We start from the raw sequence: 57,198 nt of genomic DNA, 5'->3' as shown, positions 1-57,198 counted from the left end.
GACGATGGCCAGCACGATCAGCGCGCCGACGATGCCCTTCGTCACCAGTGCGATCAGCACCGCGACCGCGCCCGCGATCACGGCGCCGATGATCGGGATGAAGGCGCCGAGGAACACCAGCGTCGCCAGCGGGATCACCAGCGGCACACCGACGATCGCCAGCCCGATGCCGATGCCGACCGCGTCGACCACGGCCACCGCCGCCGTCGCGCGCACGTAGCTGACCAGCGACGCGAAGCCGCGCCGCCCGGCGACGTCGACCCGGTTCCGCACGCGGCCCGGCACCCCGCGGACCAGGAACTTCCAGATCTGGTCGCCACCGGAGAGGAAGAAGATGAGGATGAACAGCGTCAGGATGAAGCCGGTGACGATCTCGCCGACCGTGCCCGCCGTGGTGAGCGCGGTCGTGGTGATCGACGCCTGGTTGTTCTGCAGGAAGCTGATCGCCTGGTTGATGAACTCCTGGATCTGCTCCTGGCGCAGGTGCAGCGGCCCGTCGATGAGCCAGACCTTGATCTGGTTGAGGCTCTCCGTCAGCTGCTTCTGCAGTTCGGGCAGGCCGGAGGAGAACTGCGCGACGACGAACGTCAGCAGCCCGCCGAGCACCGCGAGCCCGGCGATCAGCACTATCCCGGCCGCGAGCCCGCGCGGGAATCTCAGCGCCGTCAGCTTGGAGACGGCCGGCGCGAGCAGCGCGGCGAGCAGCAGCGCGATCGACAACGGGATCACGACCACCGACAGATAGCCGATGAGGAACACGATGACGTAGAGCGCGGCGATCACCACGATGAAGCGCCACGACAGCGCCGCGCCGATCCGCAGGCCGCGGGGCACCAGATTGGTGACGTCTTCGGTCGACTCGGAGAGGAAGGGGTTCGCCGGATCGAATTCCGGCTGTTTGCGCTGGGGCTCGCTCACGCGCTCACCGTATCGGTCCGGGGCGACGTTTCCTGAACATTCCAGGCAACGCGCACGGTCGAATTCGCCCGATGCGACGCTTGACACATCGCCCGCGGGTCGACTCGCGAGTAACCGGGCTCCGCCAGCCTTGATCACCGATGGTGATTTCGGGTTACACCGTGTGTTCTTCACACGATCGTGCCATCAAGGTCATTCAAACTCGCGCAAGCCTTCCGCACTTTGCTTACCTCGGTCCCGCAACGACGAACCGAAGCGACAGGAGACCGAGTGACGAACGCGGCGAAGAACGAGAGGCGTGGCGCTGTGCGCTTCGGCCGTCTCGCTTCGCGTGCGCTGTTCGTGCTCGGTGGCGCCGTCGCCGGTTCCGCCGCGGCGTGGGCCGTTTCCGGCGCTTCCGCCGCCGCGGACATCGCCCCCGTGGTCTCCGCTCCCGAAACGAGCGTCACCCCGGTCACCGACGCCACCGCGGCGGGGCTGGCCGACGTTTCCGGTGGCGCCTCGAAGTTCGCCGGCGACGTCGCCGGAGCGATGTGCGGCGAAGCCCACCAGGACGCCACCACGTGGTCCATGCCGGGCGAGAACGGGTCCGCTTCCGCGAAGCACCACTGCGGCGACCTCCGCGCCGACCGGCACGAGGTCTCCACCCGCGTCAGCGACGCGGTCACCGACTTCGCGGACAACTCGGTGGTCACCCCGGTCAAGCGGACCCTCGGCGCGGTCGAGCACATCGTGCGCAAGCCGCAGGACACCCGCCAGGTGCTGGACGAGACCTTCGCCCCGTCGCCCGACTTCGGCCGCAAGGTCTGGGACCTCCTCGACCCGAACGGACACGGCGACCTCGTCCCGGAGATCCCGGTCGGCGGAAGCCCGGTCGACCCGGAGTCCCCGCTGGACACCATCGGCGCCGGCGAGCAGGTCACCGACTTCGCGCAGCTGGCGACGACCCAGTTCCCCGCTGCCTCCGAGACCCTCCTCCCGATGCCTGCCTTCGTGCAGCAGCACGGTGCGTTCGATCAGGTCGAGGACGCTCCGGCGCGTGACGGTCACCGTGGTGACTTCCCGCGTCCGATCACCCCGGCGCCGCTTCCCGCCGCGCCTTCCTTCCCGACTGTCCCCGGCGGCTCCGCCCCCGGTGGTCACCTCGACGGCATGACCCACGGCGTTCCCGCCTGGGTCGCCGCCGCCGTCGAGCGTTCCCTGACCGGCTACGCGCTGGCAGGCACGCGGTACATGCCGCTCACCCCGGGCTCGCAGCCCGGCGTCACTCCCGACTGAACACCTCCCTCCGCGGGGTAGCCGACGCGCCTCACGCCTCCCGATTCCGGGCTTGGCTTCGCGTCCGCTCCTGATCCCCCGCGAAACGGCGGTGCGCTTTTGTGCGCCCGCATTCGCTCCACCCCCTCTGGTGCCGCTCCAGACGGCACCTCCTCGAACCCGAAAGGGAACCCGAAATGAAGGAGAAAAACCCCATGCAATCCTGGGCAAAGCGCGGACTCCAGACCGCGTTGGTCACGGGTGGGTTGTTGATGCTGGGCACCGGCATCGCCTCGGCTGACGAACAGGTCAACCCCGACACCCCGGCCTCCCCGCTCGACGCGAACGTCACCGTTCCCGTCCAGATCGACAACAACGCCGTTGGCACGCCCCTCGGCCAGGTCGACCTCCCCGGCTACGAGGGTGAGGTCAGCACCAAGGCCGTCACCAAGCCCGTCTCGGAGGCGCTGGACTCGGCTTCGTCGCCCGGCGGCAGCAGCGACGGCATCGGCGGAGGGCTCCCCAGCCTCTCCGGCAAGAACGCCGTCCCGGCCCCGCTGGCGGCCAAGGACTCTTCCCGGCAGATCAGCGGCGGGATGACCGGTGGTGGGTTCACCACCACGGACGACATCCTCAAGGGCAACAAGGTGGTCGGTGACGTCGTCGTCCCGATCCAGATCGTCGACAACGCCATCGGCGTGATCGGCGACGCCGAGGTCGAGGGTGGCACCCACGACCAGACGTGGTCGCACAACCAGGACGTCGAGACCACCGGTGAGGACTCCAGCCTCGCCGGGAACGTCGTGTCCCTCGACTGGGCGCTGCCCGTGCAGATCGCCGGCAACGGCGGCGGGCTCGCCGGCGGCACCGGCCGCGTGGTCGGCGGTTCCGCCAGCCAGAGCACCACCGAGACCGGCAACATCACCACCGACGGCGAGGGCTCCGCCCTGTCCGGCAACGTGCTGGCCGGCCAGTTCGCCACCCCGGTCCAGGTCACCGGCAACGCCGCCTCCTGGATCATCGGCAACGCCAACAGCTCCGGCTACGAGGCCGAGACCGAGGCCACCTCCGGCGGCTGGGTCGCGACCGACGGTGACGAGTCCGCCCTCGGCGGCAACGTCGGCGCGGTGCCGATCGCCCTCCCGGTGAAGGTGAACGACAACGCGGCCGCCGCGTGGGGTTCGCTCGCGAACTCCAACAGCAGCTCGTCGGCGGACGCCACCGCCGGTGACACCACCCCCGGCTGGAGCAACGTCCCCAGCTACGTGCAGACCTCCGGCGAGGACTCGGCCGTCGCGGGTAACGCGATCGTGCCGCAGACCGCGGACGTCGCGAACGTCGGCGGCGTGGCCGCCAGCTGGATCGGCCTCGCGAACACCGGCACCGACGGCGGGACCAGCCAGTCCAGCACCGTCGACGCCGGCGGGTTCATCAGCAGCGAGGGCGAAGGCTCCGCCGGCGGCGGCAACATCGTCGACCCGGCCGTTGCCGCTCCCGTCGAGGTGACCTGCATCGCGGGCACCTACATCGGCAGCGCCAACGTCGCCTCCTGCGAGAACACCGTCGACGCGAACGCCGGGAACGGCACCCACACCACGGGTGACGACTCCACCCTGGCGGGCAACGTCGTCAACACCCAGGCCGCGCTGGCCCCCGAGGTGTTCGGCGTCGCCGGCTCGCACATCGGACAGGCGACCGCCGAGGCGTCCGAGACGAAGACCGTGACCGCGGGTGCGTACGACGGCACCACGGGCAACGACTCGTCCGGCTCGGGCAACATCGTCCAGGTCCCGGCCGCGGTTCCGGCCGAGGTCTTCGGCGTCGGTGGCTCGTTCATCGGTCAGAGCACCGCTTCGGCCGAGGAGACCAAGGTCGTCTCCGGTGGCGGCGGCGGGAACACCGCCGACGACAACGGCTTCCTCAGCTCCAACCTGGGCACCGTGCCGGTTTCGCTGCCGGTGCAGGCGTTCGGGATCGGTGGCGCGTTCATCGGCCAGGGCCACGGCGGCGCCGACGGTGACACCACCTCCAACGCGGGCGGCGACGTCCACGCGACCGGTGACGGTGGCGCGGGCTCGGGCAACCTGGTCTACGGCCCGGTCTCCCTGCCGGTCCAGGCGCACAACTTCGCCGCGGTGCTCGGCGGCATCGCCTCGGGCAAGGGCACGAACCTCACCGACTCCAACGCGGGCGGCGACGCCACCGCGAACGGTGAAGAAGGCGCGCTGGCGGGCAACATCGTCCAGACGCCGATCGGCGGCACGGGCCAGCTGACCGGGCACGGCATCGCCGGTGCGGGTATCGCCGAGGGCGAGAGCGTCAGCGACGTCCTGTCGGAGGCCGGCGGCGACGCCACCACCACCGGTGACGAGGGCGCTGTCTCGGGCAACATCATCGGCGTGCAGGCGCTGCCGATCGTGCCGATCACGCACGACGCGGTCTCGGCCGCCGGTCTGGCCGACGCCGAAGGCGCCAACACCGTCGACGCCCTGTCGGGTGGCGACGTGGAGACCTCGGGCCTCGACGGATCGCTCTCGGGCAACATCCTCGACATCCCGGCCGCGGTCGACCCCGAGGTGTTCGGCAACGCCATCGCGGCTGCGGGCGGCGTGTCCGAGACCGAGGCGACCAGCATGATCACCGGCCAGGCCGGTGGCGACAGCATCACCGACGGCAGCGGATCGGCCCTCTCGGGCTTCAACTTCCACCACCCGCTGGTGTTCGTGATCCCGCTGAACGAGTTCGAGATCCCGATCCTGGCGATCGCGGAGGAGAACTCGGAGGACTTCACCGAGATCAACGGTGAGGAGTTCACCCGCGCCTTCACCGACACGGTCGGTTCGGAGATGCCGATCGACGCGCTGCCCGCGCTGCCGTTCGGTGCCCCCGCGCTCGACGGTGCCGGCGCCCTGCCGTCCACCCCGGCGATCGGTGGCGCCCGCGCCGACGGTCCCCAGGTGGCGACCCTCCCGGTGCAGGTGGCCGGCCTGACCGCGCTGAAGCAGCTGCAGACCATCCCGGCGCAGCTGCCGAAGTCGGACCTGCCCGAGCTGCCCGGCACCCCGGCCCTGCCCGGTGTCCCGGCCCTGCCGAAGACCCCGGGTCTGCCCGGTGACGCCGCTCGCGCGGACGCCCCCAAGCTCGCGCAGCTGCCGGCCCTCCCGGCGCTGACCAAGGGCCTGCCCGCCACGGGCAAGCTGCCGGTGCAGCTGCCGACCACGGGCAACCTGCCCACCGCCGGTAACCTGCCGGCCGCTGGCGAGCTGCCGGTGCAGCTGCCCACCACGGGCACCCTGCCCGGCGTGAACAGCACCCCGGCGATGCCGACCGCGCAGGTCCCGGCTCTGGCGGGCGTCGACTCGTCGCCGCTGAGCATGTTCCAGCGCTTCATCGGCACCCTGACCGGCAAGAAGTTCCACACCATGTGAACCTGCCAGTCGGCTAGCGCCACTGAATGAACCGAAGCGGGCCCGGGAGACACTCCCGGGCCCGCTTTGTGTGCTGTTCAGGGAGGGGCTGAAGGGCGCTTTCAGCCCCGCGGGGTGAAGAGTGCGTCCTGCGCGGCGCCCATCGCGGTCAGCACCGCGCCTTCCAGCACCGCGCCCCCGCCGACGGTCCCCGCCCGCACCTCGGTCCGCAGCGGCGAGATCTCCGAGAGCCGGCGGCTCACCCTGGACGCCAGCGCGTCGCCACCGGCGCGGCCGATCTCCCCGCCGAGGACGAGACAGCCGGGGTCCAGCACCGCGGTGACCGCGGCGGCGCCGATCGCGATCCGCTCCGCGACGATCTCCAGGAAATCCTCGGCATTCGCGTCGATCGCGTACCCGACAGCCGCTTCGGCCGCCGCGGCGTCGTCGGCCCGCGAAGCCGGGATGCCGTGTTCGCGCGCCAGTTCGCAGAGCGCGGCGCTGCCCGCCAGCGTGTGGAAGCCGCCGTCGCAGTCGGTCGCGGTCGGGAGCCGTCCCGGCCCCAGCATCGGCAGGAACCCGATCTCCCCCGCGCCGCCCGACGCGCCCCGCCGCAGCACACCGTCGAGGACGACGGCCGCGCCGACCCCGAACCCGAGCCACAGCAGGACGAACGTGTCCCGGTCGCGGGCGGCGCCCAGCCGCTGTTCGGCGGCGGCCGCGAGGTTGACCTCGTTCTCCAGCAGCACCGGGACACCCAGCCGCCGGAGTTCGTCGACGAGTTTCCCGTGCCACGCGGGCAGTCCCCCGGCGTGCCGCAACCCGCCGGTCGCCGGGTCGACCAGACCGGGGGCGCCGACGGCGATCGTGTGCAGCGCGGTCGCGCCCGCTTCGGCGGTGGTGGTCTTCAGCAGGGCGATCGCTCGCTCGACGGCCTCGTCGGTGTCGACGTCCAGGTCGAACGGCAGCGACGCCTCCGCTCTGGTCCGGCCCAGCAGGTCCGCGACCGAAACGGCCATGCCGTGGGTGCGGACGTCGAGCCCGGCGAGGTACGCGCGTTCGGCGACGATGCCGTACAGCTTCGCGTTCGGGCCGCGGCGGTCCGCGCCCGCTTCGCCGACGATTTCGATCAATCCCGCGTCCTGCAGGCGTTCGACGAGATCCGCGACCGTCGGCCGGGACAGCCCGGTCAACGTCTTGAGCTGGGCGGCCGTCAGCGAACCCTCGCGGTGGAGCAGGTCGAGGGCGAGGCGGTCGTTGATGGCGCGCGCCGTGCTCGGGGAGGCGGACGGCGTCCGGATCACACTCACCGGCAGATCCTCCCAGAATTAATTATCAGGTTCCCTTCCTGATAGTTTACGCTGACGCCGTCGAGTCGTCTCATGGACCTTGGGGGCCCAGTGACCAACACAGTGGAAACCGTCGGCGGGCCGACGCGGCGGGTGCGGCAGGCGCGGGTCGCCATCGCCGCCGTCTTCGCCGTGCACGGCGCGGTGACCGGCAGTTTCGCCACGCGGATCCCGTGGATCCAGGAACACGCGGGGATCAGCGCGGGCCAGCTCGGCCTCGCGCTCGCCTTCCCCGCGATCGGTGCCTCGCTCACCATGCCGCTCGCCGCGCGGATCGGGCACCGGCTCGGCGGCAGGCTGGGGCTCCGGCTGCTGCTCGCGTACTGGACGCTGGCGCTGATCCTTCCGTCCCTGGCGGGAAACCTCTTCACCCTGTGTCTCGCGCTGTTCGTCATGGGCACCGCGGCGGGCACCTCGGACGTGCTGATGAACGCCCTCGGCGTCGACGTCGAGGAGAAGATGGGCAAATCGGTCATGTCGGGGTTGCACGGCATGTGGACCACGGGCGCGCTCGTCGGCTCCGCCGCGGGCACGCTCGCCGCGCACGCCGGATTGGACGCCCGGATCCACTTCGTGATCGCGTCGGCCGTGCTCACCATCGCCGGCGCGATCATCTGTCAGGGGGTTTTCGACGTCCGGAGCGCGCCCGACGAGCACCCGCCGCCGAGGTTCGCGCTGCCGCCGAAGTCGGCCGTGATCATCGGTGCCGTCGCGTTCTGCGCCGTCTTCGCCGAGGGGGCGAGCCTCGACTGGTCCGCCGTCTACCTGCGTGACGTCCTCGGTACGTCGCCGGGGATCGCGGCCGCGTCGACCACCGCGTTCACCTGCACGATGGCGGTCGCGCGGCTCTCGGGCGACGCGCTGGTGCGGCGATTCGGCTCGGTCAAGACCGTCCGCGCGGGCGGGGTGTTCGCGACCGCCGGCGGTCTGCTGGTCGTCTTCGCCGTCCATCCGGTGATGGCGATGGCCGGTTTCGCCTTGATCGGGCTCGGCGTCTCCGTCGTCGTGCCGCTCGCCTTCGCGGCGGCCGGACGCAGCGGGCCGACGCCGAGCCAGTCGATCGCGGGCGTCGCGACCATCACCTATTCGTCGGGACTCGTCGCGCCGTCGCTCATCGGCGGGATCGCCGACCTGACGTCGCTGACGGTGTCCTTCGCGGTGGTCACGCTGCTCGCGCTCGGCCTGGTCGCGGGCGCCGGTGTTCTGCGATCCCGCTAGTCGAACTGGAGTGAACGCTTGGCGAGGCCGTGCCAGTAGCCGTCGATGACGGTCTCGCCTTTGCCCTCCGAAGAACTCGCGCCCAGCGAAACGAACAGCGGCGCGAAGTGCTCGATCCTGGGGTGCGCGATGGCCGCGGCGGGGGCCTTGCGCTGGAAGTCGAGCAACGCGTCGAGGTCGCCTTCGCGCAGGGTTTCCGCACCCCAGTGGTCGAATTCGCTCGACCACGACGGCGGCGTCCCGTCGGTGCCGTCGGTCTCGCGCATCGCGCTCAGGTTGTGGGTGAAGAAGCCGCTGCCGATGATCAGTACGCCTTCGTCGCGCAGGGGCGCGAGCTTGCGCCCGAGGTCGAACAGTTCCCGCGGGTCGAGCGAGGGCATCGACACCTGCAGCACCGGGATGTCGGCGTCCGGGTACATCTCCACGAGCGGGACGTACGCGCCGTGATCGAGGCCGCGGTCGGGTGCGTCGTGGACCGGCGTCTGGGCCGAGCGCAGGAGTTTGCGCACCTTGTCCGCCAGCTCGGGAGCGCCGGGCGCGGCGTATTTCACCTGGTAGTAGCGATCCGGGAAGCCCCAGAAGTCGTAGACCAGCGGCACCGTGGTGGTGGCGCCGAGGGTCAGCGGCGCCTCTTCCCAGTGCGCCGAGACGACGAGGATCGCCTTCGGCTTCTCGAGGTCCGCCGACCAGCCGGCGAGCTGGCTGGTCCAGGTGGCGTCGTCGGCGAGCGGCGGCGCGCCGTGGCTGAGGTAGAGCACCGGCGTCATGTCAGCTCCAGGTGTTTGAACTTTCAACTACCAGGATAGACGACGCCGGCCGTCTCCGCCTTATTCCCGGGCGAGGTTCGCCGCCATGCGTTCCAGTACGCCGACCGTCGTCCGGTACTCGTCTTCGCTGATGCCTTCGGTCACGCGAGATCGGAACTCGCCGATCTTGGTCTTCAGCCGGAGGTGTGCCGCCCGGCCGGTTTCGGTCAGGCCGTCCTCGTCGATCCAGTCACGAAGGCGCAGGTCGGCGAGGGTTTCCCGGAGATCTCCGAAGGGCTTCAATGCCTCGTCGGGTGACGCTCCCGTGTTCAGGACCTGCCAGTGGCGGCGGGTCAGTGATTCGGCGGCGAGGAGGTGGTCCAGCGAAGATTCGAGAGCCTGGTGAAGGTGGGCGAACCAGAATCCGATGGGCTTCATGGATACTCCTCATGGAGACGACAACTACATGTAAAAGTACATGCACTTGGTGAGGACGGGCAATGACGGACGCCGTGGCCGACGTGGAACGCGCGATGATCGCCATCCGGCGAAGCCAGGCGAGGCGATCGTTGTCGAAACTCGCCCGCGACCGCGCCGAAACGATGCCGGACCAGGCGATCCAGGGGCTACTCGACGCCGTCGAAGCGGCCGAGGAGAGCGGCGAACCGGGCACCGTCACCAGCCTCGCGGCGGCGTTGACCATCGACCAGCCGCGGGCGAGCCGCCTGGTCGCCCGCGCGGTCGAGAGTGGTTTCCTCCGGCGCGAAGCCGATCAGCGCGACGGCCGCCGCGCCGTCCTCGTGCTTACCGAGACCGGGCGCGCCGAAGTGACGCGGATGCACGAATTCCGCCGTTCGGTATTCGCCGAGGCGATGGCGGACTGGCCGGACGGCGACCGTCGCGAATTCGCACGGCTGCTGACGGCGTTCGTCCGGAACTACGGGGCGCTCGGCGTGAAGTAGTTGACCAGGTTGCCGTCGGGGTCGCGGAACAGCAGCGACCGGTTCCCCCACGGCATCGTGGTCGGTTCCTGCACGATCTCGGCCAGGTCCGCGAGGCGCTCGTACTCGCGGTCGACGTCCTCGACCCGGAATTCGAGGATCGCTGTGCGGTTCGACTCGGGCACGGAGGCACCCGCTCCGAACAGCTTCATCGTCTCGGCGCTGCCGATCGCCAAGGTGCACGACGGGCCGACGAGTTCGGCGAACTGCTCGGAACGCCACCGCGCACCGAGGCCGGTCGCCTTCTCGTAGAACCCGGCGAGACGAGCGACGTCATGGGTGATCACACGGACGGAAACGAACTGCACGGCTGATCCTTTCGAGTGCCGGAAAGCGGGACACCGGCCACGCTAGGAGCAATACCGGGCAGAATCCGCCCGGTATTCTTCGGCTTGTGACCAGGCCCATCGCCCGTGTACTCGCGCTGCTGGAGATCCTCCAGAGCGGCGGGACGCGCACCGTCGCGGAGCTCGCCGGGCGGCTCGACGTCGACGAGCGCACCGTCCGCCGCTATGCCGAACACCTCGTCGACCTGGACATCCCGGTGCGCTCGGTACGCGGCCGGTACGGCGGCTACCGGCTGGCCCCCGGCTATCGGATGCCGCCGCTGATGCTCACCGACGAGGAGGCCTTGGCCGTTCTGCTCGGCCTGGTCGCGGGACGGCGCGCGGGGCTGATCACCACGTCGGTCGCGGCCGTCGAGAGCGCGGTCGCGAAGGTCCGGCGGGTGCTTCCCGAAGCGCTGGGCCGCCGGTTGGACGCGCTGCTGGAGACCGCCGACTTCACCGCTCCCGCCCGGAAAGCCCTGTCGGCCGAGGCCGAAGTGCTGCTCACCGTCGCAGAAGCGGCGCGTGACCGGCGTCCGGTCGGGCTCGCGTATCTCGCCGGTCACGGTGGTGCGAGCGAACGCGTCGTCCATCCGTACGGCGTGGTGGCGCACTCCGGAAGGTGGTATTTGACCGGCTTCGACTCGGCCAGTGGTGAGGTGCGCACCTTCCGCGTCGACCGGATCAAGTCGGCCGAGGCGAGAGCCGAGACCTTCGAGGCTCCGGACGGCTTCGATCCGGCCGAGCGAGTGCTGACCGCGCTGGCCGAGACGCCGTACCGGCACGATGTCTCCGTGCGGATCGAGGCGACCCCCGAGGAGATCCGCGCCGTCTTCCCGCCGTCCGTGGCCACTCTCGAAGCCGACGGCGACCGGGTGCGTGCCCGTATCCGGGCACAGCGGCTGGACTGGATCCCGCCGCTGCTCGCCGCGCTCGACCGGCCGTTCGTCATCGAACGGCCGGCCGAACTTCGAGATCTGGTCGCCGCGCTGGCGGCAAGGCTGGCCGAGCGGGCGCGCTGACCGGCTCACTCACTTACCGCAGAACACCGTCCGGACGAGCTTGGTCAGCATCGCCGGGTACGCCGGCAGCGGGTCCTTCGCGGAATCGCCCGCGGTGATCGACGCGGTCAGTGTCTTGCTGCCGTCGGGCGAGCTGTACATCAGTGCCGCGTAACCGTTGTTGCTGCCGTTGTGGTTGACGACGATGCCGCAGCCCGGGCCCAGGTCCTGCGAAAACTGCCCGAGACCGTAGAAGCCGTAAAGGCTTTCGCTACCGGGATGTGTCACGCGCATCTCGGCCATCAGCCAGGCCGGGAGAAGCTTTCCGCTCTGCAGCGCGGAAAAGTAGGTCTGGAGATCCTTGGTCGTCGAGATCATATCACCGGCGCTGGAGATCCAGGACGGGTTCTGGTGGGTGACGTCGATCGTCTTCCACTGGCCGGCGTCTTCGTAGCGGTAGTAGGCGTGTGCGTACGGCTTGGGCATCCCGGCCCACGCCCCCGGCGACAAGGTGTCACGCAGCTTGAGCGGCCGCAGGATCCGCCGGTCCAGCTCGTCGGCGAAGGGACGCCCGGTGAGCTTCTCGACCAGCAGCCTGGCCACCACGTAGTTGGTGTTGGAGTAGCTCCAGCCCGCCCCCGGCTCGAAAACCGCGGGCTTGGACACGGCCAGCCGCACCAGCTCCTCCGGCTGGTAGGTGTGGAACCGCAGGTCCACCCATTCCTTGCCCGCCCACGGGATCCCCGGCGTGACCGTGCCGTCCGGGTGGTACTGGCCGGTGTGATTGAACAGGCCGCTGGTGTGCTGCAGCAGCATCCGCACGGTGATCCGCGGGTCCAGCCCGAACTGGGGAAGGACACCGGCGACCGGGGTGTCGAGCCCGATCCGGCCCTCGGCCACCAGCTGCAGCACCAGGGTCGCGGTGAAGTTCTTCGACGTGCTGCCGACGCGGAAGTGACCGTTGGTCGGCGGTTTCGCGGTCCCGCCCAGCTCACGCACCCCGGCGCTGCCGGTCCATTCGCCCCGCTCGTCACGGACACGCAGCTGCATCCCGGCGAAGCCCGCGTCGACGAACTCCTGGGCCGCCTGCCGCAGCTCCGGGCGATCCTGGCCGGCGGAGGCGACGGGAGCGGTCGCGCCCGCCAGCAGTGCGGCGGCCAGCACGGTGAGACCGACGCGGCGGAAGGTCTTCGATGTCTTGGTCATGGCGACCACGTTCGCGGACCGCGCTGACACGGGACGGTCACGGCGCTGACACGCGGGCCCCGATGCCGTCGAGGAGGAAGTCGAGGCCCATCCGGAAGGTCTCGTCGGCGTCCAGGTGGACGGCGTCGCGGACGACCGTGGCCAGCGCGGGGAGCTTGCCGGAGGCGAACGACCGCGTCAGATAGGGCCCGAGCGTGGCCTGCCACCGCTGCTCGTCCATCCCGGTGGCCCGTTCCGCGCGCCGCTCCGCGATCTCCCGGCGTACCGCGCCGATCGTGTACGCGTTGACCGCCGAGACCACCGGCATCGCGGAGTCCACCCCGACGTCGCCCAGTGCCGCCATCACGGCCTCGGAGGTCGCCAGCGCGTGCGGCCCGAGCTGAGGCCTGCCGCCCAGGAGGTCGGCGAGCCACTCGTGCCGGTGAACGGCGCGCCGCATGGCGTCGGCGAGCGACCGCAGCACCTCCCGCCAGCCGTCTCCCGACGGCCGGATCTCGGCGTGGGCGGCGTCGACCATCAGGTCGAGCAGCTCCTCTTTGCTCTCGATGTAGCCGTACAGCCGCATCGGGCCGACGTCGAGCGCGGTGGCGATCTTGCGCAGGGACACCGCGTCCAGGCCGTCCGCGTCGGCGAGCCTGATCGCCGCGCGCACGATCAGCTCCCGGCTCAGCGGGGCCAGCGCGGGCCGATCCGGCGGCTCCGGCCGCTCCCACACCACCATGGCGGTGACAATACACCGCATCGCTCGATACAGTGTATTGACCAATACAGTGTATCGAGAGGTGTGGATCATGACCATCGCCATCGTCGGCGCGGGCCTCGGCGGCCTGGCTCTGGCCCGTGTCCTGCACGTCCACGGCATCGAGTCCGTCGTGTACGAACGGGAATCGTCACGCGACGCCCGCGGGCAGGGCGGCATGCTCGACATCCACGCCGGAACCGGGCAACGGGCGCTGCGCGAAGCCGGCCTGATCGACCGGTTCGCCGAGATCGCCCGCGGCGAGGGCCAGGACATGCGGCTTCTGGAACCGGACGGCACTCTGCTGCTGCAGGAGGACACGCCGGACGACGCGCCGTTCGAGCGGCCCGAGGTCGACCGGGCCGACCTGCGCGACCTGCTGCTGGATTCGCTCCCCGAGCACACGGTGCGCTGGGGGCACGCGTTCGAGTCCGCCGGAGACGGCATCGTGCGTTTCGCGGATGGGCGCGGCGCGCCGTACGACCTGCTGGTCGGCGCCGACGGTGCCAACTCCCGCGTCCGCGCCCTGCTCACCGACGCCCGACCGGCGCATCTCGGCCACAACCTGGTCGAGCTCCGCATCCCCGACATCGATCGCACCCATCCCGATCTCGCGGCGATGGTCGGACGCGGCACCTACTGGGTGCTCGGCGACGGGAAATCCCTCGCGGCGCAGCGCAACGGCGACGGGACCGTTCGCGTCGGCCTCAGCTTCTACAACACGGCCGAGGACTGGTTCGCCACCAGCGGGATGCCGCTCGACGACCCGGCCGCGACCCGGACCTGGCTGATCGGGCGGCTCGACGGCTGGGACGCGCGGTTCACCGCGCTGATCGCGGCCTGCGACGACGTGATCGTGCCGCGGGCGGTCACCGCCCTCCCGGTCGGCCTGACCTGGCCGTCGGCACCGGACGTCACCCTGCTCGGCGATGCCGCGCACCTGATGCCGGCGGTTGGCGAAGGCGCCAACATGGCCCTGCTCGACGGCGCACTGCTCGGTCTCGCGCTGGCCGCGCGGCCGGACGATTTCCCCGCCGCCGTCAAGGAGTACGAACACGAGATGTTCGAACGCGCCGGCGCCGCCGCCCGGATGTCCGAGCAGGTACATGAGCTCCTGACCGCCCCGGACGCCTCCCGGAAGATGCTCGCGTTCTTCCAGCCCGGCTGAGGCTAAGCTGGCTATGAACGAAAATCCATTTCGTTCATAGCCTCACGGGAGCCGAGATGCCGAGCGCGTTCAGCGCCGAGGACCGCGCCAGGATCACCGAGCGGCTCCTGGACGCCGGACGTGCCCTGTTCGCCACACAGGGCCTGCGCAAGACCTCGTTGGACGACCTCGTGGCCCCCGCCGGGATCGCCAAAAGCAGCTTCTACGCCTTCTTCGAATCCAAGGAGGCGCTGTACCTGGAACTCATGCTGCGTCAGGCCCCTGAGCTGCACGAGCAGCTGGCCGCGGTGGTGAACGAGACCGAAAACGCACGCGCCGCCCTAGCCGGTTTCCTGCGCGCCACGGTGCGGATCTTGACGGAGAACCCGCTCTACCACCGGCTGATCACCCATCCCGAGGAAATGCGGGCCGTGGCAAGGCGGATGGGCCCCGACGAGATGGCCAGGGCCGATCAGGTGCTGCCGCTGTCCGGATTCCTTGCGGCGGCCAGAGAGAAGGGTCAGCTCGTCGACGCCGCCGACGACGAGCTGACCGGGGTGCTCCAGGCCGTGTTGCTGCTGCCGATGCACCGGCGGGACATCGGCGAGCAGCGCTACCCCGCCGTACTCGACCGGCTCATCGACATCGTGGCGGCGGGACTGAGCAAGGAGTGACCATGCGCGAAGGTGTACTGGCAGGTGGTGCCCCGTACTTCGAATTCGGGACGGGAGGCCCGCTCGTGGTCTTCCGGACGGTGCTGCCCGACTCGGCCAACCCCACCGGCGTCGCCAGATGGGCGGAAATGCGCTCCCTCAAACCGCTGGCCGCGCGGTTCACCGTGCTGACGGTCGGCCGTCGGCCTGGGCTCGAACCCGGCGTCACCATGGCGGACCTCGCCACCCACCACGCCGAAGAGCTACAGGAGCGCTTCGACCGGCCGGTGGACGTGCTCGGCGTGTCCACGGCCGGTTGCCTGGCGCTGCAGTTCGCCGCCGACCACCCAGGCCTGGTGCGGCGGCTCGTGGTCGGAGCCGCCGGCGTCCGCCTCGGCACGCTCGGCCGCCTTGTCCAGCGCGAGTACGCGGATCGGCTGGCCGCCGGGCGGCATCGGGCCGCGGCCATGGCGCTGGCGCCCACGGTCGCGGAATCCCGGCCCGGGCGGGCTCTGCTGGCCGGTCTGCTGGCGCTGACCTCCGGCCGCCCGGCGGACCCGAGCGGCATGGTGGCCATGTTGCGAGCCGAGGACGGCTTCGACATCGAGGACCGGCTCGGCGAGATCACCGCGCCCACCTTGGTGATCGCCGGTTCGCACGACGCGCTCTACCCGCTCGAACTCGCCGAGCGGGTGGCCGACAAGACGCGCCGCGGCGACCTCAAGGTCTATCCCGGCCGTCGGCACCACACCGTGATGAGCGATCGCCGCTTCACCAAGGACGTCTTCGAATTCCTGCTCTAGTCGTGTGACAGGTCGACGAAGCGGCTGTAGTGCAGCTGGTGCGCCACGGTGATCGTCGCCGTCGGCCCGGCACGGTGCTTCGCGATGATCAGGTCCGCCTCGCCGGCCCGCGGGTCGTCCCGCTCCCAGGCGTCGGGCCGGTTGACCAGGATGACGAGGTCGGCGTCCTGCTCCAGCGAGCCGGACTCACGCAGGTCGGACAGCATCGGGCGTTTGTCGGTCCGCTGCTCGGGACCACGGTTCAGCTGGCTGATCGCGATCACCGGGACCTCGATCTCCTTCGCCAGCAGCTTCATCTGCCGCGAGAACTCCGAGACCTCCTGCTGCCGCGACTCGACGCGCTTGCCCGAGGTCATCAGCTGGAGATAGTCGAGGACGACGAGTTTGAGGTCGTTGCGCTGTTTGAGCCGCCGGGCCTTCGCGCGGATCTCCATCATCGTCATGTTCGGCGAGTCGTCGACGAACAGCGGCGCCTCGGAGACCTCGCTCATCCGGCGCGCGAGCCGCGTCCAGTCGTCGTCGGACATCTTGCCACCGCGCATATCCGCCAGGCGGATCCGAGCTTCGGCCGAGAGCATGCGCATGACGATCTCGGTCCTGCTCATTTCCAGCGAGAAGATGACGCTGGTCAGACCATGTTTGATGGACGCCGAACGCGCGAAATCCAGTCCCAAAGTCGATTTCCCGACACCCGGCCGTGCCGCGACGATGATCATCTGGCCGGGGTGCAGGCCGTTGGTCAGATCGTCGAAGTCGGCGAACCCGGTCGGGATGCCCTGCGACTGCCCACCGCGCGACGCGATCGCGTCGATCTCGTCCATGGTCGGCTGGAGCAGCTCTTCCAGCGCGACGTAGTCCTCGCTGGTGCGCCGCTCGGTGACGTCGTAGATCGCGGCCTGCGCGCGGTCGACGACCTCGTCGATGTTCGCGCCGTCGGCCGCGGCCGCGCCGTAGCCGTACTGCACGATCCGGGTGCCCGCCTCGACCAGGCGCCGCAGCACCGCCTTCTCGGAGACGATCTCGGCGTAGTACCCGGCGTTCGCCGCCGTCGGCACCGTCGCGATCAGGGTGTGCAGATACGGGGCGCCGCCGACGCGGCCCAGCTCGCCGCGGCGTTCCAGCTCGGCGGAGACGGTGATCGGGTCGGCGGGTTCGCCGCGGCCGTAGAGGTCGAGGATGACGTCGTAGATCGCTTGGTGCGCGGGACGGTAGAAGTCGTCGGGGCCGAGGGCTTCGATGACGTCGGCGACGGCGTCCTTCGACAGCAGCATTCCGCCGAGCACGGATTGCTCGGCCGCGATGTCCTGCGGAGGCTGGCGGTCGTATTCGCCGCCACGCGGACCGGGGTCGCCGGGACCCGGGTCGGACTCCGCGTACATCGGATTGCGGTCGTCGGTCAGCGCCACCGCTGCTGCCACCTCCTCAAGACATCGAACACACGTTCGATTATGCCAGAATTTCCCCGGTCGGTCCGCCCGTGCCCGTCCGCCCCTCCCGCGGCTCCGGGCTCTCCCCTGTCATCCCCTCTTCGGCCGGACGACCACCACGGTGTGTACCGGCCCGGCGGGCACGCTAGGCCCCCCGAAAGGACGAGCGCAATTTCGCCTGGGGACCGCCCTGTGGACAACCTGGGGATGACTGCGGGCATCCCTTCACAGGTGGCCGAAACCCTGTGTACAACTTGTGGGCAACGCTGGGATGGTCTGACAAAAGCGCTGGTCAGCCCCTGTGGAGAGACTGTGGAGAACTTTATTCACCTCGCCACGGCGTGTCGGGCAAAACTCGTCGTTCGGCGTGTCGCACGTGGGCGCACAGGGGTGCCCTGTGGATGAATGCTACGGAGGGTAGAGGGGTGACCCGCCGGGCTGAACGGGCCGGATTTCAGGACGCGAACAACCTGCCCTGTGCGCTCCGTAGTCGTTCTCCGAGAACCTGCTGGTCGGCGGGTGTGAAGGCGATCCTCGGCTCGCCACTCCCCGGTACCTCTTCGGTCAGCCACCGGCCCTCGGTCGTATCGATGTAGTTCACCGGGCGTTCGATCCGCTGCCGCGCGCCGCTCCGGCCGCGGGCCGCGACGTAGAGGCTTCCGCTCCCCAAACGGCGTAACGCGAGGATGCGGCGAAGCTCGTCGGCCTCCTGGCTTCCGGTGCTCTGCCGTCCGCTGCGAAGTACCTCGAAGCCCTCGTCCTGCGCCGTCGACGACGAGCTCGGAGCTTCGACCTGACTCTTGGGGACTGCGATCGGCCGTCCGCGTCCCGGCGCGAGCTTCGGGATCTGGTCGAGGAATTCGGTGAGCAGCTCTTCGGGCCGCGCGGAAGCCAGCGCGACGCCGTCGTGCTCACTGTGCCGGGCGAGTACGAAACCCTCGCCGCCGGCGCTCCCCGCGAGCAGGCTGAAGCTCAGCGCCTTGCCCTCGAAGCCGCCGTCGATCCAGCCGTAGTACTCAAGCGACGGCCTGGCGATCGCTTCGAGCGTCGCCTTGAATCCGGGGTGCAGGCCTCGCGCGCCGAAGAGGCCCTGGCTCGCCAGTTCCTCGTTGGTCCGCTCGTCCTCGGCCCGCTGCGCGTCCTCGTCGTACCAAGTCGGGGTTTCCGACAGGATCGTGTGCGGTTCGCCGCCTCGGCGGCGGATCAGCGTGATGAGGGTGCCGGTCGTGATCGTGACCTGTTTGTCCAGCACCGGAACTGCCCCCTAGTCGTTCTGTTCGTCCAGCCCGGAACAAGACAAGCCGGGCGCGGCCCCAATCTTGGCACGCGCCCGGCCCGCTCGTGACTACTAGTCCTTCATCGGTGAACCCGCGACCGCGACCGACGCCGGCAGGGCGCGCGTTGGTCGCCTTTCACGGTGCAGGCGCCCTGCCACCGCGACAGCGGGGCCTGTGGCGGAGGCGGGTTCACGCCTGTGGCCGCATCCCGCCACAGCCCAGCTCCGCCCCCGGTTCACTCACCGATCACCGGCGGTGCGGTGAGTTCGTCGGTTCCGAAGATCTCGTTGGGGTCGTCGCCGACGAGGAACTTGGAGCTGCGCTCCTCGTCTTCGCCGCCCTTCCCCCTGGCGCCACCGGCTCCCATACCGCCCATGCCGCCCATCATCCCGCCCGCGCCGCGGCCCGCTCCGGAACCGGCGCCACCGGCGCCGCCACCCGTACCGGCGCCGCCCATCGCACCCGCGTTGCCGGGCAGGGCAGCGCCACTTCCGCCGCCGGGACCGAAGCCGCCACCAGGACCGAAACCGCCGTCCGGGCCGAAGCCGCCCGCACCGGGGATGTCGGTGCCGCCGAAGCCGCCGCCGGCACCTCCGCCGCCGCCACCCGGGCCGAAGCCACCGGCGCCGGGGATCTTCGGCGGGGTGTAGCCGGACGCGTTCGTCCCGTCGTCCCAGGAAGGCGGCTTGTAGTTGCTGCCGGGGATGTTCGGGTTGTACTGCCCGCCGGGAAGGTTCGACCCCGGCAGATTCGAGCCGGGCAGGTTCGACCCGGGCAGATTGCTGCCCGGCAGGTTCGAGCCCGGCGGGTTGACGCCGGGGATGTTCGGAGCGGGGACGTTCGGCATCCCGCCGGGCGGCATCGAACCGGGCGGCGTCGAGATGCCCGGCATGCCGTTGTTCCCGTTCCGGTCGCCCTGACCGCCGCCGTCCTTGTCCTTGCCGTCTTTGTCCTTGCCGCCGCCGTTGACGTCGACGTTGGTGTTCTGCCCCTCCATCTTGTTGTAGGTGGGCAGCTTCTTGCCGTTCTCGGAACTGGCCTTGAAGTACTCGTTGAACGCGTCGACGTTCGCTTGACCCTTTTGGTTGTAGTCCCGGATCGCGCGGTCGGTGTCGGTGGTCCACGGGGTGATGGAGTTGAGCAGGTTGTTCTTCGGCGGATCCTTCGGGACCTGCTGCACCTTCGCCTTCACCGTGGTGAAGGCGGTGTTCTGCTCACCGAGGTACTTGTCGGAGTCCACCAGCTTCTTGCCGGAGTCCTCCATCCACGTCCGCAGCGGATGCGCGCCCGACTGCTGCGCGGCTTCGGCGCTCTTACCGGTCCAGGCGGCGTCCATCTCCTTCGACAGGTTGTCGATGGTGGTCAGCCTGTCCTGGTAGCCGGCCTTGAGCCGGGTCGCCGCGGCCTGGCCCTCCTGGATCGACCCGGTACCCGGACCGGTGACGATCTTCTCCCAGATGTGGTAGCAGTCGATCTTGCGATCGCCGCCCGAGGCTTCGAAGTCGCCGGATTTCGTGGTCGCCAGGTTGTAGGCCGAATACCCGGCGATGATCGGCAGCAGGAACACGCGTCAGCCCTCCTTCAACGTCTCGATCATCGCTTCCCCCACTTTGAGCGCGACCGGGCACGGATCGCTCGCGCCGGGTCCGTTGTCGTACTGCACCAGGATGTTCACCGACAGCTGGTCGGTCACGCCGACGAAAAGGCCGCATTTGCCGTTCTTGCGGTGGTCGAGCGACGCGGCGTACACCGCCGGGTAGCCGGCGACCTCGGTCGGCTCGAAGTACTCGTTGTTGGCCTTCGTGTCGTAGACGTCGCTCAGGCCGTTCTTGTTCGCGAGCACCGGGCTGATCTCGATCTGGTTCAGCTTGTCGTCGGCGGCGAAGATCGAGCAGCCGGGCCCGGCGCTCGTGGTCCGACGCTCGCCTTCGCCGAGGCCGAGCTCGGTCCGCTTCGCAGCGGAAAGCGCCGCGCAGGCGTCGCTCTCGATCGACGAGGTCTTCAACGGGTTCGACACCTTGGGCGCGGAGCCGGACGAGCCGCTCGACGCGCTCGGGGCACCGGCCCCGGTCGTGTAGGACGGCTCCGAAGAGGCGGTGCCGTTCTTGGTGCCGGAACAGCCCGCGACCAGCGCGCCCGCGGCCAGGAGGAGAACGAGGGAACGACGCATCACACGGCCTTGTGCTTGTTCAGCGAAGCCTGCGTTTCGGCCTCGTTCGTGGCGATCTTCTGCTTGGCGGCGGTCAGCTGGTCGATGTAGTTCTTGACGTATTCCTGCATCTTCTGGTTCTGCTCCAGGAACGCCTTGCCCGACGGGTTGGCCAGCTTCTCCCAGTCGCCGCTCGCGAACTCCTTGCCGGGCGCCTTGACGTTCGCCATCAGGTTCGCGTCGGCATAGTCCTTCTTGAGCTCGGCCTGCAGGTCCGTCCACTTCTTGATTATGCCGTCGATCTTGTCCTTGTCGAAGGTGAACCCGCCGCCACCCCCGCCCGACGCCGGCTTGTCCGGGTTGGCGGGTGCGGACACCGAGACCTTCTCCTGCCGGTTCTGCTCGGCGTTGCTGTCGTAAGCCATGCGTCCAGATCTCCCCGTGCCTCGACGTCGAGTCTCGATAATGCCTTGATCCCCAGTCAAGCTTAAGACGTGGCCCGGCGGGGTGGGGTTCCCCGTAAAACAAAGGGCGGGACACCTCCGAATCGGAGACGTCCCGCCCTTTGCCGAAGCGGTGTTACTTGGCCTTGACCTCGAGCCGCACGTCGACGCGGACGTCGGGGTGCAGGCGGGCGCCGACCGAGTGCTTGCCCACGGTCTTGATGTGGTCCTTCAGCTCGATGACGCGCTTGTCGAGCAGCGGGCCACCCGCGGCCTTGATCGCGTCCACGATCTCGGCGGTGGTGATCGAACCGAAGAGCTTCTTCGAGCCCTCGGCCGCCTTGCCGCTCAGCTGGATGGCGCCGAGGCCCTCCAGGGTCGCCTTGATCTCCTTGGCGTGGTCGAGGTCGCGGATGCGACGGCTCTCCTGCGCCCGCTTGATCGTGCGCACGTTCTTCTCCGCGCCCTTGGTGGCCACGATGGCGTAGCCGCGGGGGAGCAGGTAGTTGCGTGCGTAGCCGTCCTTGACCTCGACGATGTCGCCGGGCCCACCGAGGTTGGCGACGTCGGTGGTGAGAATGATCTTCGCCATTGACGTGCCTCCTTAGCGCGCGGTCGAGGTGTAGGGCAGCAGCGCCATTTCGCGGGAGTTCTTGACCGCGATGGCGATGTCACGCTGGTGCTGGCTGCAGTTGCCGGTCACCCGACGGGCACGGATCTTCCCGCGGTCGGAGATGTACTTCCGAAGCAGGTTGGTGTCCTTGTAGTCGATGTTCTCCGGGCGGCCCTTCTTCTCGGCCTTGCAGAACACGCAGACCTTCTTCTTGGGCTTGCGGATGGGTGGCTTGGCCACGGTATTTCTCCTGGATTTCTACGTAGTGGTTGTCTCGCGGCGTCTCGCGGAGCTTTCGCCCGCGGTGGATCGCCTGATCAGAAGGGCGGCTCGTCGGAGAAACCGCCGCCACCGCCACCGGCGGGCGGGGCGGAACCCCACGGGTCGTCGGCGGGCGGGGCGCTCTGGCCACCGCCGCCACCACCGAAGCCGCCGCCACCGCCACCGGTGCCACGGCTGACCTTGTTCACCTTGGCGGTGGCGTAGCGCAGCGACGGGCCGATCTCATCGACCTCGAGCTCGACGACGGTGCGCTTCTCGCCTTCCTTGGTCTCGAAAGACCGCTGCTTGAGGCGCCCCTGCACGACGACCCGCGCGCCACGCGTCAGCGACTCGGCGACGTTCTCGGCCGCCTGACGCCAGATGTTGCAGCGCAGGAACAGGGCCTCGCCGTCCTTCCACTCACCGGACTGACGGTCCAGCGTGCGCGGGGTGGACGCGACGGTGAAGTTCGCGACCGCCGCACCGGAAGGGGTGAAGCGAAGCTCCGGGTCGGACGTGAGGTTGCCGATCACCGTGATGACGGTGTCTCCAGCCATCGGGAAAGTCCTTCGGCTCAGGCCTTGGCGGCGGCGGTCGCGGCGCGCTTGATCTCGCGGCGCATGACCTTGGTGCGGAGCACGGTCTCCTGCAGCGAGAGCTGACGGTCCAGCTCCTTGACCGCTTCCGAAGTCGAGTTCAGGTCGAGGAGCGCGTAGATGCCCTCGGCGTGCTTCTTGATCTCGTAGGACAGCCGGCGACGGCCCCAGACGTCGACCTTCTCGACGCTTCCGCCCGAAGTGCGGATCACGTTGAGGAAGTTGTCCAGGGTCGGGGCCACCGTACGCTCGTCGAGCGTGGGGTCCAGGATGACCATTACCTCGTAATGGCGTGACACAACCACTCACCTCCTATGGGCTCGCGGCCACGGACTGTCCGTGGCAGGAGGGTTTGTCCAGGTAAGCGTACCTGGCGGTCAGGAGACGCGGCGCAGGACCCAGGTGCGGACCAGCGCGGCGGTCACCCCGGCGAGCACGAGCACCGCGAGCAGCATCGGCAGTTGCACGTCGCCGCCGGGCATGCCGTCGGTCGCGAGCGCTTCGGCGTTGCCCGCGTTGCGGACGTCGGGGCCCTGCCCGGCCTGGCCGTCGGTGCCGTACTGCGGGGCACCCTCGCCGGGGAGCGGGCTGTTGGCCGGGTAGCGCACGCCCGGCGCCACCGCGACACCCGGCTGAGCGACCGGCAGGTTGCCGTAGTCGCGCGGCGGGGCGTAGCCGGTGCCGTTGCTGCCGCCGGGCAGCAGGCTCGGCGAGGACGGGAGGCCGTTGGTGCCGCCGCCGTTGCCGCCCTGCTGCGGGGCGGTGGTGCCCGGGGACGGCAGGGTGGGCGCGACGTAGTTCGTGGCGACCGTGGTCAGGCCGCAGCTGCCGGCGACCTTGTGCTCGATGGAGTTCAGCGTCTTTTCGGGGTTGAGCCCGAGGCCCCACGACTTGGTGTCCTTGACCGCCTGGCGCACGGCCGCGCCGATCGCCTTGCCGTCGACCGAACCGCCCGCGGCGTTCGGGACCGCGCCGACGTTGATGGTGTTGACCTTCGCGATGTCGTTCGCGGCGACGTCGTACAGGGCCAGCGTGCCCGCTTCCCGCGCGCCCGCCCGCACCAGTTCCTTGACCGAGGTGCCGGTGATCGCGACGGTGTCGCCCATCCCGCCGTTCACGGTGCCGCTGCACGCGTTCGCCAGGGTGGTGGCCGCCGAGGCCGTCCCCGCCGACAGGAGCGCGCCACCGGTGACCATGGTCGCGAGTGCGGTGACGGTGAGCGCCTTGCGGGTGGTCTGCCAGATGGTGGTCTTCCGCACGGGCGCGATCCTCCGGGTCGGTGGGGGCGTGAAGCAGTGCATGAGGAATCACTGCAACGGGGATAACGAGGGAGTGACCAGAAAGATACTAGGCGGTAGGACTAACTTGTAGCGGCCATTCGGCGGAGGACCCAGGTGCGGACGAGCCCCGCGCTGACTCCGGAGAGTGCCAAAACGGCGATCAGCAGCGGCAATTTCCCGTCCTGAGTGAAGCCGTCGCTCGCACTCGGTAGCGCTTCGGCCTGTCCCGCATTCTGGACGTCCGGGTTACCGCCCTGGTTTTCGGTCGCGATGCCGAACTGCGGCGCGTAACCCGGGATCTGGCCGCCGTACCGGAGGCCGGGCGACGGGCTGAAGAGACCGGCCGTCGCCATCGGGATGGAGCTGTAGTCGCGCATCGGCGCGTAGCCCGTGCTGATGCCCCACGGCAGGCCGCCGAAGTCCGGAGTGAAGGTGCCGGGCAGGAGCGGGCTGTTCGCCGCGGGGATGCCGCCTGCCGGAGCGCCGCCCTGTGCGGGAGCGCCCGGCCCACCGGTCTGCGGTCCGCCGCTGCCGGGTGTCCCGGGGGCGGGTTTGCCAGGCTGGGGCTGGGTTCCGGGGGCGGGTTTCCCGCCACCGGTCAGTGCTTCGTGGGTACCGGTGACCGCGCCGTTCAGCGCTTCCGCGGCGGGCGCGCCGACGACCGGGACCGGCGCGACGACGGTGTTCACCACGGTCACCGTCACCTTGCAGAGCGTGCCGAGCAGTGCGTCGATCGTGCCCGTGAGCACGCCGGACACCGGTCCGGCTTGGCCGAGGTTGAGCGGAATGCCGAGCAACGGGGTCTTGCCGAGGATCGTGTCGCCGGTCTTCGCGGTCACCGAGCCGCCACAGGTGGCGGTCTTGGTCTCCGCGGCGGCGGCCGTGCCGGGCATGGCGAGGGCGGCCGAACCCGCGAGAATGAAGGCCGACGCACCCAGGGCGGTCGCCCTCCGTGTCCGTTCGCGCATGCCTTCGACTCCTCCGTCGTCGGGGTCACCTACCCGGATAACGACGCTAATGGAGACAAGTAACGCCCGCTCACTCGAAGAGGTCAGGCATTCGAGTGGAAGCGGGCGTCACTGACGGTGAAGATCAGGCGGGCTTACCCCGCAGCCAAGCGCGGACCAGAGCCGCGGCGACGACGGCCAGCGCCAGTACCGCGAGCAGCAGCGGCAGCTTGGCCGGGGCGACCGGCGCCTCGACGGCCTGCGCGTTGCCGGTGTCCTTCTCGTCGACGGTGGGCGGCGGCACCTCGCCGGGGACGATCTCGGTGATCACCGGCGCCTGGACGAAGCTGCCGGGAAGCAGTGCCGCGTTGCTGATCAGGCCGGCGATCGAGTCACCGCCGATACCGGTGGAGGAACCCGGGGCGGTTTCGACCGGGAGCTCGCTGCCCGGGCCGCCGGGCTGGCCAGGACCCGGCTTCGGAGGCTCGGGCTTGGGCGGTTCGGGCTTCGGCGGTTTGGGGATCTCCGGGACTCCCGGAACCTCCTCGACGACGCCCTGGGTCAGGTTCCCGACCGCGTTCACCGCGCCCTGCGCGGGCTCGCAGACGCCCTGCGCGACGAGGTCGCCTGCCGCGTTGTCGGTGAGACCGGTCGTCTTGACGAGATCGCCGACCGGCAAGGAAAGGAGGGGCTTCCGGCCCTCGGCGGTCTTGGCCTGTGAATCGAGACCGACCGTCAGCACCTCGTTCGAACCGACCGGCGCACCCAAGTCGGCGGTGAGGCCGTTGCCGGACTTCCCGTTCTGCAGTGTCGATCCGCATTCGCCGGAAAGGGTCGGGCTCGGTTCCTCGGCGGCTGTCGCGGTCATCGGGAACGCTAGTCCGGCCGTGACCGAAAGCGCGAATCCCCAAGCCGTGATCCGCCCGGCAGTCTTCCCCATCGAGTTCGTCCTCCGCCCCTCAAAGACCCAACGCGGTTTAACGGAACGCGCTCACGCTACCCCACGAGCGTGACCATCCGGTCCGCGACGGCGAAAAACCCGCGAGGGTAAGTTCCGCCGTCCTCCCCACCACCGCCCTCAACGGAGGAGCTTCGCTCCCGTAGATTCCTCCGATATGAAAATCGGTGCCCATGTCCGCGACGACGATCCCCTCTCCGCGGTCGCCGAACGCGAGGCCGAGGTCCTCCAGTTCTTCCTTTCCGACCCGCAGGGCTGGAAGGCTCCCAAACCGCACCCGCACGGCGAAGCGATCAAGGAATCGCCGGTCGAGGTGTTCATCCACTCGCCGTATCTGATCAATGTGGCGTCGATGAACAACCGCATCCGCATCCCGTCGCGGAAGAACGTCACCCAGCACGCGAACGGCGCCGCCGAAATCGGGGCGAAAGGGCTCGTCGTGCACGGCGGCCACGTCGGTTCCGGGGAAGACGTCGAAGAGGGCCTCGTCAACTGGCGCAAGCTTTTCGAGCGGGAACAGGAAAAGGGCGGCTTCGCCGTGCCGATCCTGATCGAGAACACCGCCGGCGGCGACAACGCGATGACCCGTGACCTCGACACGATCGCCCGGCTCTGGGACAAGGTCGGCGAATTCGGCGCGGGTTTCTGTTTCGACACCTGCCACGCGTACGCGGCGGGCTGGGACCTGACCGAGGCGGTCAAGAAGGTCAAGGCCATCACCGGCCGGATCGACCTGGTGCACCTCAACAACTCGCGTGACGAGTTCGGTTCCACCCGCGACCGGCACGCCAACGTCGTCGGCGGCGACGGCACGATCGACCCCGAGGTGCTGGCCGCGGTCGCGGCCGAAGCGGGCGCGCCCGTGGTCGTCGAGACCCCGGCCGAAGGGCAGGCCGCGGACATCGCCTACGTCCGGGAGCGCGTCGCGTCCGCCTGAGGTCGCGTTGGTCGTGAGTGGTGAGTGTCGTTAGAACGACGGGGGGGGCGCGCGGCGCCGCCCGCGGGGGTGTTTTGGTGGTTGTTGTTTTCTCTCTCAAAAAACCACCCCCCCCCCCCCCCACCACCCGGACCGAGGGGCTACCCGCGCGGGAGATCATTCCCTCTCCAGCGGGAGGGCCGGGCACGCCGATCGAGGAAGGCTCGATTCCAGCCGGGAAACACCCGGTGCTGGAGGGAAAGCCATGAAGATCAAGGCCAAGATCGCCGCCGTCGCGGTGCTCGCCGTCGCCGCGGGAGCGCTGGGGGCGACACAGGCGACGGCGGCGCAGGCCCCGCCGTCCGGCTCGGTCGTCCTCGGGTCGGCGGGCGGTCCGCTGACGTTTCCGGGCTACGAAGGCGATCCGGTCCGGTTCGACTTCGCCGCCTTCGGCGATCCCGGGAATTCGTCCGGCCGGTTCCACGTGAATCATCTGACCAAGGACGGAAAGCCCTTCGCCGATTTCGAGGGCAAGGTCGACTGCGTCTCGCGTGACGGCGACCTCGCGATCCTGACCGGCGTGATCGAACGCGCCGACATTCCCGGGCTCCCGGTGAACCTGGTCGGACGCCGGGTCGGTTTCTCGGTGCGGGACGTGCCGGGCGGGCACGACCGGATCGGCTGGAGCTGGGCCGTCGGGGGCTTCGATCAGGACACGCTGCGCTGCACGGCCCCGATCCCGTTCTTCGAAACGAGCACCGGCGGCTACCTCGTGCGCTGAATCGGCTTGACCCTCTCGCCACGGGAGGGTCGAGTCTTGGCCGCATGAAGAATCGGACCGTGTACCGGGCGGAGGACGGCGAGCACGTCGGCTACGTCGTCCCCGCGCCGGAAACCCGTTGGCAGGCACTGACCGTTTTCGGCTACCCGCTCGGCGGACCCGCCGCCTTCGACGACTCCGTCGCGTTGCTGGAGGCCGAGGGGCTGGCCATCCTCGCCGAGCGCTGGTCGGTCAGGCACGGCGAGGACTGGTTCACCTGCAGGCTGGTCGAAACCTCGCCGGAAGCCGTCGTCGTGCGGATCGAGGACTTCGGGGCCGAGGACTTCGGCAAGCACATCAGGCTCGAGCGTCCTGGACCTGAGGTGCTGAAGCGTGCTTGACCGCGCGTAGGTCGGGGGCGCCGTCGAGGAATCCGCCGATCGGGTCGTCGTCCCCGGCGAGGCGGACCGGGTCTTTGCGCGGCTGGAAGATGTCGCGGATCACCAGCGCGCAAAGGCCCAGCACCGCCAGGTCGCGGACCACGACGGCGCCGAGGAACCAGTCCTGGGGCAGGCCTTTGTTGTCGACGCCGAGGTAGTACATCATCCGCGGCGCCCAGACCAGCGCGTCGAGGATCATCCAGCCGAGCAGCAGCCGCCAGCGCGGGATCGCGAGCACCGCCAGCGGAACCAGCCACAGCGAGTACTGCGGGCTCCACACCTTGTTGGTCAGCAGGAAGGCGGCGACCACGAGGAAGGCGAGCTGGCCGAGCCGCGGACGGCGCGGCGCCTTCAGCGCGACGTAACCGATGCCGGCGCAGGCGGCGAGGAACAGCACCGCGACGACGGCGTTCAGCACGACCGGTGTCTCGCCCGTCGCGAGCTTCCCGTCGAAACCGGCCCAGCCGGAAAGATGGGAGATCACGTTGTAGAGCGAGTCCGGGTCCATCGGGCGCGTCGTGTTGAGCCGGAAGAACTCCCACCAGCCGGTCGGCGCCGCGAGCGCGAACGGGACGTTGACCACGGCGAACGTCGCCACGGCGAGCCCGGCGGTGAGCGCCCACTGTTTGACCTTGCCCGCGCGCAGGCACAGGAAGAGCAACGGGATGAGCAGGAGCAGCGGATACAGCTTCGCCGCTGCGCCGAGCCCGAGCAGGAAGCCCGCGATCTCGGGCCTTCGCCGCGCCCACGCGAGCAGCGCGGTCGCGGTGAAGGCGGTCGCGATGGCGTCGAAGTTGGTGAAGACGTGCACCAGCACCAGCGGTGAGATCGCGACCAGCGCGGCGTCCCACGGACGGCGTTTCAGCGATCGGCCGGTCGCCCACACCGTGACGAGCCAGGCCAGCGCGAGCCACAGCGCCGAGATGTTGAAGTACACGGCCACCGGGAGCGCGCTGGGCAGCCAGCCCGCTTCCGCGACCGAGAGCCAGGCTTCGGTGAGCTTCGCGTTGATCCACTGGAACAGCCCGGTCGCCACCGGGTACTCCATGTACCGCGTGGTCTCCTTCGCCGTCCCCTCGTTCTCGGTCCACGAAGTCACGTACGGGAAGGTGTCCGGATCGTTCAGCCGCTCGGAACTGTAGAGCGGGACGATGTCCGAGTAACACATCGCGACGAACGGGCGGCCCGCCCGCCAGTCGAGCTGATGGGTGCCGGAGTCGTCGGTGTACTGCTGGATGCACGACGCCTTGCCGAACCACGAGAGCACCAGCGCGAGACAGGCCAGCAGCAGCCCGACCCGCTGCGGCGACCAGAACCAGTGCCGCCCCACGGCCGCGTGCTCACCGAGCGGGCCGCCGATCGGCCGGGTGGCCGCGGCCACGAGCGGTTCGTTCCAGCTCGGGATGACCCGCTCGCCGGGGGTGAGGGAGAGCGGAGCCTCGGGCTGGGTCGTCTGGTCGGGCACGTGGCGGATGTTAGCGCCTGACCGGGTGACCAGCCGGTGATGTCGCCGCTCGGCTCGGCGGACGACACACGTGATCGGCCGGACGACACGCGTGATCAGCCGGGCGACACGCGTGATTAAACGGACGACACACGTGATCGGCCGGACATCGCGGGTGGCCGCCGTCAGGTGATGTCGCCGCTCTCGTAGAACCCGGTCGGCGATCTACTGGTGTCCGCAGGCCCACTTCCAGGTGGCGTCCCCGTATGCCTTCGCCGCGGTATCGGGGTCTTTGCCGCGAGCCGGCATCGCTGTCCGGTCGGCCATTTCAGGTGTCAGAACGGTGCGGGCGAGTCCGCTGATCGCGAGCGCGGACCCCGCGCTGCAGAAATTTTTCGCCGCCTCGAACATCTCGTCATAGGTGCGTGGGGAGTTCGGTACGAAACCCGCGCTCTTCATCGCGGCCGTCCATTCGGCCTTGGGATCGGGCGGGGACCCGGCAGTGCTGCATCCGGGCAGCAGAACCCCGCAGGTCACGGTGATGATCGCGATGATCGTCCTGGCGCGCAACTGACTCCCCTTGCTGCCGAATGTCGATGCAAGGTCGTCACGGGAGCCTCGTCCGTTACAAGCGAGTTCCTAGGTGATGTCGCCGCTCTCGTAGAACCCCGCCAGCACCTCCGCCGCCGCGCCGAACGCCACGACGTCGTCGCCCATCTCGTCGAGATCGACTTGGATCCGTTGCCAGTGCGGCAAAGGCAGGAGCTCCCGCAGCCGCGCGGCGACCGTGTCGCGGTACACCTCGGGTGCCGCGCGGACCGAACGCCCGGTCAGCACGACCCGTTCGAGGTCGAGGACCTGGACGAGGTCGGCGAGCCCGATCGCCAGCAGGCCCGCCGCCTCCTCCGTGGTCGCCGCCGCGTTGTGCAGCACCTCGACGCAGCCGCGGCGGCCGCACGCGCAGCGCGGTCCGTCGAAGGCGAGCGTCGTGTGCCCGAACTCGCCCGCGTTGGTCCGCGGCCCGCGGTACAGCCTGCCGTCGATCAGCAGGCCGACGCCGATCCCGGTGCCGACGAGCACGACGGCGGTCGCGGCCTGGTCGCCCTCCGGCCACTGCTGCGCGAAGGCGGCGGCGTTGGTGTTCTTGTCGAGCCGCACGGGCAGCCCGGTGCGTTTCGCGAGCAGATCGCGCAGGGGCACGTCGTGCCAGCCCGGCATGTTCGTGGCGTCCCGGACCACTCCTTCGTGGTGATCGAGCGGGCCGACGCTGCCGACGCCGAGTCCGAGGACGTGCTCGACGCCGTCCAGCAGCGCTTCGGTCGCTTCGCCGAGGGCGGCAACGGCCTGGCCGGGGGTGAATCCAGGGGTCAGCGGGCCACCACGCGAGGCGATGATCTTCCCGGTCAGGTCGGTCATGACCACCCGGAAGGAGTCCCGGTCGAGCTGGGCGCCGAGCGCGTGCCGGGCGTCCGCGCGGACGCGCAGCAGGGTGCGTGGCTTGCCGACACCCGACGCGGGCTGGCGTTCTTCGTCCAGCAGGCCGGCTTCGAGCAGTTCGGGGACGATCTTCGAGACGGCCTGCTGGGTGAGCCGGGTGCGCTCGGCGAGTTCGACGCGGCTGAGGCCGCCCGCGCGCAGGATATGCGTGAGCAGCAGTGTCCGATTGTGCTGGCGCAGGCCGCGCAGATTGACCCCGGTCTCCGGCATAGCGCGCATCCTGCCATGACTGGCCGATTACGCAACACTGTTGTTTAATGGGGTCATGGCTGACTTGCGAGTGGGGATCTTCGGATACGGCACCGGCGGGCGCGTCTTCCACGCGCCGCTGGTCGACGCGACACCGGGGCTGACCCCGGCCGCCGTCGTCACCTCGAACCCGGACCGGGTCGCGCAGGCCCGTGCCGACTATCCGGCCGCCGACGTGCTGCCGGACGCGGACGCGTTGTTCGCGAAGGCGGGCGAGCTGGACTTGGTCGTCGTCAGCACGCCGAACCGCACGCACGTCCCGCTCGCGCTCCGGGCGATCGAGGCGGGCCTGCCCGTCGTCGTCGACAAGCCCTTCGCGCCGACGGCGGCCGAAGCGTCGAAGGTCGTCGAAGCCGCGAAGGCCAAGGGCGTCGGGCTGACGGTGTTCCAGAACCGCCGATTCGACTCGGACTTCCTCACCGTCCGGAAGGTGCTCGACGAGGGCCGTCTCGGTGACGTCTTCCGCTTCGAGTCACGCTACGACCGCTGGGTGCCGAAGCCGCGGGACAACTGGCGCGAGTTCGGTGACCCCGCCGAGGCGGGCGGGCTCCTCTACGACCTCGGCGCGCACATCGTCGACCAGGCGCTGCAGCTGTTCGGCCCGGTCTCGGAGGTCTACGCGGAGGTCGACAGGCGCCGCGCCGGGGTGTCGGTCGACGACGACGCCTTCGTCGCACTCCGGCACACCAACGGCGTGCGTTCGCACCTGTGGGCGTCCGCGCTCGCGGGCACCCGGAACCCGCGATTCCGCGTGCTCGGCGACAAGGCGACCTTCACGAAGTACGGCCTCGACGTCCAGGAGCCGCAGATCAAGGAAGGGCTGCGGCCCGGCGACCCCGGCTGGGGCGTCGAACCGTCGTCGGACGCCGGCGTGCTCGGCGTGAACGACGACGTCGAGACCGTGCCCACCGAGGTCGGCCGCTACGAGGACTTCTACGCGCAGGTGCGCGACGCGCTGCTCGGCAAGGGCGGCTTCCCGGTGGATCCCGCCTCCGCCGTCGAGACGCTCCGGGTCATCGAAGCCGCCCACCTCGCGGGTGCCGAACGGCGCGTCGTCACCCTCCAGCCCAGGGGCTGAAGGGCCCTTTCAGCTATTCGGTATCGCCTCTGCCACCCCGGCCGGGGCCGTTACCGCCTTCTTCGTTGTTCTCACTGGATGTAGGCGGGTTCTTCGAACTGGAAGGCGGGTCCTCTTCGTTCCGCGAAGACGACGGCCCGGTCGAGGGGCCGGTCGACGGCGTGCCGGTCTCGGTCGAGCCCTCTTCGTCTTCGGGCGGGGTCTGCGTCGACGGGACGGTGTTGCTGTCGTCCCCGCCGATGATCTTGACCTTGTCGAAGCGCTCCCCCGGTTTCCCGTTCAGGTACAGGGAAAGGAACTTCTGCCAGATCGGCCCGGCGATCGTCGAACCGAAGATCGACTTGCCGTTCTTGCCCTTCAGCGCCTTGTCGCCGTCGCCGCCGACCCACACCGCGGCCGAGATCGACGGCGTGTAGCCGACCATCCAGGTCTGCGAGTTGGCGTCCTTCGCCGACGCGGGCTCGCCCGGCCGGTAGGTGTGCTGCTGCGTTCCCGTCTTGCCCGCGCACTCGTGGTTGTTGGGGCACTTGAGCTTCGAGAACGGGATGACACCCTTGAGCGATTCGGTGACGTTGCCGGCGATCTGCTTGCTCTTGTCGGCGTCGTCGGCGAACGCGGGCTTCGCCTCTTCCGGAGCCGAGTACGCGGCCTCGTCCTGCGAGTTGGTCACCTTGACGACGAAGTGCTTGTCCCGTCGCTGCCCCTCGGCCGCGAAGGTCGCGTACGCGGCGGCCATGTCCTCCGGGCTGATGGCCGTCTTGCCACCGCCGAGCGCGATGTTGTTGTCGGCGTACAGCTCGGAGACGCCCTCGGGGGCGGGTTTGATCCCGGCGTCCTTGGCGGCCTGTGCCACCGGACCGGGTTTGGTCACGTTCACGACCATGTCGTAGAACACCGTGTTCGCGGAGCGCTGCATCGCTTCGGACACCGTGCACTGCGCCGAACACGAGCTGCCGGGGCCGGCGTTCCGGATCGTCTGCTTCCCGAACTGCCGGTTGTTGGAGCCGTCGAACGTCGAGTTGATGCCGCCCTTGCCGAGCTGCATGTACGCGGTGAGGTCGAACGGTTTCATCGACGACCCGGGGTTCTGCGGCGTGTTCGCCCAGTCACGGCCCTTCTGGTCCTTGCCGTTGGGCCCCTTCACGATGGACGGGCCGCCGTAATACGCCTTCACCCCGCCGGTCTTGGGGTCGATCGCGACGAGCGCGTTGAGCAGGTTCTCGTCGGTCTGGCCCTTCATCCCCTCGGCCACCGCCTGCTCGGCCGCGGCCTGCGCCTTCGGGTCGATGGTCGTGTAGACCTTGTAGCCGCCCCGGTAGTAGACGTCGTCGGTGATGCCGTTCGCCGCGAGCTCGTCCTTGACCTTGTCGCGGATGAACGGGTTGACCACCCCGGCCTGCTGCTTGTCCTCCTGCGGGATCGGCGTCGGGAACTGCAGGTTCGCGCGGTCGGCGGCGGAGAGGAAACCGTTCTGCACCATCCGGTTCAGCGCGACGGTCCAGCGTTCGTTCGCGACCTTCGGGTTCTCCGAGCGGCCCGGCTGCTGGATGAGGCCGGCGAGGAGCGCCGCCTCGGACGCGTTCAGCTCGCCCGCGGGCTTGCCGAAGAACGCCTGCGCGGCCGACTCGATCCCGTACGCGCCGCGCCCGAAGTAGATGATGTTCAGGTACGCCGCGATGATGTCCTTCTTCTCGTACGTCTGGTTCATCTTGAAGGACTTGGCGAGTTCGGTCCATTTACGGGCGAGCGACGATTCGTCGTCCCCGCTGGCGACCTTGATGTACTGCTGGGAGATGGTCGAACCACCGCCCTTGCCCGCGGTCACCTGGTTGTAGACCGCGCGCAGGATGCCGCCGATGTCGAAGCCCGAGTTCGTCTCGAAGGAGGCGTCCTCGGTGGCGATCACGGCCTTCTTGACGATGTCCGGGATCTGCTCCGGCGTCAGGATCTGCCGGTTGCCGCCCTTGGGGACGTCCTTGCCCATCTCGGTGTTGTCGGCGTAGTAGTACGTCACCGCCTGGCCCTGCGTGGCCGCGACGGACTGCGGCGACGGGACGTCGACGGCGAAGTAGGTGATCACGAACGCGATCGCCGGGATGACGACGAACAAGCAGAACAGCGCGAGCAGCACCCGCCGGATACGTCTCCACCGGCGTTTCTTGCGCTGTGCCGGGGTGAGGATCGGCTTCCCGTTCTCGTCGGTCTCGGGGCCGTACTGCTCGTCGTCGTACGGCTCTTCGTAACCGCGATCGGTGGTGCCGTTGTGCTCGTGATGCGTGATGAGATCCGGCTCGTGCTGCGGCGCGACCGGCGGCCGCTGCGGACGACGCGGGGGCGGCTGCTGCTGCGACGGACCCTGGCGCTGCCACGGCGCCTGACCGGGACCCTGGCGCTGTCCGTACCCCGGGGGCGGACCGGCGGGGCGACGGGGCGGTCCGGCCGGGCGTTGCGGACGACGTGCGGGGTCAGGGTCCTGACCTGGCCATCCGCCGTGGGGATCGTCGTTCACTGGGACGTCCTCCGAACCTTCCGTGGGTGAGCGCGGTCCTGCGGTCGCAGGTCTCCTTCTACTTAAGACGTATCGGATCGGTTCAGGTTCACCGGTGCCACGAAAAAAGGTGTGCCGGGCACTCGCCCGGCACACCTTTCGTCACGTGCTCAGCCCGATCGTCACGGATCTTCGCCGTTCGGGAACAACGGATCCGAAGTTCCCGGCCCCGGCCTCGTCCAGCTCGGCTTCGTGGGCTTGGTGGGTTTCGTCGGCTCCGTCTCCGTCGGCTCGGTGGGAGTCGTCGGTGTCGGGGTGGTCGACGGCGTCTCGGGTGTGGTGGTGGTCGGTGGCGGCTTTTGCGCCGTCGTCGTCGGCACGGAGCGCGCGTCCTTGCCGATCGGCTTGACCTGGTCGAACTTCTCCGACGGCTTGCCGGTCATGTACCGGGACATGAAGTCTTCCCAGATCGGACCGGCGATGGTGCGGCCGTAGACCGGTTTGTTGTTCTTGTCGTGCAGCGGCTTGTTGCCGTCGCCGCCGACCCAGACCGCGGTCGAGATACTGGGCGTGTAGCCCACCATCCACGTCTGCGCGTTGCGCTCGCGGTAGCTCGCCGGGTCGCTGTCCTTGAAGTCGTACTGCTGCGTCCCGGTCTTGCCCGCGCATTCGTGTCCCTTGGGGCACTTGAGCTTCGAGTACGGGATGACCTCTTCGAGCGCGTCGGTGACGTTGCCGGCGATCTGCTTGCTCTTGTCGGCGTCGTCGCTGAACGCGGGAGCGCCCTTGGGAGCCGTTTCGTCGAACTCGACCTCGTCCTGGGAGTTGGTCAGCTTGGCGACGAAATGCTGCTTCTGCCGGACACCTTCACCGGCGAACGTGGCGAACCCGGCCGCCATGTCCTCCGCGGTGGTGACCGTGCCACCACCGCCGAGCGCGATGTTGATGTCGGGGCTCAGTTTCGCCTTGCCGCCGTCGGCCTCCACCATCACGCCGGCTTCCTTCGCGGCCTTCGCCACCGGGTCGACCTTGGTCTCGTTGCGGACCATGTCGTAGAACACGGTGTTCGCGGAGATCTTCATCGCCTCGGCGACCGTGCACTGAGGACCGCAGCTGGAGCTCTCGCCCGCGTTCCGGATCGTGCGGCCGTCGAACTTCCGGTTGTTGGTGCCGTCGAAGGTCTCGCCGAGACCGCGGCCCATCTTGAGGAACGCGGCCAGGTCGAAGGCCTTGAACGCCGAGCCGGGGTTGTGCGGCACGTTCGCCCAGTCGATGGCCTGGACGTCCTGCCCCTGTTCGTTCTTCTTCCAGTCCGGGCCACCCCAGTACGCGACCACGCCGCCGGTCTTGGGGTCGACCGCGACCAGCGCGTTCAGGATGTTCTCGTCCGTCTGGCCCTTCATCCCCTCGGCGACGGACTCCTCGGCCATCTTCTGCGCCTTGGGGTCGATCGTCGTGGTGATCTTGTAGCCGCCCTGGTGCAGCCGGTCCTGGTCGTAACCGCGGGCTTCGAGCTCGTCGATCACCCGGTTGCGGATGTGCAGGCTCAGCGTCCCGGCGTCGTCGGCTTTCGCCTGCGCCTTCGGGATGGGCTTCGGGAACTGCGCGGTGGCGCGCGCACCCGGTTCGAGCCACTTGTTCGCCACCATCTGGTCCATCACGAAGTTCCAGCGCCGCTGCGCGTACGCCTCGTTCTCCGACCGGCTCGGCCCCTGGATCAGGCCGGCGAGCAGGGCCGCCTCGGACGCGTTGAGCTCCTTGGCGGGCTTCTTGAAGTAGGCCTGCGCGGCCGCCTCGATGCCGTTCGCCCCGCGACCGAAGTAGATGGTGTTGAGGTAGGCGGTGATGATCTCCTCTTTGGACATCTGGTTGTTCATCTTGAAGGATTTGGCCAGCTCGGTCCATTTACGGGTGAGCGTCGGCGCCTCGTTGGCCGTGGCCTTCTTGATGTACTGCTGGGAGATCGTCGAACCGCCGCCCTGGCCGCCGGTGACGTTGTTGTAGACCGCGCGCAGGATGCCGCCGACGTCGAAACCGGAGTTGGTCTCGAACGACGAGTCCTCGGCCGCGTACACGGCCTTCTTGACCACTTCCGGGACCTCGCCGGGCTGCAGCAGGTACCGGCTTCCGCCGCTGGCCGGCGCGATCTTGCCCATCGGGCTGCCGTCGGCGTACATCAGCGTGATCGGCTGGCTCTGCAGGCTCGCGACGCTTTCCTGCGACGGGACGTCCACCAGGAAGTAGGTGATGACGAACGCGATCGCGGGCACCACGACGAACAGGCCGAACATGGCGTAGAGGACCCGGCGGATGATCCGCCAGCGGCGCTTCTTGCGCTGCTTCGGCGTGAGGACCTTCTTCTTGCCGTTTTCCTCGTCTTCGCCGGGCTCGTCGTACGCGTCTTCGCCCTCGGCGCCGAGGGCGGTGCTTTGGTGACGATCGTCATAGCGATCGTCGTACGGGTCATAGCCGTACGGGTCTTCGGTGCCGTTGTGCGCGTGATGCGTGATGAGCTCCGGCTCACGCTCGTACGGCTCTGGCTCGACGGGCCGGACCATCGCGGTCGCCTGGTCGGCCGGGGCCGGAGGACGGCGGTTGCCGGGCGGGGGCGGCGGCGGACGGTGTCCGGTCGCGCCCTGCCGGGCACGCTGGTCACCGGGCGGACGCCCACCGGGCGGCGGGGGTCCCTGCCTGCGCGGGGGCATGCCGTTGGCACGACGCGGGGCCGCGGGACGGCGCGGTTCGTTTTCGGAGGGCCACTCCGGGCCGACGGCGTCGCCGCCCGGCCACTGCGGATCGGAAGAACGCTGGGGTGCGGCCGAGCGGGGGGTGCCGTTCGGAGGTGTCCGGCGCTGGGGGCGGCGCGGCGGTTCTTCGCTCGGCCAGCCGGGTTCGTCTTCGCCCGGCCATTGGGCACGGCGAGGTGCATCAGGCTCCTGGCCAGGCCAGGAGCGATTGCGGTCGTCGTTCACGAATGGGCCTCCCAGACCGGCGCTTCGGGGGACGCCGCTCTGTGGTCAACTGCGTTTTCGATACCTGTCACTGACCCGCTGTCCTCTGCGACCGGGTCCGTGGCCGGGTGGTCCCCGGTTCTCCTGTTCCGAGGACGTAGGACCGCACCAGGTGGTTCCAGTGACAGCTCCCGCAGACCTCGACCTCGTAGACGGTGAACTCCGCGAAGAGCCCGTCCATCCGCACCAGTTCTTCCGGCGTCTTGGCCGATCCGGCGGCGTGCTTGAGCTCGTCGCCGTACACCCAGGACACCAGGGTCAGTTCCTCCCGATGGCAGACCGGGCAGTCCCGCTCGCCTGGCCGGCCGTGGAATTTCGCGGCGCGGAGGAGGTACGGGCCCGCGTCGCAGACGTCGTATGTGCCGACCCGTCCGGAGTGGACGCCCTTCAGCAGCGCGCGCCGCTGTAAGGCGTAGTCCACGACCTGCCGCTGGTTTCGCACGCCAACAGAGTACGGGCTCTTGCTGTGTGGTCCACGCCCCGTTCTCGGGGAGACGGTCCGCGCACGGTCGGACACGCCGACGATTCGATAACTCTCCGGTGAATTTCGTCCCGATCCACCGAGGCCCGATCGGGTTAGCTACGCCACTTCGATGTATCGGCGCGATATAGTGGGCCGGTAGGTTGACCGAGCCGGTCACGGTGGCCAACGCGACCGGTCGCGGTTTGTTCCCGGAAGGGGGTGCGGTGTGCTCGAGCTCGCGATCTTGGGGCTGCTGCACGAGACCCCCATGCACGGTTACGTGCTGCGCAAACGTTTGCACGAGACGCTCGGGATGTTCCGGACGTTTTCGTACGGCTCGCTGTACCCGACCTTGCGCCGGTTGCTTCGCGCCGGTTACCTCGTCGAGGAGCTCGAAGAGGTGGAAGACCGGGCGTGGGCGCGCCGGGGCAAGCGCGTGTACAAGCTCACCGCCGAGGGCAAGGAACGGTTCGCCGAACTGCTCGGCGACGCCGGGCCGCAGACGTGGGACGACGAAGGCTTCGGCGTCCACCTGGCGTTCTTTTCGAGGACACCGGCCGACGTCAGGATGCGAATCCTGGAAGGCCGTCGTCGTCGGGTCGAGGAACGCCGAGAAGGACTTCGGACGGCAATGGCGCGGGCCGAGGAGAAGATCGACCGCTACACCCGTGAGCTGCACCGGCTCGGGCTGGAGTCCAGTGAGCGGGAGGTGCGCTGGCTCAACGAGCTGATCGCGCACGAACAGGCCGAGCAGCGCGGACCGGAGACCTGAGGCGCTCTCCGAGCGTGCTGCGCATTACCTACAACTGTTGGACTAATGAAGGAGAAACCGGCATGGGCGAGAACCGCCGCGTTCGGGTGGCCATCGTGGGCGTCGGCAACTGTGCGGCCTCACTGGTCCAGGGCGTTCAGTACTACCGCGACGCGGATGCCGGCACCCGCGTGCCCGGGTTGATGCACGTCGTGTTCGGCGAGTACCACGTCCGCGACATCGAGTTCGTCGCCGCGTTCGACGTGGACGCCAAGAAGGTCAGCCGCGACCTGTCCGAGGCGATCTTCGCCAGCGAGAACAACACCATCAAGATCGCCGACGTGCCGCCGCTGGGTGTCACCGTGCAGCGCGGTCACACCTACGACGGTCTCGGCCGCTTCTACCGCGAGACCATCGAGGAGTCCGACGAGGCTCCGGTCGACGTCGTCGCCGCGCTGCGCGAGGCCGAGGTCGACGTGCTCGTCTCCTACCTGCCGGTGGGTTCCGAAGAGGCCGACAAGTTCTACGCGCAGGCGTGCATCGACGCCGGTGTGGCGTTCGTCAACGCGCTGCCGGTGTTCATCGCCTCCGACCCCGAGTGGGCGGAGAAGTTCCGCGCGGCGGGCGTCCCGATCGTCGGTGACGACATCAAGTCCCAGGTCGGCGCCACCATCACGCACCGCGTGCTGGCGAAGCTGTTCGAAGACCGCGGCGTCCAGCTCGACCGGACGATGCAGCTCAACGTGGGCGGGAACATGGACTTCCTGAACATGAAGGAGCTGGAGCGGCTCGAGTCGAAGAAGATTTCGAAGACCCAGTCGGTCACTTCGCAGGTCGACCGCGAGCTCGGCAAGGGCAACGTCCACATCGGGCCGTCCGACTACGTGCAGTGGCTCGACGACCGCAAGTGGGCGTACGTCCGGCTCGAAGGCCGCGCCTTCGGCGACGTGCCGCTGAACCTGGAGTACAAGCTCGAGGTGTGGGACTCGCCGAACTCGGCGGGCATCATCATCGACGCCGTGCGCGCCGCGAAGATCGCGAAGGACCGCGGCATCGGCGGCCCGATCCTGTCGGCTTCCTCGTACTTCATGAAGTCGCCGCCGGAGCAGTACGACGACGCGACCGCCCGTGACGCGGTGGAGAAGTTCATCGCCGGCGAGGCGTGACCGTTCTCTGACGTGTGCTGAAAGCTCCCTTCACCGCTTCTCCGGCGGTGAAGGGAGCTTTCGTCATTTCCGGCTTTCCGACGGGAGTCGACCGTCCCTCGGCTCAGAACCGGCGATGTCACGTGACCGACCGGACGACACGCGTGATCCGGTGGACGACGCGCGTGACTGGAGGGACGACACGACCGCGGCCGGGTTCCGCCGCGAGTCGTCCGCCCGATCACGCGTGTCGTCCCTCCAGTCACGTGTGTCGTCCGGTCAGTCACGCGACGCCGCCACCTGCGCACTGGCAGTAGGTACCTGGACACCTTTGCGTCTAAGCGTCCTCACCACTCACGAGACCTGGCCGACTCGACGCCGATGTCCGGGGGCTCAAGTACATGAAGGCTCCCTTCGCCGCATGCGACGCGGTGAAGGACGCTTTCAGCCCTCTTTGAGCAGCACCGACGGCAGGTCCGTGATCACCGGGACCACCGTCGTCTGCTCCAGCACCGCCGGATCCGGCGGGAAATGCGGATTCGGCACCGCGTACACCGCCATCCCCGCGGCCAGCGCCGCGCGCAGCCCGTTCGTGGTGTCCTCCACGGCCGCGCAGTTCTTCGGCTCCGCGCCCAGCAGCTCGGCCGCCTTCAGATACACATCGGGCGCCGGCTTGCCCGCGCCGACCTGCTCCGACGAGACCGCCGTCGGCACCGGCAGCCGCGTGATGTCGAGGAACGCCTTGATCAGCAGCGGCGGCGAAGAGCTCGCGATCGCCACCGGCCAGTGCTTCGCGACCTCGCGAACGACGCCGGGCGCGCCCGGGATGATCGGCGGTTTCTCCGCGTACCGCCGCGCCATCCGGTCGATCACCACCTGCGCGACGTCCTCGGGCCGCAGCTGGACACCCAGGTCGTGCGCCAGGTAGGCGGCCCATTCCGGGGTGCTCATCCCCTGCATGGCCCTGGTCGATTCCTCCCGCCAGGTGCCGTGGAACTCGTGGACGACCGCCCGGCGGACCTCGTCCCACATCGTTTCCGAATCCACCAGGACACCGTCGAGATCGAAGATCACCGCTTCCACACCCTCAACCCTAGGCGCTGTCCTGTGGGCCTGCCCGCGGTCTTCGCGCCCAGGCGGTCACTGACGGCACGGGCGGATGCGGCCGAGTACGACCCGGTACGAGGCCGATCCGCCCGAACCACCTGGATCACGAAGCCCATCGAACAGACCCACAGGACATCGCCTAGGCGCTGCAAACCTGTGCGGCAGATTACTTAGCCATGCTCAGTAATTTTAGTTAGCATGGCTAAGTGACCACGAAAGTCGCCGATCTCGCCCACCGGCTCCGCCCGCTGGTGTTCCGGCTGTACTACCTCGTCCGCCGGGAGACCCCGCAGGTGCAGCTCACCCTCACGCAGGGATCGGTGCTGTCGGAGCTGCTCAACGGCGGTCCGCGCCGGATGAGCACGCTCGCCGAACTGGAACGGGTCCGGATGCCGACGATGACCGACGTCGTCCGCCGTCTCGAACGGCTGGGCCTGGTCAGCCGCCGCCGCGATCCCGCCGACGGCCGGGCCGTACTCGTCGAGGTCACCGAGGTCGGGCAGCGCTTCCATCGCCAGTTGATCGTCGCGAGGGAGGAATTCCTCCGCGAACGGCTCCTCGAACTCGACGAGACCGACCGCTCCGCGATCGAAGCCGCGCTCCCCGCCCTCACCAAGTTGCTGCACGAAGACAAGAAGGAGGAACTGATCCGCGATGAGCGCTGAGCCCCACTCGAGCCTGTTGGACGCCGTCAAGGGACAGCCCAAACAGGTATGGATCACCGCGTTCGCCGCGGTCATCGCGTTCATGGGCATCGGGCTGGTCGACCCGATCCTGCTGTCGATCGCGGAAGGCCTGAAGGCGACGCCGTCCGAAGTGACGCTGCTGTTCTCCAGCTACCTCGGCGTCCAGGCGGTCGCCATGCTGGTCACCGGCGCGATGACCGCCCGGTTCGGGGCCAAGCGGACCGTGGTCGTCGGGCTGACGCTGGTCGTCGTCGCCACCGCGCTGTGCGCCGCGTCCGGGTCGATCGAGCAGCTCATCGGGTTGCGCGCGGTCTGGGGACTCGGCAACGCCTTCTTCATCGCGACCGCGCTCTCGGTCATCGTCGGCGCCGCGACCGGCGGCCAGGCGGGCGCGATCCTGCTGTACGAAGCCGCGCTCGGCGTCGGTCTCGCGGTCGGCCCGCTCCTGGGCGCGCTGCTCGGCAGCATCTCGTGGCGCGGCCCGTTCCTCGGCACTTCGCTGCTGATGCTGTGCGGTCTCGTGCTCTGCTCGATCTTCCTGACCGGTGACGCGAAGGAGACGCGGCCGAAGATCCGCCTCCTCGACCCGTTCCGCGCGCTCAAGCACGGCGGGTTGCTGCGCACTTCGATCGGTTCCGCGCTGTACACGGCCGCGTTCTTCGTGGTGCTGGCCTGGTCGCCGTTCGTGCTGGAGTGGAGCGCCGTCGCCGTCGGCCTGATCTTCTGCGGCTGGGGCCTCTCGGTCGCCGTCGCTGGTGTGGTGCTGGCGCCGAAGCTCGCCGCGAAGCTCGGTGAGCGGCACGCGACCGTGGTCGCCGTCTTCGGTTACGCCGTGTTGCTGCTGATCATGGCGATCCCGAGCAAGCCGGTGCTGGTGGTCGGCATCATCCTGTCCGGTCTGGTGTCCGGCCTGCTCAACACGCTCTTCACCGGGACGGCCATGTCGATCAGCGGCGCCCCGCGTCCGGTCGCGAGCGCCGGGTACAACTTCTGCCGGTGGCTCGGCGGCGCGGTCGCCGCGACCGTCGTCGGTCACCTGGCCGAGTGGTTCGGCGCGAAGCAGGCGCCGTTCGTGATCGCCGCGATCCTGTGCGTGCTCGCCGGTGCCCTGCTGACGATCCGCGAGAAGACCGCCGACCCGCGCACGATCCCGGCCGAAGCGGTCCTCGTCGGCGAAGAGATGTAAATCGGAACAAAGGGTGAACACCGGACCAACGAGGGGTTTCCTCCCGTCGGTCCGGTGCCTTAGCGTCGACCTCCCGAACTGCAGATGCGGAGGTCCGCGTGAAGTTCCTTCCGTTACTGGCCGGCCACTCACCAAGCCGGGCGTCAGTGACTTGTACCTATCGCTGTGGCGACGCGTGCTTCCACGACGCGCCGAACACCTCGGACAATCCCACCTTCGCCGACGTGCTGGGCGCGGTGAGCCGCCGTGGCGCGCTGAAGGCGACGGCCGTCGTCGCGCTGGCCGCCGGGACGCCCATCGCGCTCGCCGCGCCGGCGTCCGCCGCGCCCGAGGGACGGCCGAAACCGCCACCCGGCACCGACTACGAGCGGGTGCAGCCGAACACGCTCGACGCCGTCGTGGTGCCCGAGGGCTACGAGCAGGGCATCGTCATCCGCTGGGGTGACGCGGTGCTGCCCGGTGCGCCGGAGTTCGACTTCGACCATCAGACCGCCGAGGCGCAGGCGAAGCAGTTCGGCTACAACTGCGACTTCGCCGCGCTGCTGCCGCTCGACCACTGGGGCCTCTCGTCGCTCCTGGTCACCAACCACGAGTACACCTCGGAAGAGTTCATGTTCCGCGGTTACGACAAGGACAACCCGACCGAGGAACAGGTCAAGATCGCGTGGGCGGCCCACGGGCTGACCGTCGTCCAGGTGTCGCGCGGACGCGACACCGGGCACCTGCGGCCGAAGATGTCCCGCTACAACCGGCGGATCACGTTGCACACGCCGTTCAAAGTGACGGGTCCGGCGGCGGGCAGCGACCTGCTCAAAACCGCCGCCGACCCGACCGGCACGGTGGTGCTGGGCACGATGAACAACTGCGCGGGCGGCGTCACGCCGTGGGGCACGATCCTGTCCGGCGAGGAGAACATCAACCAGTACTTCGGCAACGCCGAAACGGTGACCGACCCCGTGAAGCGCAAGCGCTACGCGCGGTACGGCATCAGGGGCACCGCGACCACCCGTAAGTGGGAGCGGTTCGACGCGCGCTGGGACATCGCCAGGGAACCGAACGAGGCCCACCGCTTCGGCTGGGTGATCGAGCTGGATCCGCACGATCCGGACAGCACCCCGGTCAAGCACACGCATCTCGGGCGGTTCAAGCACGAGACGGCGAACATCCGCGTCGCCAAGGACGGCCGTGTGGTCGCCTACTCAGGCGACGACGAACGCTTCGAGTACATCTACAAGTTCATCTCGAAGGGCCGGATGAAGCCGGGGAACAGCACGCACGCCCGGCGGCACAACATGACCCTGCTCGACGACGGCACGCTCTACGTCGGCAGGTTCACCGGTGACAGCCCGGCCTCCGAGATCGACGGCACCGGCAAACTGCCCAGCGACGGGGAATTCGACGGCGGCGGCGAGTGGATCCCGCTGGCGTCCGGTGACAAGTCCTTTGTGGACGGAATGACCGCCGAAGAGGTGTACATCTTCACCCGCGAGGCGGCCGACCGGGTCGGCGCCACCAAGATGGACCGTCCCGAGGACATCCAGGCCCATCCGTACACCGGCCGGATCTACTGCGCGCTGAGCAACAACGTCGAGCGCGGCAACCCCGGCAAGGAAGGCGCCACCGAGCCCAACCCGCGGCTGAACAACAAACACGGCCAGGTCCTGGAGCTCGAAGAACGGCGCGGGGACGCGCTCGCGCTGACGTTCAGCTGGCGGCTTTTCCTGGTGTGCGGCGATCCGGCCTCGCCGGACACCTACTTCGCCGGCTTCCCCAAGGATCAGGTGTCGCCGATCTCCAGCCCGGACAACGTGGCCTTCGACCGGCACGGCAACCTCTGGATCTCCACCGACTCGGCGGGCGCGCTCGGCATCAACGACGGCCTCTACTCCGTGCCGTTGGAGGGCCGCAACCGCGGCGAGCTGAAGCTGTTCCTCACCGTGCCCCGCGGCGCGGAGACCTGCGGCCCGATCGTCGAGCGGAAGATCGTCACGGTCTGTGTCCAGCATCCGGGTGAAGTGGACGGCGCGAACGCCGACAAACCGGCCTCTCATTGGCCGGACGGCGGGGAAACCCAGCCTCGTCCCTCGGTCGTGGCGGTGTGGAAACCCGGCAGGCATGGCCTGGCGGATATCGGTTCCTAGTCGAAAAGCAACGATCTAGCAGTACTTTTGGTCGATGGCGCGCTGCCTGGCTCGGCAGCGCGCCATCGCTCGTTCTCGCGCTGTTCATCTTCTGGCCAGAGCTGGATCGTTTTGGTCGCTTACCGTCACGACGTTCCCCCGACTGGACTACGTGTACCCACCGCGACCATGGAGGCCCTGTGTCCTTCGAGCCTCAGCGGCTCCTGCCGTTGATCACCTCCCACCCCGGTGGCCGCTCCGCGGTCACCTGCGAGTACCGCTGCGGCAACGCGTGCGCCCACCCCGAGCCGAACACGTCGGACAACGAGTACTTCGGCGACGTCGTCAAGAACATGCTGTCCCGCCGTGGCGCGCTGAAGGCGGGCGCCGTGATGGCCGCGGCCGCAGGTGGCTTCGCCGCGCTGTCCGGTACGGCCGCCGCCGAAACCCCGGCTGACGTTTCCGCCGCGGGCCACGGCAAGCCGGGCCGTCCCGGGCGTCCGGTGCCCGGCACCGACTTCGAAGCGGTGCCGCCGAACACCCTCGACGCGATCACCATCCCCGAGGGTTACGAGCAGCGTGTCGTCATCCGCTGGGGCGACGCCGTCGAGTGGGGCGCGCCGAAGTTCGACTTCCACAAGCAGACCGCGGCCGCGCAGGCGAAGCAGTTCGGCTACAACTGCGACTTCGTCGGCCTGATCCCGCAGGATCCGCTGGGCATCCGCAACCTGCTGGTGGTGAACCACGAGTACACCACCGAGGTCCACATGTTCCCGGCCGACCAGTACGACCCGAAGAACCCGACCGAGGAGCAGGTCAAGATCGCGTGGGCCGCGCACGGCCTTTCGGTCGTCCAGGCCTTCCGCGACCCGATCGGCGGCGCCCTGCGTGTGACGCCGAGCCCGTTCAACCGCCGCATCACGCTGAACACCGCCTTCGAGGTGCGCGGCCCGGCCGCCGGTTCGAAGTACCTCAAGACCTCCGCGGACCCGACCGGCCGCAAGGTCTTCGGCACGCAGAACAACTGCGCCGGCGGCGTGACCCCTTGGGGCACCGTGCTTTCCGGCGAGGAGAACGTCAACCAGTACTTCGCCAACGCGGCGAGCGTCACCGATCCGGTCGCCGCCGCGCGGCTGAAGCGGTACGGCTTCTCCGGCACCGCCAGCACCCGTAAGTGGGAGCGGTTCGACAAGCGCTGGGACCTCGCGCAGGAGCCCAACGAGGCCAACCGGTTCGGCTGGGTCGTCGAAATCGACCCGAACGACCCGAACTCGACGCCGATCAAGCACACCGCGCTCGGCCGGTTCAAGCACGAGGCCGCGAACATCAAGATCACCAAGGACGGCCGCGTCGCCGTCTACTCCGGTGACGACGAGCGCTTCGAGTACATCTACAAGTTCGTCTCCAAGGGCAAGTACAAGCCGGGCAAGAGCGCGCACGCGCGCCGCCACAACTCGGCGCTGCTCGACGACGGCACCCTGTACGTCGCCCGCTTCACCGGCGACAGCCCGGCTTCCGAGATCGACGGCACCGGGAAACTCCCGGCGGACGGCGAATTCGACGGTGTCGGCGAGTGGATCCCGCTGGCGTCCGGCAACAAGTCCTTTGTGGACGGTTTCACCGCCGAAGAGGTCTACGTCTTCACCCGCGAGGCGGCGGACAAGGTCCAGCCGACCAAGATGGACCGGCCCGAGGACATCGAGCCGAACCCGGTCAACGGCCGGATCTACGCCGCGCTGACCAACAACAGCCAGCGTGGCCCCGCCGGCAAGGCGAACGTCGACGAGGCGAACCCGCGGCCGAACAACCGCAACGGTCACGTCCTCGAATGGGAAGAAGACCGCGGCGACGCGGCTTCGACGAAGTTCTCGTGGCGGCTCCTGCTGGTCTGCGGTGACCCGAAGACGGCGGACACCTACTTCGGCGGTTTCCCGAAGGAGCAGGTCAGCCCGATCTCCTGCCCGGACAACGTCGCGTTCGACCGGCACGGCAACCTGTGGATCTCCACCGACGGCAACGCGCTCGGCGCGCACGACGGCCTGTTCTCGGTGCCGGTCGACGGTCCGGAACGCGGGCACGTCAAGCAGTTCCTGTCGGTCCCGGTCGGCGCGGAATGCTGTGGCCCGGTGGTGACCGATCACCTGGTGCTCGTCGCCGTGCAGCACCCAGGTGAAGACGCGGACAGCTCCGCGAACCCGACGTCGCACTGGCCGGACGGCGGCACTTCGCAGCCGCGGCCGTCGATCGTTTCGGTGTGGAAGAAGGGCCGCTGGGGCCAGGTCGGCCGCATCGGCGTCAAGTAGCGGTCTCCGGCGCCCCGATCACTCTCGGCGAGACTTGTTCTGCCTGATCGGGGCGCCGGACGACACCGTTCGGTGATGACGGAAGCCTGTCGCGCTCATTAGCTTCAGCCCTGTGAAAAGGGCACTGGTGTTCATCGCGGCGGGCGCGCTCGTCTCCGGCCTCGTCACTTCGTACGCGCAGGCGGCGACGGTCCCGTCCGGTTGCGCCGGCGGCGCCGCGCCGAATCCGAGCGTCGAGCAGGGCAGCCCGCCCGCCGGGTACACGTTCAGCCCGGCCGCCCCGGTGCCACCCGGCACGCCGAGGAGCAAGCAGCCCCGGCTGTCGACAGCGAGCGGCTACCAACCCGACGGCGGCCGATACGCCCTCATCGCGACCCCGGACAAGATGGTCAGCACGGCCTACGCGGCACTGAAATTCGTGCCCGGCGCCGTCTACACCCTGACCGACTGGACCGGCACGAACGACGAAAACCTCCGGCGCGCGGACGCCGTCCAGGAGACGGGACTCCGGTTCTACGACGGGTCCGGCAAGGTCGTTCTGGAGAACAAGCTCAAGGTCACCCACGCCGTCGAAACCGACGGCGCGCTGGTGCGGCAGGATTTCCCGCCGTCCACCGCACCGCCGTCGGCAGGCTCGGTGAAGTTCTTCGCCGCCACCGACCGCAACTGGGTCATGTGGGACTGCGTCCACCTGCAGGTCGCCTCGTTCTCGGCGAAGGCCGAGGTTCGTGATCCGGCGAGCGGCGCCTGGGGCGCCACGGCCACCATCGAAGCGGGCACCACCGCGAACTACCGGTTCACCGTCACCAACGACGGCACCACGACGCTGACCGACATCAAGGTCGAAGACCCGTATTGCGACGTGAAACCCGCGCCGATCGCGACCCTCGACAGCGGCAAGTCCGCGACCGTCACCTGCGACCACAAGAACGTCACCGAAGCGGACAACGGCCACGTCAGCACGGTGACCGTCTCCAGCGGCACCCTGCCGAAGAAGACCGCGACGACGACCATCAAGGTCACCCCGCCGCCCGCGATCGACGAGATCGGCGAGTTCGTCTGGGACGACGTCGACCGGAACGGCCTGCAGGACGCCGGGGAGCCGGGCGTTCAGGGCGTGAAGGTGACGTTGAAGGACGCGTCGGGCAAGGCACTCGGGACGATCACCACGGACGCCGGCGGAAAGTACCGCTTCACCAAGCTGAAGGACGGCATCTACCAGGTCTGCTTCGACATCGCCGGGCTTCCGTACACGTATACGGCCAAGGACGCGGGCGACGACGCGAAGGATTCGGACGCCGACCCGGCGACCGGCTGCACCGCGACCACCGCCGTCGGCCCTCGCAAACGGCAGGACCTGACGCTCGCGGCGGGGCTGAACGCGCCGACGAGCAGGCTGGGCGACTTCGTGTGGCTGGACAAGGACAAGGACGGTCTCCAAAGCCGCGATGAACTCGGCGTCCCGGACGTGAAAGTGACCCTGAAGGACGCTTCCGGCAAAGAGGTCGGCTCCACCGTCACCGCCCCGGACGGGCGATACGCCTTCGAGCGCCTGGCCCCAGGTGCGTACCAGGTGTGCTTCGACGTCGGCTCACGTCAGCTGACCCGCTCCGGTGCCGCGCACCACAACGGCACCGACTCGGCGGCGGATCCCGCGACCGGCTGCACACCGGTCGCCTCCCCCAGCTCCCCGGAAGACCTGACCAGGGACGCCGGCCTGCTCGACCCGTGATCGCCGAGTTCCGCCTCCAATCACGCATGATCGCCGTTCAATCACGCGAGTTCGCCTTCTGATCACGAGTGTCGGTGGGTGCCGCTACCGTCGCGAACCGTGACCACACATCTCGACGCCACCCGCGAGTCCTACGACACCGTCGCCGAGGACTACGCGCCCCGTGTCGGACGGCTCTTCGACCAGGAGCCGATCAGCCGCGCGATGCTGGCCGCGTTCGCCGAACAGGTACCCGGCCCGGTCGCCGACGTCGGCTGCGGTCCCGGCCACGTCACCGCGCACCTGGCGTCGCTCGGCGTCGACGTCACAGGTGTCGACTTGTCGCCGAAGATGATCGAAGTGGCCCGTCGCCAGTTCCCTGACCAGCGGTTTTCCGTCGGATCGATGACAGCCCTCGACTTCGCCGACGGATCGTTGGGCGGCCTCGTCGCCTGGTGGTCGATCTTCCACCTGCCGCCGGAGGAGCTCCCGGCGGTGTTCGCGGAGTTCCGCCGCACGCTCGCGCACGGAGGCCGCCTGCTGGTCGGATTCCACGTCGGTGACGAGCGCCTGAGCCCGGAAACGGCGTACGGCCATCCGGTCAGCTACGACGCCTACCTGCTGGATCCCGGCGTGGTCGCCGGCCTGCTGGTCCAGGCGGGCTTCGAGGTCACCGCGCGGCTGACCATGGAAGGGAGGAAATGGCCACAGTCCTGTCTGGCCGCCCGTGCGGTTTGACGCGCGGCCCGCGGACCTGATCTCCTGCGCACGCAACCGAGCCGGGCGGGGTCATGACGCAGACGAACACGACCACGGGTGAGAACACGCCCGAGTGGCCTTCGCGCGCCTGGTTCCGGCGGCCGTCGACCTGGACGTGGTTCGGGTTCGGCCTGGTGCTGATGGTCTACGCCGACCTGGCCTGGCGCCGTCGTTGGATGAGCGACGACGGGCTGATCGTGCTTCGGACGGTCCGCCAGATCCTTGCCGGCAACGGGCCGGTGTTCAACATCGGCGAACGCGTCGAGACGAACACCAGTCCTTTGTGGACGGCGGTGCTGAGTGTGCTCGGGCTGGTCCCCGGAGTGCCGCTGGAGTGGATCTCCGTGGTCACCGGGCTGGTCTTCTCGGTCGCCGGGCTGTTCTTCGGCCTGGACGGTGCCCGGCGGCTCTACCAGCCGCTGGCGTTCCACGGACTCGCGCCCGCCGGGGCACTGGTGGTCTGCGCGCTGCCGCCGTTCCGTGACTTCGCGACGTCCGGGCTGGAGACCGGCCTGATCACGCTGTGGCTGGGCGGCACCTGGTGGCTGCTCGTCCGCCGGGCGTCCACAGTGGACGATCTGCCTACCTGGCCGGTCGCGCTGGTCGCGGGCCTCGGGCCGCTGGTGCGACCGGACCTCGCACTCTTCAGCGTCGTCGCCTTGGTGGCACTGCTCGTCCTGGTGCGGCCGGGACGCCGTCGTGCGCTGGGACTGCTGGCCGTGGCGGTCGCGCTCCCGTTGGCGTATCAGGTGTTCCGCATGGGCTACTACGGTCTGCTGACGCCGAACACCGCATTGGTCAAGGAAGCGTCGGAGGCGAACTGGGCCCGCGGCTGGGCGTATCTGGTCGATCTCGTCCAGCCGTACTGGCTGTGGCTCCCGCTGCTGGTGCTCGCCGTCGCGGCCGTCACGGTTTCGTCCACTGTGGACAAGACGTTCGTGGTGCTCACCGCGGTCCCGCTCGTCGGGGCGGTGCTGCTCGCGGGGTACGTGATCCGCGTCGGCGGGGATTTCATGCACGGCCGCATGCTGCTCCCGGCGCTGTTCTGCCTGCTGCTGCCGGTGCTGGCCCTGCCGGTGACGAGGCTGACCGTGGCGTTCCTGGTCGTCGTCGGGATCTGGGCGTTCGTGGCCGCCGCGTCGCTTCGTCCGGCGTACTCGAATTCTCCGCGCGCCGTCGGCGTCACGGACGAGCGGTCGTTCTGGTCGCGGTCGACCGGGCACGAACACCCTGTCCTGGCCGACGACTACGCCGACCACCCGTTGATGCCGTCGGCGCTGGACGCCGTCCACGGCGTGGCCGGCCCGGCGGTGCTGGTCCAGGACTACGCGACCAGACGCTGGTACGCGTACCCGACGGACCGGCCGTACGTCACCGTCGCCGCGGACAGCATGGGCGCACTCGGCCTGCTGATCCCGCTCGACATGCGGCTGCGCGACGGCTACGGCCTCGCGAACCCGTTCGCCGCGCATTCGACGTCGCTCCCCAACGGCCGTCCCGGGCACCAGAAATGGCTGCCGCCGGTGTGGGAGCTGGCGAATTCGGCGCGGCTCCCGATCGCCGAGGGCGGCCCGGCCCGCGCCGAGGACGTCGCCGCCGCCCGAGCCGCGCTCGACTGCCCTGCCCTCGTGGCGATCGACGCCTCGGTGCGGGACCCGCTGACCGCCGGACGGTTCGCGGACAACTTCGTCGGGTCTTTCACGCGCGGCTCCGTGCGGTTCCCGCGGGTGGCGACCCCGCCCGTCGTGTGCGCCCCCTGATCACGCGAGATCGCCCTCCAATCACGCGAGTTCCGCCTTCAATCACGCGAGATACGCTTTCGAGCACGCGAGACCGCCGTACTAGCGTGGCGGGTATGGCTGATCTCCCCCTGGCTCTGGTCACCGGCGCCACCCGCGGCATCGGTGCCGCGGTCGCCCGCGCGCTCGCCCCGACCCACCGGTTGCTGCTCGGCGGTCGCGACGCCGACGCGCTCGGCGAACTCGCGGGCACGCTGCCTGACGCGCGGCCATGGCCGATCGACCTGACCGACGACGAGGCGCTGGAAACGGCGACGGCCGAATTCGGCGAGCTGGACGTGCTGGTGCACTCGGCGGGTGTGGCGCGGCTCGGCACGGTCGAGACCGCGACCGACGCCGACTGGCGGGCGAACTTCGAGGTCAACGTGCTCGCGGTGGTCACGCTGACCAGGCGGCTCCTGCCCGCGCTGCGTGCTTCGAAGGGGCACGTCGTCGTGATCAACTCGGGCGCCGGGCAGAACGCCCGCCCGGGCTGGGGACCGTACGCCGCGAGCAAATTCGCCGTCCGTGCCTTCGCCGACTCCCTGCGGGAGGAGGAGTCCGCGCTGCGGGTGACGTCGATCTACCCCGGCCGCACGGACACCGAAATGCAGCAGGCGATCGTCGCCGACGAGGGCCGCGCCTATGAGCCGGAACGCTTCCTGCGCCCCGAATCCGTCGCGGCCGCCGTTCTCGCCGCGGTCTCCGCGACCGGGGACGCGCACCCGACCGAGGTGATCCTGCGGCCGCGGGGCCTGGTCTGACGCCTCGTGAGTGGTAAGGACGGTTCTAACCGTCCTTACCACTCACGAGATCAGGAGCGAAGGCGCGCAGAGGTGTCGGCGACTTCGGCTTGCACCTGGGCGCGGTCCACCCGCAGGGATTCGCCGTCGCCGACGACCTGTTCGCCCGCCACCCACACGTCGCGCACGCGGCGTGAGCCCGCGGCCCACACCAGGTTCGAGAGCAGTTGCACGTCCGGCACGTCGATACCCGCCGCGAAGGCGGGGTCGTCGAGGTCGACGTGCACCATGTCCGCCCATCGGCCGGTTTCCAGCGCGCCGATGTCGGTCCGGCCCAGCGCGTCCGCGCCGCCGCGGGTGCCGAGCAGGAACGCGTCGGCCGCGGTCAGCACGGTCGAGTCGCCGGTCGCGAGCCGCGCGAACATCGCCGAGAGCTGCAGTTCCTCCCACAGGTCGATGTCGTCGTTCGACGCCGGGCCGTCCGTGCCGATCCCGATGGCGACGCCCGCCTTCCGCAGCTCCGTCACGCGCGCGATGCCCGAAGCGAGCTTCGCGTTCGAGCCCGGGCAGTGCGCCATCCCGACCCCACGCGCGGCGAACAGCGCGATGTCCTCGTCGGACAGGTGGATGGCGTGCGCGGCCAGCGTCCGGCCTCGCAGCATCCCGACCTTCTCCAGCAGCGCGGGCACCGAGCCGTGCTCTTCACGCTGCTTGACGTCTTCGAGCGCCGCCTCGGCCACGTGGATCTGCACCAGCGCGCCCCGCTCGGCCGCCGATTCCGCGGTCGCCCGCAGCGCCTCTTCGTTCAGCATGTACGCCGAGTGCGGCCCGTAGCCGACCTCGATCCGCTCGCCCGGCCCGAACCGGAGGCCGTCGGTGTCGATCCAGCGTTCGATGCTCGTCAGCATCGCGCGCCAATCCATCCCGGGCAGCTCCATGATCGGCGGGCCCAGCACCACGCGGCCACCGGTGGTGAGCACCGCGTCGGCGAGTTGCTCGCCTTCGAAGTACATCTCCGCGCTCGTCGTGACACCGTGCCGCAGCATCTCGACCGAGCCCAGCAGCATGCCGGTGCGGATGTCGGCGGGCTTCAGCTTCGCTTCGGCCGGCCAGATGATCTCGGTCAGCCACGGCAGCAGCGGCAGGTCGCCGCCCATCCCGCGCAGCAGCGTCATCGGGCTGTGCGCGTGCGCGTTGACCAGACCGGGCAGGAGGATGCCGCTCAACCGGGTGACGGGAGCGGACGTTTCGGGCGCCTCGGACGCGGGACCGACATGGGTGATCCGCCCCGCCTCGTCCACGTCGACCACGGCGTCACGCAGCAACGAGCAGGCGGGGTCGGCGGGGAGAACGACAGGAGCGTGGAAACGGCGTTGCATGAACCGAGCTTACGGGTGCCCTTTATCGCGCCGACCGCCATCTCGTCGCCAGGACGCGGCTTGCGCGTGAACGGCGACTTGCGAAAGAAAGGCCTCTCGCGCCGCTCAGTCCACCACTCCGCTCCGCCACGCCCACGCCGCGATCTCCACCCGGTTCCGCGCGCCGACCTTCCCCTGCACAGAGGCCAGATGCGTCTTCACCGTCGACAGCGACAGGAACAGCTCGGCCCCGATCTCCGTGTTCGTCAGCCCCTTCGCGGCCGCCTTGACGACGTCCAGCTCCCGCGCGGTCAGCGGCTCCGAAGGGGGGCTGACGTCGCGTTTCACCGCCCCGCCGTCGAAATGCTTCAGCAGCCGGACGGTGATCTGCGGCGAGACCAGCGCGTCCCCGCGCGCGGCCGCGCGCACGGCTTCGATCAGCAGCGCGGGCCCGGCGTCCTTCAGCAGGAATCCGCTCGCACCGTTCCGCAGCGCGGTGTGCACGTACTCGTCGAGGTCGAACGTCGTCACCACCACCACCTTCAGCGGATCGGCGACGTCCGGGCCCGCCAGCTGCTTGGTGACTTCGAGCCCGTCGATCCCGGGCATGCGGATGTCCAGCAGGCAGACGTCCGGCCGCAGTTCGCGCGCCTTCGCGACCGCCGAGACGCCGTCCGCGACGTCGGCGACCACCTCGATGTCGTCCTGCGCGTCCAGGATCATCCGGAAGCCGATCCGCACCATGTCCTGGTCGTCGGCGATCAATACCCGGATCACTCTTCTCCTTCAAGTGGTAGCCACGCTTCGACGCGCCATCCGCCGCCCGGCGCCCGCCCGGCGGAAAGCCGGCCGTGCAGCAGGGCGACCCGTTCGCGCATGCCGATCAGACCGTAGCCGCCCGACCCGCCGGCCGGACGCCGCTGGGGCTCGCGTCCGTCATCGGTCACCTGGAGGTGCAGTTCGTTCCCGGTCACCTCGGCGATGACCAGCGCCTCTTTCGCCCCCGACGCGTGCTTGCCGACGTTCGTCAACGACTCCTGCACCAGCCGCAACGCCGAGCGGCCGACCTCGTGCGGCACGTTCGACGGCAGTTCGAGCTTCATCGACGTCTTCACGCCGTGGTTCGACCGTTCGATCAGCGTGCGCAGGTCGGCGGCGAGATCGGTGGTGGCCTGTTCGCTGAACTCGCTGCTCCCGGCCGGGGCGTCGCCGCGCATACTCCGCACGAGCCGCCGCATCGCCGCCAGCGCCTCCACCCCGGCGTCCTCGATCCGGCCCATCGCCTCGACCGCGACCTGCGGATTCTTCTCGCCCATCATCTTCGCCGCCTGCGCCTGCACGACGATCCCGGTGACGTGGTGGGCGACGACGTCGTGCAGTTCCCGCGCCAGGGCCATCCGTTCCGACGTCTGCGCGTCGCTGATCGCCGACTGGATGACCTGCGTGCGTTCCGAATCCCGTGACCGCAACGCCAGACCGACCGCCACCGAGATGCCGAGCAGCAGCACCGCGGCCACGGCGAGGCCCGCGATCTCGTCCGGGTCGGTCATCAGCTTCGGCGTCGGCCGTTTGGTGTTGAGGATCGCGGCCACGGCGACCACCGTGGACAGCCCCGCGATCCGGGACACGGCCTTGCTCAGCCCCACCGCGCGGACCAGCGTGACGACCAGCCCCATCCCCGCGACGATCTGCGTCCCCGGCACCCCGCCGGGCGTCGCGTAGTCGTAGCGGAGCCGAAGGAACGGCGTGACCAGCGCCGAAAGCAACATGACCGCGGTGAGCGCGACCATCGCGTCGGCGGGACGGCGCGGCGCGGCGACCGCGATGATCGCCGAGACGATCGAGCAGACCAGGATCGGGAAGCCGTGCGCCCCGCTCTCGTAGGTGAAGCCGAACTCCAGGATCAGCGCGACACCCAGCAGCCCGATGAGCGGCCATTGCCCCATCACCAGCTTGTTGAGCTTCTGCAGCTTTTCGTAGCGTTTCGGATGTGCCGTGCGGTCGCGGCCCGGGATCGCGAAGAGCAGCGTGCCGCCCAGCAGGATGCCGCCGAACAGCATCGCCTGCGCCATCGTGCCGTTGGACCCATTGCCGTAGTAGTACCGGCCGGACACCGCGGTCAAGGTGGCCAGCACCAGGCCGGAGATCACGGCGAAGGCGACCCCCGGCCGCGTCCGGCGCGCGGCGTAGAACAGGATCTCGACCCCCGCCACCACCTCGGTGATGGACAGATGCGCGAGCACACTCGAATAGGTCGGGATGTTGAAGTACCGGACGACCAGCGTGTACGCCACCAGCACGACCGAGGCCGCGACCGCGGCGACCGCGGCCCGCTTCCGCGCCCAGAGCGCGCAGAACACCATCGCGAAGATGCCGGGGAACAGCAGGAGGTCGATCCCGCGGGGGCCCGTGTCGTCGAAGGCGGCGTCGGTCACGAAGACCAGGTCGAACGCGAGCGCGGCCAGCAGGACGACGGCGGGCATGCCGATACGGCGCGCGAGCGCACTCACCCGCGCGGTGAACTTGTTCTGGGCCGGACCTGCTGTCACACCGTGACGGTAGAGGATCGGCCGCCGTCCGCACCTTGGCCGACCGGTCCGAGCCGGGTCGGCCGATCGGCCGATGCGCGGGTGATCAGCACTGGCCGTCTGCCCGAAGTGGACACAGGCGGTTCACCGCGAAGCTCTTTCCCGAAGCGGAATACAAGTGACTGACTAGGGAGAATCACGGTGGTGGATCCACAGTGGACAGGGCAGCCGGTGCTTTCGGGCCGGGGGCTGGTGAAGCGGTACGGCACACAGCACGCGCTGGCCGGGATCGACATCGACATCCAGGCGGGTGACGCGGTCGCCATCGTCGGGCCCTCCGGCTCGGGCAAGACCTCCCTGCTGCACGTGCTCGCCGGGATCCTCCGCGCCGACTCCGGGCAGATCTTCCTGGCGGGCCAGCGCGTCGACCAGCTCAACGAGCGCAAGCGCAGCGAACTGCGGCGTACCGAGTTCGGTTTCGTGTTCCAGTCCGGGATGCTCGTCGCCGAACTGAGCGCCGAGGAGAACGTCGCGCTGCCGTCGCTGCTGGGCGGCAAGGGCCGCAAGGAATCCATCGAAGCCGGCCGCGAATGGCTCGCGAAGCTCGGCCTCGCGGGCAAGGAGAAGCGCCGCCCCGGCGAGCTTTCCGGCGGTGAGGCGCAACGCGTCGCGATCGCCCGCGCGCTGACGCACCGGCCGAAGGTGATCTTCGCCGACGAGCCGACCGGCGCGCTCGACACCCGCACCGGCCGCGCCACCATGGACGCGCTGCTCGCCGCGGCCGCCGACAGCGGTGCCGCGGTGATCGTGGTGACCCACGACCGCGAGCTCGCCGAAGCCATGCCGCGCACCGTCTCCATCCGGGACGGCCTGATCGCGACGAGGCTGGCCGCCTGATGAACAGCTTCCAGCTGGCCATGCGGGTGCTCCGGGTCGACCGCCGGACCCGCACGTC

The 57,198-nt window shown here is 69.3% G+C and carries 53 protein-coding genes (2 of these 53 cut by a window edge); 24 read left to right on the top strand and 29 right to left on the bottom strand.

What is annotated here, in order from left to right; translation table 11 throughout:
- Positions 1 to 918, bottom strand: the 5' portion of a protein-coding gene (locus tag ACFWIW_RS01290; RefSeq protein WP_378366562.1) for an AI-2E family transporter. Its footprint begins 279 nt before the window's first position; 918 of the gene's 1,197 nt are visible here — the first part of the coding sequence; the start codon lies at positions 916 to 918; the stop codon falls past the left edge of the window.
- Positions 919 to 1,188: 270 nt separating this feature from the next.
- On the opposite strand from ACFWIW_RS01290, the gene ACFWIW_RS01285 reads away from it, so the two are divergent.
- Both ACFWIW_RS01285 and ACFWIW_RS01280 read left to right on the top strand, forming a co-directional pair.
- On the top strand, positions 1,189 to 2,196 hold the full coding sequence (locus ACFWIW_RS01285; RefSeq protein WP_378366561.1) for a hypothetical protein: 1,008 nt from the start codon (positions 1,189 to 1,191) through the stop codon (positions 2,194 to 2,196).
- Between the two features lie 194 nt (positions 2,197 to 2,390).
- A complete protein-coding gene (locus ACFWIW_RS01280) occupies positions 2,391 to 5,603 on the top strand; it encodes a PE-PGRS family protein (RefSeq protein ID WP_378366560.1) in 3,213 nt (1,070 codons plus the stop codon).
- A gap of 101 nt (positions 5,604 to 5,704) precedes the next feature.
- On the opposite strand, the gene ACFWIW_RS01275 is transcribed toward ACFWIW_RS01280, so the two are convergent.
- Positions 5,705 to 6,892, bottom strand: a complete 1,188-nt coding sequence (locus tag ACFWIW_RS01275) for an ROK family transcriptional regulator (RefSeq protein ID WP_378366559.1) — start codon at positions 6,890 to 6,892, stop codon at positions 5,705 to 5,707.
- Positions 6,893 to 6,982: 90 nt separating this feature from the next.
- Here ACFWIW_RS01275 and ACFWIW_RS01270 point away from each other — a divergent pair, with 90 nt between their 5' ends.
- Positions 6,983 to 8,149 (top strand): MFS transporter, encoded by a 1,167-nt coding sequence (locus ACFWIW_RS01270; protein ID WP_378366558.1) that lies wholly within the window; start codon positions 6,983 to 6,985, stop codon positions 8,147 to 8,149.
- On the opposite strand, the gene ACFWIW_RS01265 is transcribed toward ACFWIW_RS01270, so the two are convergent.
- Positions 8,146 to 8,916: a dioxygenase gene (locus ACFWIW_RS01265; RefSeq protein ID WP_378366557.1), complete on the bottom strand. Its 771-nt coding sequence runs from the start codon at positions 8,914 to 8,916 to the stop codon at positions 8,146 to 8,148. The genes ACFWIW_RS01270 and ACFWIW_RS01265 overlap by 4 nt on opposite strands.
- 60 nt (positions 8,917 to 8,976) lie before the next feature.
- A complete protein-coding gene (locus ACFWIW_RS01260) occupies positions 8,977 to 9,333 on the bottom strand; it encodes a MarR family transcriptional regulator (protein WP_378366556.1) in 357 nt (118 codons plus the stop codon).
- A 62-nt stretch (positions 9,334 to 9,395) separates the two neighbouring features.
- Here ACFWIW_RS01260 and ACFWIW_RS01255 point away from each other — a divergent pair, with 62 nt between their 5' ends.
- Positions 9,396 to 9,857, top strand: coding sequence for a MarR family winged helix-turn-helix transcriptional regulator (locus tag ACFWIW_RS01255; protein WP_378366555.1), 462 nt, complete (start codon positions 9,396 to 9,398; stop codon positions 9,855 to 9,857).
- Here the strand turns inward: ACFWIW_RS01255 and ACFWIW_RS01250 are convergent.
- Entirely contained in the window at positions 9,833 to 10,204 is a 372-nt protein-coding gene (locus ACFWIW_RS01250) for a VOC family protein (RefSeq protein WP_378366554.1), read from the bottom strand. The genes ACFWIW_RS01255 and ACFWIW_RS01250 overlap by 25 nt on opposite strands.
- A gap of 86 nt (positions 10,205 to 10,290) precedes the next feature.
- On the opposite strand from ACFWIW_RS01250, the gene ACFWIW_RS01245 reads away from it, so the two are divergent.
- A complete protein-coding gene (locus ACFWIW_RS01245; protein WP_378366553.1) occupies positions 10,291 to 11,244 on the top strand; it encodes a helix-turn-helix transcriptional regulator in 954 nt (317 codons plus the stop codon).
- Between the two features lie 9 nt (positions 11,245 to 11,253).
- Here the strand turns inward: ACFWIW_RS01245 and ACFWIW_RS01240 are convergent, their stop codons facing one another.
- Complete coding sequence (locus tag ACFWIW_RS01240; RefSeq protein ID WP_378366552.1) at positions 11,254 to 12,429, bottom strand: serine hydrolase domain-containing protein; 1,176 nt, start codon at positions 12,427 to 12,429, stop codon at positions 11,254 to 11,256.
- 37 nt (positions 12,430 to 12,466) lie between these two features.
- Positions 12,467 to 13,150, bottom strand: a complete 684-nt coding sequence (locus ACFWIW_RS01235; RefSeq protein ID WP_378366551.1) for a TetR/AcrR family transcriptional regulator — start codon at positions 13,148 to 13,150, stop codon at positions 12,467 to 12,469.
- A 70-nt stretch (positions 13,151 to 13,220) separates the two neighbouring features.
- Between ACFWIW_RS01235 and ACFWIW_RS01230 the strand changes: the two genes are divergently transcribed.
- Genes ACFWIW_RS01230 through ACFWIW_RS01220 form a run of 3 tightly spaced genes read left to right on the top strand, consistent with a single transcriptional unit; the run spans position 13,221 to position 15,771 of the window.
- On the top strand, positions 13,221 to 14,336 hold the full coding sequence (locus ACFWIW_RS01230) for an FAD-dependent oxidoreductase (protein WP_378366550.1): 1,116 nt from the start codon (positions 13,221 to 13,223) through the stop codon (positions 14,334 to 14,336).
- Between the two features lie 56 nt (positions 14,337 to 14,392).
- A complete protein-coding gene (locus ACFWIW_RS01225; protein ID WP_378366549.1) occupies positions 14,393 to 14,989 on the top strand; it encodes a TetR/AcrR family transcriptional regulator in 597 nt (198 codons plus the stop codon).
- 2 nt (positions 14,990 to 14,991) lie between these two features.
- Complete coding sequence (locus ACFWIW_RS01220) at positions 14,992 to 15,771, top strand: alpha/beta fold hydrolase (RefSeq protein WP_378366548.1); 780 nt, start codon at positions 14,992 to 14,994, stop codon at positions 15,769 to 15,771.
- Here the strand turns inward: ACFWIW_RS01220 and dnaB are convergent.
- From dnaB to ACFWIW_RS01160, 12 genes are all read right to left on the bottom strand, one after another.
- Complete coding sequence (gene dnaB / locus ACFWIW_RS01215; RefSeq protein ID WP_007032313.1) at positions 15,768 to 17,177, bottom strand: replicative DNA helicase; 1,410 nt, start codon at positions 17,175 to 17,177, stop codon at positions 15,768 to 15,770. The two genes, ACFWIW_RS01220 and dnaB, sit on opposite strands and share 4 nt — an antisense overlap.
- 475 nt (positions 17,178 to 17,652) lie before the next feature.
- Positions 17,653 to 18,450 (bottom strand): ESX secretion-associated protein EspG, encoded by a 798-nt coding sequence (locus ACFWIW_RS01210; protein ID WP_378366547.1) that lies wholly within the window; start codon positions 18,448 to 18,450, stop codon positions 17,653 to 17,655.
- 260 nt (positions 18,451 to 18,710) lie between these two features.
- Entirely contained in the window at positions 18,711 to 20,042 is a 1,332-nt protein-coding gene (locus ACFWIW_RS01205; RefSeq protein WP_378366546.1) for a hypothetical protein, read from the bottom strand.
- Between the two features lie 3 nt (positions 20,043 to 20,045).
- Entirely contained in the window at positions 20,046 to 20,645 is a 600-nt protein-coding gene (locus ACFWIW_RS01200; RefSeq protein WP_378366545.1) for a DUF3558 domain-containing protein, read from the bottom strand.
- Positions 20,645 to 21,049 (bottom strand): hypothetical protein, encoded by a 405-nt coding sequence (locus ACFWIW_RS01195; protein ID WP_378366544.1) that lies wholly within the window; start codon positions 21,047 to 21,049, stop codon positions 20,645 to 20,647. Before ACFWIW_RS01195 ends, ACFWIW_RS01200 begins: the two co-directional genes overlap by 1 nt.
- Positions 21,050 to 21,203: 154 nt before the next feature.
- Positions 21,204 to 21,659, bottom strand: coding sequence for a 50S ribosomal protein L9 (gene rplI / locus ACFWIW_RS01190; RefSeq protein ID WP_005168124.1), 456 nt, complete (start codon positions 21,657 to 21,659; stop codon positions 21,204 to 21,206).
- 12 nt (positions 21,660 to 21,671) lie between these two features.
- Entirely contained in the window at positions 21,672 to 21,920 is a 249-nt protein-coding gene (gene rpsR, locus ACFWIW_RS01185; protein WP_005168122.1) for a 30S ribosomal protein S18, read from the bottom strand.
- Between the two features lie 77 nt (positions 21,921 to 21,997).
- Positions 21,998 to 22,498, bottom strand: a complete 501-nt coding sequence (locus ACFWIW_RS01180; RefSeq protein ID WP_016338289.1) for a single-stranded DNA-binding protein — start codon at positions 22,496 to 22,498, stop codon at positions 21,998 to 22,000.
- A gap of 17 nt (positions 22,499 to 22,515) precedes the next feature.
- Positions 22,516 to 22,836 (bottom strand): 30S ribosomal protein S6, encoded by a 321-nt coding sequence (rpsF, locus tag ACFWIW_RS01175; protein ID WP_016338288.1) that lies wholly within the window; start codon positions 22,834 to 22,836, stop codon positions 22,516 to 22,518.
- 78 nt (positions 22,837 to 22,914) lie between these two features.
- Positions 22,915 to 23,796: a hypothetical protein gene (locus ACFWIW_RS01170; RefSeq protein ID WP_378366543.1), complete on the bottom strand. Its 882-nt coding sequence runs from the start codon at positions 23,794 to 23,796 to the stop codon at positions 22,915 to 22,917.
- 101 nt (positions 23,797 to 23,897) lie between these two features.
- Entirely contained in the window at positions 23,898 to 24,785 is an 888-nt protein-coding gene (locus ACFWIW_RS01165; RefSeq protein ID WP_378366542.1) for a hypothetical protein, read from the bottom strand.
- Positions 24,786 to 24,909: 124 nt separating this feature from the next.
- Entirely contained in the window at positions 24,910 to 25,704 is a 795-nt protein-coding gene (locus ACFWIW_RS01160) for a hypothetical protein (RefSeq protein ID WP_378366541.1), read from the bottom strand.
- Between the two features lie 175 nt (positions 25,705 to 25,879).
- On the opposite strand from ACFWIW_RS01160, the gene ACFWIW_RS01155 reads away from it, so the two are divergent.
- The 3 genes from ACFWIW_RS01155 (at position 25,880) to ACFWIW_RS01145 (ending at position 27,799) form a co-directional block, all read left to right on the top strand.
- On the top strand, positions 25,880 to 26,659 hold the full coding sequence (locus tag ACFWIW_RS01155; protein WP_378366540.1) for a deoxyribonuclease IV: 780 nt from the start codon (positions 25,880 to 25,882) through the stop codon (positions 26,657 to 26,659).
- A 244-nt stretch (positions 26,660 to 26,903) separates the two neighbouring features.
- Positions 26,904 to 27,419: a hypothetical protein gene (locus ACFWIW_RS01150; RefSeq protein ID WP_378366539.1), complete on the top strand. Its 516-nt coding sequence runs from the start codon at positions 26,904 to 26,906 to the stop codon at positions 27,417 to 27,419.
- A 44-nt stretch (positions 27,420 to 27,463) separates the two neighbouring features.
- Complete coding sequence (locus ACFWIW_RS01145; RefSeq protein WP_037334159.1) at positions 27,464 to 27,799, top strand: hypothetical protein; 336 nt, start codon at positions 27,464 to 27,466, stop codon at positions 27,797 to 27,799.
- On the opposite strand, the gene ACFWIW_RS01140 is transcribed toward ACFWIW_RS01145, so the two are convergent.
- From ACFWIW_RS01140 to ACFWIW_RS01130, 3 genes are all read right to left on the bottom strand, one after another.
- Positions 27,756 to 29,303, bottom strand: coding sequence for a glycosyltransferase family 87 protein (locus ACFWIW_RS01140; protein ID WP_378366538.1), 1,548 nt, complete (start codon positions 29,301 to 29,303; stop codon positions 27,756 to 27,758). The genes ACFWIW_RS01145 and ACFWIW_RS01140 overlap by 44 nt on opposite strands.
- 204 nt (positions 29,304 to 29,507) lie before the next feature.
- The gene (locus ACFWIW_RS01135; protein ID WP_378366537.1) at positions 29,508 to 29,852 is read right to left on the bottom strand and encodes a hypothetical protein; all 345 of its coding nucleotides are present in this window, start codon (positions 29,850 to 29,852) and stop codon (positions 29,508 to 29,510) included.
- A 69-nt stretch (positions 29,853 to 29,921) separates the two neighbouring features.
- A complete protein-coding gene (locus tag ACFWIW_RS01130; protein WP_378366536.1) occupies positions 29,922 to 30,989 on the bottom strand; it encodes an ROK family transcriptional regulator in 1,068 nt (355 codons plus the stop codon).
- A 55-nt stretch (positions 30,990 to 31,044) separates the two neighbouring features.
- Here ACFWIW_RS01130 and ACFWIW_RS01125 point away from each other — a divergent pair, with 55 nt between their 5' ends.
- Positions 31,045 to 32,106 (top strand): Gfo/Idh/MocA family oxidoreductase, encoded by a 1,062-nt coding sequence (locus tag ACFWIW_RS01125; RefSeq protein WP_378366535.1) that lies wholly within the window; start codon positions 31,045 to 31,047, stop codon positions 32,104 to 32,106.
- A 13-nt stretch (positions 32,107 to 32,119) separates the two neighbouring features.
- Here the strand turns inward: ACFWIW_RS01125 and ACFWIW_RS01120 are convergent, their stop codons facing one another.
- The 3 genes from ACFWIW_RS01120 to ACFWIW_RS01110 all read right to left on the bottom strand — a co-directional run bounded on the left by ACFWIW_RS01120 (position 32,120) and on the right by ACFWIW_RS01110 (position 38,047).
- On the bottom strand, positions 32,120 to 34,615 hold the full coding sequence (locus ACFWIW_RS01120) for a transglycosylase domain-containing protein (RefSeq protein WP_378366534.1): 2,496 nt from the start codon (positions 34,613 to 34,615) through the stop codon (positions 32,120 to 32,122).
- Between the two features lie 161 nt (positions 34,616 to 34,776).
- Positions 34,777 to 37,152: a transglycosylase domain-containing protein gene (locus ACFWIW_RS01115; RefSeq protein ID WP_378366904.1), complete on the bottom strand. Its 2,376-nt coding sequence runs from the start codon at positions 37,150 to 37,152 to the stop codon at positions 34,777 to 34,779.
- Between the two features lie 481 nt (positions 37,153 to 37,633).
- Positions 37,634 to 38,047, bottom strand: a complete 414-nt coding sequence (locus tag ACFWIW_RS01110) for a DUF5318 domain-containing protein (protein ID WP_240596446.1) — start codon at positions 38,045 to 38,047, stop codon at positions 37,634 to 37,636.
- A 247-nt stretch (positions 38,048 to 38,294) separates the two neighbouring features.
- Here ACFWIW_RS01110 and ACFWIW_RS01105 point away from each other — a divergent pair, with 247 nt between their 5' ends.
- Together ACFWIW_RS01105 and ACFWIW_RS01100 are read left to right on the top strand one after the other, a co-directional pair.
- A complete protein-coding gene (locus tag ACFWIW_RS01105; protein WP_005168208.1) occupies positions 38,295 to 38,840 on the top strand; it encodes a PadR family transcriptional regulator in 546 nt (181 codons plus the stop codon).
- Between the two features lie 62 nt (positions 38,841 to 38,902).
- Positions 38,903 to 39,985: an inositol-3-phosphate synthase gene (locus ACFWIW_RS01100; RefSeq protein WP_378366533.1), complete on the top strand. Its 1,083-nt coding sequence runs from the start codon at positions 38,903 to 38,905 to the stop codon at positions 39,983 to 39,985.
- A 423-nt stretch (positions 39,986 to 40,408) separates the two neighbouring features.
- Here ACFWIW_RS01100 and ACFWIW_RS01095 read toward each other — a convergent pair whose 3' ends face one another.
- Positions 40,409 to 41,047 (bottom strand): HAD family hydrolase, encoded by a 639-nt coding sequence (locus ACFWIW_RS01095; RefSeq protein ID WP_378366532.1) that lies wholly within the window; start codon positions 41,045 to 41,047, stop codon positions 40,409 to 40,411.
- Positions 41,048 to 41,277: 230 nt separating this feature from the next.
- On the opposite strand from ACFWIW_RS01095, the gene ACFWIW_RS01090 reads away from it, so the two are divergent.
- The 8 genes from ACFWIW_RS01090 (at position 41,278) to ACFWIW_RS01055 (ending at position 52,378) form a co-directional block, all read left to right on the top strand.
- On the top strand, positions 41,278 to 41,736 hold the full coding sequence (locus tag ACFWIW_RS01090) for a MarR family winged helix-turn-helix transcriptional regulator (RefSeq protein ID WP_378366531.1): 459 nt from the start codon (positions 41,278 to 41,280) through the stop codon (positions 41,734 to 41,736).
- The gene (locus ACFWIW_RS01085; RefSeq protein ID WP_378366530.1) at positions 41,726 to 42,943 is read left to right on the top strand and encodes an MFS transporter; all 1,218 of its coding nucleotides are present in this window, start codon (positions 41,726 to 41,728) and stop codon (positions 42,941 to 42,943) included. Before ACFWIW_RS01090 ends, ACFWIW_RS01085 begins: the two co-directional genes overlap by 11 nt.
- Positions 42,944 to 43,041: 98 nt before the next feature.
- A complete protein-coding gene (locus tag ACFWIW_RS01080; protein ID WP_378366529.1) occupies positions 43,042 to 45,084 on the top strand; it encodes a PhoX family protein in 2,043 nt (680 codons plus the stop codon).
- 179 nt (positions 45,085 to 45,263) lie between these two features.
- The gene (locus ACFWIW_RS01075; protein WP_378366528.1) at positions 45,264 to 47,366 is read left to right on the top strand and encodes a PhoX family protein; all 2,103 of its coding nucleotides are present in this window, start codon (positions 45,264 to 45,266) and stop codon (positions 47,364 to 47,366) included.
- Between the two features lie 112 nt (positions 47,367 to 47,478).
- Positions 47,479 to 49,098, top strand: a complete 1,620-nt coding sequence (locus ACFWIW_RS01070; protein ID WP_378366527.1) for an SdrD B-like domain-containing protein — start codon at positions 47,479 to 47,481, stop codon at positions 49,096 to 49,098.
- A 99-nt stretch (positions 49,099 to 49,197) separates the two neighbouring features.
- Complete coding sequence (locus ACFWIW_RS01065; protein ID WP_378366526.1) at positions 49,198 to 49,815, top strand: class I SAM-dependent DNA methyltransferase; 618 nt, start codon at positions 49,198 to 49,200, stop codon at positions 49,813 to 49,815.
- Positions 49,816 to 49,868: 53 nt separating this feature from the next.
- Complete coding sequence (locus ACFWIW_RS01060) at positions 49,869 to 51,596, top strand: hypothetical protein (RefSeq protein ID WP_378366525.1); 1,728 nt, start codon at positions 49,869 to 49,871, stop codon at positions 51,594 to 51,596.
- Between the two features lie 95 nt (positions 51,597 to 51,691).
- Complete coding sequence (locus ACFWIW_RS01055; protein ID WP_378366524.1) at positions 51,692 to 52,378, top strand: SDR family oxidoreductase; 687 nt, start codon at positions 51,692 to 51,694, stop codon at positions 52,376 to 52,378.
- A 50-nt stretch (positions 52,379 to 52,428) separates the two neighbouring features.
- Here ACFWIW_RS01055 and ACFWIW_RS01050 read toward each other — a convergent pair whose 3' ends face one another.
- The 3 genes from ACFWIW_RS01050 to ACFWIW_RS01040 form a co-directional block, all read right to left on the bottom strand.
- A complete protein-coding gene (locus ACFWIW_RS01050) occupies positions 52,429 to 53,736 on the bottom strand; it encodes an amidohydrolase family protein (RefSeq protein ID WP_378366523.1) in 1,308 nt (435 codons plus the stop codon).
- A 105-nt stretch (positions 53,737 to 53,841) separates the two neighbouring features.
- Positions 53,842 to 54,492: a response regulator transcription factor gene (locus tag ACFWIW_RS01045; protein ID WP_037334212.1), complete on the bottom strand. Its 651-nt coding sequence runs from the start codon at positions 54,490 to 54,492 to the stop codon at positions 53,842 to 53,844.
- On the bottom strand, positions 54,489 to 56,264 hold the full coding sequence (locus ACFWIW_RS01040) for a sensor histidine kinase (RefSeq protein WP_378366522.1): 1,776 nt from the start codon (positions 56,262 to 56,264) through the stop codon (positions 54,489 to 54,491). The genes ACFWIW_RS01045 and ACFWIW_RS01040 overlap by 4 nt, the downstream gene beginning before the upstream one ends.
- A 180-nt stretch (positions 56,265 to 56,444) precedes the next feature.
- Between ACFWIW_RS01040 and ACFWIW_RS01035 the strand changes: the two genes are divergently transcribed.
- Both ACFWIW_RS01035 and ACFWIW_RS01030 read left to right on the top strand, forming a co-directional pair.
- A complete protein-coding gene (locus ACFWIW_RS01035; protein ID WP_016338261.1) occupies positions 56,445 to 57,140 on the top strand; it encodes an ABC transporter ATP-binding protein in 696 nt (231 codons plus the stop codon).
- Positions 57,140 to 57,198 carry the beginning of an FtsX-like permease family protein gene (locus ACFWIW_RS01030; RefSeq protein WP_378366521.1) on the top strand. The gene runs 2,191 nt beyond the window's last position, so the window shows 59 of its 2,250 coding nt (coding positions 1-59); the start codon lies at positions 57,140 to 57,142; its stop codon lies beyond the right edge, outside the window. Before ACFWIW_RS01035 ends, ACFWIW_RS01030 begins: the two co-directional genes overlap by 1 nt.

The organism is Amycolatopsis sp. NPDC058340 (genome assembly GCF_042723975.1).
Classification (GTDB): Bacteria; Actinomycetota; Actinomycetes; order Mycobacteriales; family Pseudonocardiaceae; genus Amycolatopsis.
This window is presented reverse-complemented; position numbering and strand designations above follow the sequence as displayed.

Bases quoted from the DNA above. Each gene is read 5' to 3' on its own strand.
- ACFWIW_RS01235 (WP_378366551.1), bottom strand. From the start codon at position 13,150: ATGGTGGTGTGGGAGCGGCCGGAGCCGCCGGATCGGCCCGCGCTGGCC.
- ACFWIW_RS01200 (WP_378366545.1), bottom strand. From the start codon at position 20,645: ATGCGTCGTTCCCTCGTTCTCCTCCTGGCCGCGGGCGCGCTGGTCGCG.
- ACFWIW_RS01265 (WP_378366557.1), bottom strand. From the start codon at position 8,916: ATGACGCCGGTGCTCTACCTCAGCCACGGCGCGCCGCCGCTCGCCGAC.
- ACFWIW_RS01220 (WP_378366548.1), top strand. From the start codon at position 14,992: ATGCGCGAAGGTGTACTGGCAGGTGGTGCCCCGTACTTCGAATTCGGG.
- ACFWIW_RS01260 (WP_378366556.1), bottom strand. From the start codon at position 9,333: ATGAAGCCCATCGGATTCTGGTTCGCCCACCTTCACCAGGCTCTCGAA.
- ACFWIW_RS01130 (WP_378366536.1), bottom strand. From the start codon at position 30,989: ATGCCGGAGACCGGGGTCAATCTGCGCGGCCTGCGCCAGCACAATCGG.
- ACFWIW_RS01165 (WP_378366542.1), bottom strand. From the start codon at position 24,785: ATGCGCGAACGGACACGGAGGGCGACCGCCCTGGGTGCGTCGGCCTTC.
- rplI (WP_005168124.1), bottom strand. From the start codon at position 21,659: ATGGCGAAGATCATTCTCACCACCGACGTCGCCAACCTCGGTGGGCCC.
- ACFWIW_RS01100 (WP_378366533.1), top strand. From the start codon at position 38,903: ATGGGCGAGAACCGCCGCGTTCGGGTGGCCATCGTGGGCGTCGGCAAC.
- ACFWIW_RS01280 (WP_378366560.1), top strand. From the start codon at position 2,391: ATGCAATCCTGGGCAAAGCGCGGACTCCAGACCGCGTTGGTCACGGGT.
- ACFWIW_RS01125 (WP_378366535.1), top strand. From the start codon at position 31,045: ATGGCTGACTTGCGAGTGGGGATCTTCGGATACGGCACCGGCGGGCGC.
- ACFWIW_RS01195 (WP_378366544.1), bottom strand. From the start codon at position 21,049: ATGGCTTACGACAGCAACGCCGAGCAGAACCGGCAGGAGAAGGTCTCG.
- ACFWIW_RS01050 (WP_378366523.1), bottom strand. From the start codon at position 53,736: ATGCAACGCCGTTTCCACGCTCCTGTCGTTCTCCCCGCCGACCCCGCC.
- ACFWIW_RS01180 (WP_016338289.1), bottom strand. From the start codon at position 22,498: ATGGCTGGAGACACCGTCATCACGGTGATCGGCAACCTCACGTCCGAC.
- ACFWIW_RS01115 (WP_378366904.1), bottom strand. From the start codon at position 37,152: ATGGTCCGGCCCGTCGAGCCAGAGCCGTACGAGCGTGAGCCGGAGCTC.
- ACFWIW_RS01055 (WP_378366524.1), top strand. From the start codon at position 51,692: ATGGCTGATCTCCCCCTGGCTCTGGTCACCGGCGCCACCCGCGGCATC.
- ACFWIW_RS01160 (WP_378366541.1), bottom strand. From the start codon at position 25,704: ATGGGGAAGACTGCCGGGCGGATCACGGCTTGGGGATTCGCGCTTTCG.
- ACFWIW_RS01085 (WP_378366530.1), top strand. From the start codon at position 41,726: ATGAGCGCTGAGCCCCACTCGAGCCTGTTGGACGCCGTCAAGGGACAG.
- ACFWIW_RS01230 (WP_378366550.1), top strand. From the start codon at position 13,221: ATGACCATCGCCATCGTCGGCGCGGGCCTCGGCGGCCTGGCTCTGGCC.
- ACFWIW_RS01240 (WP_378366552.1), bottom strand. From the start codon at position 12,429: ATGACCAAGACATCGAAGACCTTCCGCCGCGTCGGTCTCACCGTGCTG.
- ACFWIW_RS01255 (WP_378366555.1), top strand. From the start codon at position 9,396: ATGACGGACGCCGTGGCCGACGTGGAACGCGCGATGATCGCCATCCGG.
- ACFWIW_RS01145 (WP_037334159.1), top strand. From the start codon at position 27,464: ATGAAGAATCGGACCGTGTACCGGGCGGAGGACGGCGAGCACGTCGGC.
- ACFWIW_RS01060 (WP_378366525.1), top strand. From the start codon at position 49,869: ATGACGCAGACGAACACGACCACGGGTGAGAACACGCCCGAGTGGCCT.
- ACFWIW_RS01225 (WP_378366549.1), top strand. From the start codon at position 14,393: ATGCCGAGCGCGTTCAGCGCCGAGGACCGCGCCAGGATCACCGAGCGG.
- ACFWIW_RS01155 (WP_378366540.1), top strand. From the start codon at position 25,880: ATGAAAATCGGTGCCCATGTCCGCGACGACGATCCCCTCTCCGCGGTC.
- ACFWIW_RS01150 (WP_378366539.1), top strand. From the start codon at position 26,904: ATGAAGATCAAGGCCAAGATCGCCGCCGTCGCGGTGCTCGCCGTCGCC.